Source organism: Streptomyces sp. NPDC029956 (genome assembly GCF_055574655.1).
On the sequence record NZ_JBVHZJ010000024.1, the window covers coordinates 31,326 to 85,761 of the forward strand.

The 54,436-nt window shown below is 72.6% G+C and carries 51 protein-coding genes and 7 tRNA genes (1 of these 58 running past the window's edge); 21 read left to right on the forward strand and 37 right to left on the reverse strand.

Annotated elements, in window-relative coordinates; genetic code table 11:
* Positions 1–156: 156 nt before the first annotated feature.
* The 7 genes from ACZ4XX_RS20320 to pgsA all read right to left on the reverse strand — a co-directional run bounded on the left by ACZ4XX_RS20320 (position 157) and on the right by pgsA (position 6,407).
* The gene (locus ACZ4XX_RS20320; protein ID WP_468509249.1) at positions 157–909 is read right to left on the reverse strand and encodes a YebC/PmpR family DNA-binding transcriptional regulator; all 753 of its coding nucleotides are present in this window, start codon (positions 907–909) and stop codon (positions 157–159) included.
* A gap of 62 nt (positions 910–971) precedes the next feature.
* Complete coding sequence (gene pdxT, locus ACZ4XX_RS20325; RefSeq protein WP_468509250.1) at positions 972–1,562, reverse strand: pyridoxal 5'-phosphate synthase glutaminase subunit PdxT; 591 nt, start codon at positions 1,560–1,562, stop codon at positions 972–974.
* A gap of 6 nt (positions 1,563–1,568) precedes the next feature.
* Positions 1,569–2,483: a pyridoxal 5'-phosphate synthase lyase subunit PdxS gene (pdxS, locus tag ACZ4XX_RS20330; protein ID WP_030204560.1), complete on the reverse strand. Its 915-nt coding sequence runs from the start codon at positions 2,481–2,483 to the stop codon at positions 1,569–1,571.
* Positions 2,484–2,598: 115 nt separating this feature from the next.
* Positions 2,599–3,141, reverse strand: coding sequence for a membrane protein (locus ACZ4XX_RS20335; protein ID WP_030316227.1), 543 nt, complete (start codon positions 3,139–3,141; stop codon positions 2,599–2,601).
* Between the two features lie 385 nt (positions 3,142–3,526).
* The gene (locus tag ACZ4XX_RS20340; protein WP_468509251.1) at positions 3,527–4,678 is read right to left on the reverse strand and encodes a glycosyltransferase family 4 protein; all 1,152 of its coding nucleotides are present in this window, start codon (positions 4,676–4,678) and stop codon (positions 3,527–3,529) included.
* Positions 4,675–5,748 (reverse strand): phosphatidylinositol mannoside acyltransferase, encoded by a 1,074-nt coding sequence (locus tag ACZ4XX_RS20345; RefSeq protein ID WP_468509252.1) that lies wholly within the window; start codon positions 5,746–5,748, stop codon positions 4,675–4,677. Before ACZ4XX_RS20345 ends, ACZ4XX_RS20340 begins: the two co-directional genes overlap by 4 nt.
* Positions 5,745–6,407 carry a phosphatidylinositol phosphate synthase gene (gene pgsA / locus ACZ4XX_RS20350; RefSeq protein WP_468509253.1) on the reverse strand — a complete coding sequence of 221 codons (663 nt, stop codon included), beginning with the start codon at positions 6,405–6,407 and terminating at the stop codon, positions 5,745–5,747. The genes ACZ4XX_RS20345 and pgsA overlap by 4 nt, the downstream gene beginning before the upstream one ends.
* A 275-nt stretch (positions 6,408–6,682) precedes the next feature.
* Between pgsA and ACZ4XX_RS20355 the strand changes: the two genes are divergently transcribed.
* Both ACZ4XX_RS20355 and ACZ4XX_RS20360 read left to right on the forward strand, forming a co-directional pair.
* Entirely contained in the window at positions 6,683–8,878 is a 2,196-nt protein-coding gene (locus tag ACZ4XX_RS20355) for an elongation factor G-like protein EF-G2 (protein WP_468509254.1), read from the forward strand.
* Positions 8,879–9,075: 197 nt separating this feature from the next.
* Positions 9,076–10,734: a hypothetical protein gene (locus ACZ4XX_RS20360; protein WP_468509255.1), complete on the forward strand. Its 1,659-nt coding sequence runs from the start codon at positions 9,076–9,078 to the stop codon at positions 10,732–10,734.
* 118 nt (positions 10,735–10,852) lie between these two features.
* Here the strand turns inward: ACZ4XX_RS20360 and ACZ4XX_RS20365 are convergent, their stop codons facing one another.
* The gene (locus ACZ4XX_RS20365; protein ID WP_468509256.1) at positions 10,853–11,416 is read right to left on the reverse strand and encodes an HIT family protein; all 564 of its coding nucleotides are present in this window, start codon (positions 11,414–11,416) and stop codon (positions 10,853–10,855) included.
* A gap of 66 nt (positions 11,417–11,482) precedes the next feature.
* Between ACZ4XX_RS20365 and ACZ4XX_RS20370 the strand changes: the two genes are divergently transcribed.
* The gene (locus tag ACZ4XX_RS20370; protein WP_468509257.1) at positions 11,483–12,160 is read left to right on the forward strand and encodes a potassium channel family protein; all 678 of its coding nucleotides are present in this window, start codon (positions 11,483–11,485) and stop codon (positions 12,158–12,160) included.
* An 18-nt stretch (positions 12,161–12,178) separates the two neighbouring features.
* Here ACZ4XX_RS20370 and thrS read toward each other — a convergent pair whose 3' ends face one another.
* From thrS to ACZ4XX_RS20385, 3 genes are all read right to left on the reverse strand, one after another.
* The gene (thrS, locus tag ACZ4XX_RS20375; protein WP_468509258.1) at positions 12,179–14,155 is read right to left on the reverse strand and encodes a threonine--tRNA ligase; all 1,977 of its coding nucleotides are present in this window, start codon (positions 14,153–14,155) and stop codon (positions 12,179–12,181) included.
* A gap of 147 nt (positions 14,156–14,302) precedes the next feature.
* A complete protein-coding gene (locus ACZ4XX_RS20380; protein WP_468509259.1) occupies positions 14,303–15,622 on the reverse strand; it encodes a hypothetical protein in 1,320 nt (439 codons plus the stop codon).
* Entirely contained in the window at positions 15,622–16,188 is a 567-nt protein-coding gene (locus tag ACZ4XX_RS20385; RefSeq protein WP_468509260.1) for a DUF4365 domain-containing protein, read from the reverse strand. The genes ACZ4XX_RS20380 and ACZ4XX_RS20385 overlap by 1 nt, the downstream gene beginning before the upstream one ends.
* A gap of 121 nt (positions 16,189–16,309) precedes the next feature.
* On the opposite strand from ACZ4XX_RS20385, the gene ACZ4XX_RS20390 reads away from it, so the two are divergent.
* Positions 16,310–17,038 (forward strand): exonuclease domain-containing protein, encoded by a 729-nt coding sequence (locus ACZ4XX_RS20390; protein ID WP_468509261.1) that lies wholly within the window; start codon positions 16,310–16,312, stop codon positions 17,036–17,038.
* Positions 17,039–17,105: 67 nt separating this feature from the next.
* On the opposite strand, the gene ACZ4XX_RS20395 is transcribed toward ACZ4XX_RS20390, so the two are convergent.
* Positions 17,106–17,177: transfer RNA gene (locus tag ACZ4XX_RS20395), tRNA-Val, on the reverse strand.
* A gap of 39 nt (positions 17,178–17,216) precedes the next feature.
* Entirely contained in the window at positions 17,217–17,663 is a 447-nt protein-coding gene (locus ACZ4XX_RS20400; protein WP_468509262.1) for an SRPBCC family protein, read from the reverse strand.
* A gap of 93 nt (positions 17,664–17,756) precedes the next feature.
* Here ACZ4XX_RS20400 and ACZ4XX_RS20405 point away from each other — a divergent pair, with 93 nt between their 5' ends.
* Positions 17,757–20,300 carry an SCO7613 C-terminal domain-containing membrane protein gene (locus ACZ4XX_RS20405; protein ID WP_468509263.1) on the forward strand — a complete coding sequence of 848 codons (2,544 nt, stop codon included), beginning with the start codon at positions 17,757–17,759 and terminating at the stop codon, positions 20,298–20,300.
* 58 nt (positions 20,301–20,358) lie between these two features.
* Here ACZ4XX_RS20405 and ACZ4XX_RS20410 read toward each other — a convergent pair.
* Together ACZ4XX_RS20410 and ACZ4XX_RS20415 are read right to left on the reverse strand one after the other, a co-directional pair.
* A tRNA-Val gene (locus ACZ4XX_RS20410) sits at positions 20,359–20,433 on the reverse strand.
* Positions 20,434–20,487: 54 nt separating this feature from the next.
* On the reverse strand, positions 20,488–20,910 hold the full coding sequence (locus ACZ4XX_RS20415) for a TIGR02611 family protein (RefSeq protein ID WP_073914771.1): 423 nt from the start codon (positions 20,908–20,910) through the stop codon (positions 20,488–20,490).
* 190 nt (positions 20,911–21,100) lie between these two features.
* On the opposite strand from ACZ4XX_RS20415, the gene ACZ4XX_RS20420 reads away from it, so the two are divergent.
* Both ACZ4XX_RS20420 and ACZ4XX_RS20425 read left to right on the forward strand, forming a co-directional pair.
* The gene (locus ACZ4XX_RS20420; RefSeq protein ID WP_015032345.1) at positions 21,101–21,514 is read left to right on the forward strand and encodes an SsgA family sporulation/cell division regulator; all 414 of its coding nucleotides are present in this window, start codon (positions 21,101–21,103) and stop codon (positions 21,512–21,514) included.
* Between the two features lie 191 nt (positions 21,515–21,705).
* Positions 21,706–22,263 (forward strand): CGNR zinc finger domain-containing protein, encoded by a 558-nt coding sequence (locus ACZ4XX_RS20425; RefSeq protein ID WP_468509264.1) that lies wholly within the window; start codon positions 21,706–21,708, stop codon positions 22,261–22,263.
* Between the two features lie 65 nt (positions 22,264–22,328).
* Here ACZ4XX_RS20425 and ACZ4XX_RS20430 read toward each other — a convergent pair whose 3' ends face one another.
* Together ACZ4XX_RS20430 and ACZ4XX_RS20435 are read right to left on the reverse strand one after the other, a co-directional pair.
* Positions 22,329–22,493, reverse strand: a complete 165-nt coding sequence (locus ACZ4XX_RS20430) for a hypothetical protein (RefSeq protein WP_167346850.1) — start codon at positions 22,491–22,493, stop codon at positions 22,329–22,331.
* A 122-nt stretch (positions 22,494–22,615) separates the two neighbouring features.
* Positions 22,616–23,065 (reverse strand): hypothetical protein, encoded by a 450-nt coding sequence (locus tag ACZ4XX_RS20435; RefSeq protein ID WP_468509265.1) that lies wholly within the window; start codon positions 23,063–23,065, stop codon positions 22,616–22,618.
* Positions 23,066–23,201: 136 nt separating this feature from the next.
* Here ACZ4XX_RS20435 and ACZ4XX_RS20440 point away from each other — a divergent pair, with 136 nt between their 5' ends.
* On the forward strand, positions 23,202–23,717 hold the full coding sequence (locus ACZ4XX_RS20440) for a DsbA family protein (RefSeq protein WP_468509266.1): 516 nt from the start codon (positions 23,202–23,204) through the stop codon (positions 23,715–23,717).
* Positions 23,718–23,752: 35 nt separating this feature from the next.
* Here ACZ4XX_RS20440 and ACZ4XX_RS20445 read toward each other — a convergent pair whose 3' ends face one another.
* Genes ACZ4XX_RS20445 through ACZ4XX_RS20455 form a run of 3 tightly spaced genes read right to left on the reverse strand, consistent with a single transcriptional unit; the run spans position 23,753 to position 26,542 of the window.
* Positions 23,753–24,592 carry a GNAT family N-acetyltransferase gene (locus tag ACZ4XX_RS20445; protein ID WP_468509267.1) on the reverse strand — a complete coding sequence of 280 codons (840 nt, stop codon included), beginning with the start codon at positions 24,590–24,592 and terminating at the stop codon, positions 23,753–23,755.
* 55 nt (positions 24,593–24,647) lie between these two features.
* Positions 24,648–25,478, reverse strand: a complete 831-nt coding sequence (locus ACZ4XX_RS20450; protein ID WP_468509268.1) for an aminotransferase class IV — start codon at positions 25,476–25,478, stop codon at positions 24,648–24,650.
* Entirely contained in the window at positions 25,475–26,542 is a 1,068-nt protein-coding gene (locus ACZ4XX_RS20455; protein ID WP_468509269.1) for a chorismate-binding protein, read from the reverse strand. Before ACZ4XX_RS20455 ends, ACZ4XX_RS20450 begins: the two co-directional genes overlap by 4 nt.
* A gap of 232 nt (positions 26,543–26,774) precedes the next feature.
* Between ACZ4XX_RS20455 and ACZ4XX_RS20460 the strand changes: the two genes are divergently transcribed.
* From ACZ4XX_RS20460 to ACZ4XX_RS20480, 5 genes are all read left to right on the forward strand, one after another.
* Positions 26,775–26,847: transfer RNA gene (locus ACZ4XX_RS20460), tRNA-Gly, on the forward strand.
* A gap of 39 nt (positions 26,848–26,886) precedes the next feature.
* Positions 26,887–26,960 (forward strand) — tRNA-Cys (locus ACZ4XX_RS20465).
* Between the two features lies 1 nt (position 26,961).
* Positions 26,962–27,033, forward strand: a tRNA-Val gene (locus tag ACZ4XX_RS20470).
* A gap of 39 nt (positions 27,034–27,072) precedes the next feature.
* Positions 27,073–27,144 (forward strand) — tRNA-Val (locus ACZ4XX_RS20475).
* 41 nt (positions 27,145–27,185) lie between these two features.
* Positions 27,186–27,260 (forward strand) — tRNA-Val (locus tag ACZ4XX_RS20480).
* A gap of 92 nt (positions 27,261–27,352) precedes the next feature.
* On the opposite strand, the gene ACZ4XX_RS20485 is transcribed toward ACZ4XX_RS20480, so the two are convergent.
* From ACZ4XX_RS20485 to ACZ4XX_RS20495, 3 genes are all read right to left on the reverse strand, one after another.
* Entirely contained in the window at positions 27,353–27,643 is a 291-nt protein-coding gene (locus ACZ4XX_RS20485; RefSeq protein WP_187622671.1) for a TFIIB-type zinc ribbon-containing protein, read from the reverse strand.
* A gap of 45 nt (positions 27,644–27,688) precedes the next feature.
* Positions 27,689–28,729: an aminoglycoside phosphotransferase family protein gene (locus ACZ4XX_RS20490; RefSeq protein ID WP_468509270.1), complete on the reverse strand. Its 1,041-nt coding sequence runs from the start codon at positions 28,727–28,729 to the stop codon at positions 27,689–27,691.
* 172 nt (positions 28,730–28,901) lie between these two features.
* Positions 28,902–29,069 carry a hypothetical protein gene (locus ACZ4XX_RS20495; RefSeq protein ID WP_468509271.1) on the reverse strand — a complete coding sequence of 56 codons (168 nt, stop codon included), beginning with the start codon at positions 29,067–29,069 and terminating at the stop codon, positions 28,902–28,904.
* 512 nt (positions 29,070–29,581) lie between these two features.
* Here ACZ4XX_RS20495 and ACZ4XX_RS20500 point away from each other — a divergent pair.
* A complete protein-coding gene (locus tag ACZ4XX_RS20500; protein ID WP_468509272.1) occupies positions 29,582–30,814 on the forward strand; it encodes a serine/threonine-protein kinase in 1,233 nt (410 codons plus the stop codon).
* A gap of 65 nt (positions 30,815–30,879) precedes the next feature.
* Here the strand turns inward: ACZ4XX_RS20500 and ACZ4XX_RS20505 are convergent, their stop codons facing one another.
* The 8 genes from ACZ4XX_RS20505 to ACZ4XX_RS20540 all read right to left on the reverse strand — a co-directional run bounded on the left by ACZ4XX_RS20505 (position 30,880) and on the right by ACZ4XX_RS20540 (position 42,131).
* A complete protein-coding gene (locus ACZ4XX_RS20505; protein ID WP_468509273.1) occupies positions 30,880–31,698 on the reverse strand; it encodes a TrmH family RNA methyltransferase in 819 nt (272 codons plus the stop codon).
* 73 nt (positions 31,699–31,771) lie between these two features.
* Positions 31,772–33,034, reverse strand: coding sequence for a uroporphyrinogen-III C-methyltransferase (gene cobA, locus ACZ4XX_RS20510; protein ID WP_468509274.1), 1,263 nt, complete (start codon positions 33,032–33,034; stop codon positions 31,772–31,774).
* Between the two features lie 352 nt (positions 33,035–33,386).
* Positions 33,387–36,923, reverse strand: coding sequence for a nicotinate-nucleotide--dimethylbenzimidazole phosphoribosyltransferase (cobT, locus tag ACZ4XX_RS20515; RefSeq protein WP_468509275.1), 3,537 nt, complete (start codon positions 36,921–36,923; stop codon positions 33,387–33,389).
* 392 nt (positions 36,924–37,315) lie between these two features.
* A complete protein-coding gene (gene cbiE / locus ACZ4XX_RS20520) occupies positions 37,316–38,548 on the reverse strand; it encodes a precorrin-6y C5,15-methyltransferase (decarboxylating) subunit CbiE (protein WP_468509276.1) in 1,233 nt (410 codons plus the stop codon).
* A 67-nt stretch (positions 38,549–38,615) separates the two neighbouring features.
* A complete protein-coding gene (locus ACZ4XX_RS20525; protein ID WP_468509277.1) occupies positions 38,616–39,251 on the reverse strand; it encodes a GNAT family N-acetyltransferase in 636 nt (211 codons plus the stop codon).
* Positions 39,252–39,447: 196 nt separating this feature from the next.
* The gene (locus ACZ4XX_RS20530; protein ID WP_468509278.1) at positions 39,448–40,305 is read right to left on the reverse strand and encodes a MetQ/NlpA family ABC transporter substrate-binding protein; all 858 of its coding nucleotides are present in this window, start codon (positions 40,303–40,305) and stop codon (positions 39,448–39,450) included.
* A gap of 93 nt (positions 40,306–40,398) precedes the next feature.
* Entirely contained in the window at positions 40,399–41,067 is a 669-nt protein-coding gene (locus ACZ4XX_RS20535; RefSeq protein WP_406056682.1) for a methionine ABC transporter permease, read from the reverse strand.
* On the reverse strand, positions 41,064–42,131 hold the full coding sequence (locus tag ACZ4XX_RS20540; protein ID WP_468509279.1) for a methionine ABC transporter ATP-binding protein: 1,068 nt from the start codon (positions 42,129–42,131) through the stop codon (positions 41,064–41,066). Before ACZ4XX_RS20540 ends, ACZ4XX_RS20535 begins: the two co-directional genes overlap by 4 nt.
* Before the next feature lie 573 nt (positions 42,132–42,704).
* On the opposite strand from ACZ4XX_RS20540, the gene ACZ4XX_RS20545 reads away from it, so the two are divergent.
* Both ACZ4XX_RS20545 and ACZ4XX_RS20550 read left to right on the forward strand, forming a co-directional pair.
* On the forward strand, positions 42,705–43,067 hold the full coding sequence (locus tag ACZ4XX_RS20545) for a hypothetical protein (protein ID WP_468509280.1): 363 nt from the start codon (positions 42,705–42,707) through the stop codon (positions 43,065–43,067).
* Positions 43,068–43,069: 2 nt separating this feature from the next.
* Positions 43,070–43,504 carry a hypothetical protein gene (locus ACZ4XX_RS20550; RefSeq protein ID WP_468509281.1) on the forward strand — a complete coding sequence of 145 codons (435 nt, stop codon included), beginning with the start codon at positions 43,070–43,072 and terminating at the stop codon, positions 43,502–43,504.
* 1 nt (position 43,505) lies between these two features.
* On the opposite strand, the gene ACZ4XX_RS20555 is transcribed toward ACZ4XX_RS20550, so the two are convergent.
* The 3 genes from ACZ4XX_RS20555 to ACZ4XX_RS20565 form a co-directional block, all read right to left on the reverse strand.
* Complete coding sequence (locus ACZ4XX_RS20555; protein ID WP_468509319.1) at positions 43,506–44,009, reverse strand: GNAT family N-acetyltransferase; 504 nt, start codon at positions 44,007–44,009, stop codon at positions 43,506–43,508.
* Positions 44,010–44,045: 36 nt separating this feature from the next.
* On the reverse strand, positions 44,046–44,603 hold the full coding sequence (locus tag ACZ4XX_RS20560) for a sigma-70 RNA polymerase sigma factor region 4 domain-containing protein (protein ID WP_468509320.1): 558 nt from the start codon (positions 44,601–44,603) through the stop codon (positions 44,046–44,048).
* Positions 44,604–44,754: 151 nt separating this feature from the next.
* Positions 44,755–45,951 (reverse strand): glycerophosphodiester phosphodiesterase, encoded by a 1,197-nt coding sequence (locus ACZ4XX_RS20565; RefSeq protein WP_468509282.1) that lies wholly within the window; start codon positions 45,949–45,951, stop codon positions 44,755–44,757.
* A gap of 220 nt (positions 45,952–46,171) precedes the next feature.
* Here ACZ4XX_RS20565 and ACZ4XX_RS20570 point away from each other — a divergent pair, with 220 nt between their 5' ends.
* Positions 46,172–46,843, forward strand: a complete 672-nt coding sequence (locus tag ACZ4XX_RS20570) for a lysophospholipid acyltransferase family protein (RefSeq protein WP_187622686.1) — start codon at positions 46,172–46,174, stop codon at positions 46,841–46,843.
* 91 nt (positions 46,844–46,934) lie between these two features.
* Here ACZ4XX_RS20570 and ACZ4XX_RS20575 read toward each other — a convergent pair whose 3' ends face one another.
* Both ACZ4XX_RS20575 and ACZ4XX_RS20580 read right to left on the reverse strand, forming a co-directional pair.
* Positions 46,935–48,479 (reverse strand): MFS transporter, encoded by a 1,545-nt coding sequence (locus ACZ4XX_RS20575; protein ID WP_468509283.1) that lies wholly within the window; start codon positions 48,477–48,479, stop codon positions 46,935–46,937.
* On the reverse strand, positions 48,476–49,027 hold the full coding sequence (locus ACZ4XX_RS20580) for a TetR/AcrR family transcriptional regulator (RefSeq protein WP_468509284.1): 552 nt from the start codon (positions 49,025–49,027) through the stop codon (positions 48,476–48,478). Before ACZ4XX_RS20580 ends, ACZ4XX_RS20575 begins: the two co-directional genes overlap by 4 nt.
* An 84-nt stretch (positions 49,028–49,111) precedes the next feature.
* Between ACZ4XX_RS20580 and ACZ4XX_RS20585 the strand changes: the two genes are divergently transcribed.
* On the forward strand, positions 49,112–49,621 hold the full coding sequence (locus ACZ4XX_RS20585) for an HAD domain-containing protein (protein WP_468509285.1): 510 nt from the start codon (positions 49,112–49,114) through the stop codon (positions 49,619–49,621).
* Positions 49,622–49,639: 18 nt separating this feature from the next.
* Here the strand turns inward: ACZ4XX_RS20585 and argH are convergent, their stop codons facing one another.
* The gene (gene argH / locus ACZ4XX_RS20590) at positions 49,640–51,070 is read right to left on the reverse strand and encodes an argininosuccinate lyase (protein WP_468509286.1); all 1,431 of its coding nucleotides are present in this window, start codon (positions 51,068–51,070) and stop codon (positions 49,640–49,642) included.
* A 143-nt stretch (positions 51,071–51,213) separates the two neighbouring features.
* On the opposite strand from argH, the gene ACZ4XX_RS20595 reads away from it, so the two are divergent.
* The 3 genes from ACZ4XX_RS20595 to ACZ4XX_RS20605 all read left to right on the forward strand — a co-directional run.
* Complete coding sequence (locus tag ACZ4XX_RS20595) at positions 51,214–53,160, forward strand: hypothetical protein (RefSeq protein ID WP_468509287.1); 1,947 nt, start codon at positions 51,214–51,216, stop codon at positions 53,158–53,160.
* Between the two features lie 97 nt (positions 53,161–53,257).
* Positions 53,258–53,857 carry a pyridoxamine 5'-phosphate oxidase family protein gene (locus tag ACZ4XX_RS20600; RefSeq protein ID WP_468509288.1) on the forward strand — a complete coding sequence of 200 codons (600 nt, stop codon included), beginning with the start codon at positions 53,258–53,260 and terminating at the stop codon, positions 53,855–53,857.
* A 65-nt stretch (positions 53,858–53,922) separates the two neighbouring features.
* A protein-coding gene (locus ACZ4XX_RS20605; RefSeq protein WP_468509289.1) for a L,D-transpeptidase family protein crosses the window boundary here: on the forward strand, positions 53,923–54,436 show its 5' portion. The gene runs 188 nt beyond the window's last position; only the first 514 of its 702 coding nucleotides appear in the window; it begins with the start codon at positions 53,923–53,925; its stop codon lies beyond the right edge, outside the window.

A 54,436-nucleotide genomic window follows, 5' to 3' on the forward strand; every position in this document is an offset into this window, starting at 1 on the left:
GAGCCCACAAAAACCCCTCCCCCCCCCCCCCTCCCCTTCCTTTTTGGTTGGTCACGCCCGTCCCCACCAAAAAAAAACCCGGGGGGGCCCGGGGGGGCGGGGGGGGGCCCCCCCCCCCCCCCCCCGCTGCGGAACCGTGTCGATCGACGGCCGGGATCAGGCGTCGACCTTCTCCATGACCTCGTCGCTGACGTCGAAGTTGGCGAAGACGTTCTGCACGTCGTCGCTGTCCTCCAGCGCGTCGATCAGCTTGAAGATCTTGCGCGCGCCCTCTTCGTCGAGCTCGACCTGCATGGTCGGGACGAAGCTGGACTCGGCGGAGTCGTAGTCGATACCGGCCTCCTGGAGGGCGGTGCGGACCGCGACCAGGTCGGTGGCCTCGCTGATGATCTCGAAGGACTCACCGAGGTCGTTGACCTCCTCGGCGCCGGCGTCGAGCACCGACTCCAGGACGTCGTCCTCGGACAGCTCGCCCTTGGGGAGCACGATGACGCCCTTGCGGTTGAACAGGTACGAGACCGAGCCCGGGTCGGCCATGGAGCCGCCGTTGCGGGTCATGGCCACGCGCACGTCGGAGGCGGCGCGGTTGCGGTTGTCGGTGAGGCACTCGATGAGCACCGCGACACCGTTCGGGCCGTAGCCCTCGTACATGATCGTCTCGTAGTCGGCGCCGCCGGCCTCGAGACCCGCACCGCGCTTGAGCGCGGAGTCGATGTTCTTGTTCGGGACCGACTGCTTCTTCGCCTTCTGGACGGCGTCGAACAGCGTCGGGTTACCGTCCAGGTCGGCGCCGCCCGTGCGGGCCGCGACCTCGATGTTCTTGATCAGCTTCGCGAAGAGCTTGCCGCGCTTGGCGTCGATCACGGCCTTCTTGTGCTTCGTCGTAGCCCATTTAGAGTGGCCGGACATCTGCCTGTCTCCTTCGCGTAACCCATTTCTGAACGAACCCCAGAGATCCTACCGGGATCGGATCAGCGTGCCGCGCGCACCATGTCGACGAACAGGGCGTGAATGCGGTGATCCCCGGTGAGCTCCGGGTGGAACGAGGTCGCCAGCACCCGGCCCTGCCGTACGGCGACGATGTGGCCCTCGTGCTCGGCGAGGATCTCGACCTCGGCGCCGACGGACTCCACCCAGGGGGCGCGGATGAAGACGCCCTCGACGGGGCCGTCCTCGACGCCCGCGACGGTGACGCCGGCCTCGAAGGACTCGTTCTGCCGCCCGAAGGCGTTACGGCGGACGATCATGTCGATGCCGCCGAAGGTCTCCTGGCCCGAACGCGGGTCGAGGATCTTCTCGGCGAGCATGATCAGCCCGGCGCAGGTGCCGTAGACCGGCAGGCCGGCGGCGATGCGCTTGCGCAGCGGCTCCGCCATGCCGAACAGCTCGGCCAGCTTGGAGATGGTGGTGGACTCCCCGCCGGGGATGACCAGACCGTCGATCTCGGCCAGCTCTTCGGGGCGCCGGACCGGCCTGGCCACGGCGTCAGCCGCGGCCAGGGCGATCAGGTGCTCCCGTACGTCGCCCTGGAGTGCCAGGACCCCGATCACGGGTGTGCTCATGAGTGACTACCAGCCGCGGTTGGCGTAGCGCTCGGACTCGGGGAGGGTGTCGCAGTTGATGCCGACCATGGCCTCGCCCAGGTTGCGGGAGGCGTCCGCGATGATCTTCGGGTCGTCGTAGAAGGTGGTGGCCTTCACGATGGCGGCGGCGCGCTTGGCCGGGTCGCCCGACTTGAAGATGCCGGAGCCGACGAAGACGCCCTCGGCGCCGAGCTGGCGCATGAGCGCGGCGTCGGCGGGGGTGGCGACGCCACCGGCGGAGAACAGCACGACCGGGAGCTTGCCGAGCTCGGCAACCTCCTTGACGAGCTCGTACGGGGCGCGGAGGTCCTTCGCCGCGGCGAACAGCTCGTTGTTGTCGAAGCCGCGCAGCCGGGCGATCTCGTTCTTGATCTGGCGCAGGTGGCGGACGGCCTCGACGACGTTGCCGGTGCCGGCCTCGCCCTTGGAGCGGATCATGGCCGCGCCCTCGGCGATGCGGCGCAGGGCCTCGCCCAGGTTGGTGGCGCCACAGACGAAGGGGGTCGTGAAGGCCCACTTGTCGGAGTGGTTGACCTCGTCGGCCGGGGTCAGGACCTCGGACTCGTCGATGTAGTCGACACCGAGGGACTGCAGGACCTGGGCCTCGACGAAGTGGCCGATGCGGGACTTGGCCATGACCGGGATGGAGACCGCGCCGATGATCTCTTCGATCATGTTCGGGTCGGACATACGGGCCACGCCGCCGTCCTTGCGGATGTCCGCGGGGACCCGCTCCAGGGCCATGACGGCCACGGCGCCGGCGTCTTCGGCGATCTTCGCCTGCTCGGCGTTGACCACGTCCATGATCACGCCGCCCTTGAGCTGCTCGGCCATGCCGCGCTTCACACGGGCGGTGCCGGTCTCGGGGGACTGGGGGGAAACGGAAGGCGTGGTGGACACGGGTACCTCACTCGTGACAACAGGGGTTGACGACTAGATCGAGGAAACAGTCCACCTGCAGTCCACAGCAAGGGCCAATGTGGACCCGGTGGATCGTTTTCGCAGGCTGAGAGCGTCAAGCCGGGCGGTCGGCAAGGGCCACCGGCGCCTCGTCGTCCATTTCGAAGGCCAGCGGGAACGGCGCGTGGCCCGCGAGCCGGAACCAGCGGACCGTACGGTGGCGCCGCAGCGCGCGGGCGGCGCGGACGGCGTCGTTGTGGAAACGGCGGGCCATCGGCACCCGGCGGACGGACGCCGCCAGCTCCTCCGCGGCCTCCTCGCCACCGGGAGCCTCCCGGACGAGCTCCACCTGCTCGGGCTCGCCGAACACCACCCGCAGGGCCTGGCTCAACTCGCTCTCGGCGACCTCCCGATGGTCCTCCTCGGCCTGCCGTGCGGCGTGCGCGGCCTCGTACAGCACGATCGAGGCGGCGGGGTCGAGGACACCTGAGGTGGCCAACTCCTGGGTGACCGAGGCCCGACGCAGCAACTGCGCGTCCAGGGCCGCGCGGGCGGCGTCGATACGGGAGTGCAGCCGGTCGAGCCGTCCGGCGGTCCAGCTGAGATAGACGCCGATGAGAATCAGCGCGACGACGGTCCAGATCAGGGTTTCGGTCACGGGCGGAAAGGCTACCGGGGCGACGGCGGCCCCCTTCCCGAAGGCCATGGACGCGGTCGCCGCGGTCGAGGCGGGGAAGAGCCCACCGCCGTGCGGGCATCGCCCCTCCCCCACGGCGGAGACGGGCGCGCACGGAACGGCGCCCTCTGGCGGCGCCTCCCATGGACCGCGCCCGCACTGACACCCCGCCCACCCCGTTGTGGGCCATCGTTCCGCAGGGCGGGCCGGCAGCCCGGCGGGCGCGACCGCAGGACACGCGACGCGGACCCGGCGGGCCCGGGCCCAGGGCCGACGGCCTCGGACCCTGGCCGCGGGCCCAGGGCCGGGGGCCTCGGGCCCGACCGGGGTGGTGGCGCGGCGCGGGTCGGGGCCCTCGTCGGGGTTTCTACAGGCCCAGTCTCGCCCGTAGGCCCACGCGTTCGTCCGTGTCCACCGCCGCCGCCCCGTCCGTCACCGTCTCGTAGACCGCCAGGATGTCCGCGCCGACCGTCGTCCAGTCGAAGCGGCGGACGTGGGCCGAGCCCCGGACGCTCAGTTCCGTACGGCGCTCCTCGTCGCCGAGGAGTCGGATCGCCGCGTCCGCGAGCGCGTCCGCGTCCTCGTTGGTGAAGAGTTCGCCCGCCGCCCCCTGGTCCAGGACCTGCGCGAACGCGTCCAGGTCGGAGGCGAGGACCGGCGCTCCCGCCGACAGCGCCTCGACGAGGATGATGCCGAAGCTCTCGCCGCCGGTGTTGGGCGCCACGTACACGTCGACGCTGCGCAGCAGCCGCGCCTTGTCCTCGTCGCTGACCATGCCGAGGAACTCCACCCGGGCGCGCATCTCCCGGGGCAGCGAGGCCACCGCCTCCTCCTCGTCTCCGCGCCCGGCGACGAGGAGCCGCGCCCCGGGCCGCTCGGTGAGGATCCTGGGGAGCGCCCGCATGAGGACGGGCAGGCCCTTCCTCGGCTCGTCGATGCGCCCGATGAAGCCGAGCGTCTCGCCCTGCCACTCCTTCTTCGGCTCGGCGCGCGCGAAGAAGTCCACGTCGACCCCGTTGGGGATGACGACGGCGTCGCCGCCGAGGTGCTCGACGAGCGTGCGCCGCGCGTACTCGCTCACCGCGATGCGCGCGCTGATCTTCTCCAGCGCCGGCTGGAGGATCGGGTACGCGGCGATCATGGCCCGCGAGCGCGGGTTCGACGTGTGGAAGGTGGCCACGATCGGCCCCTGCGCCGCCCAGCAGGTCAGCAGCCCGAGCGACGGCGAGGTCGGCTCGTGGATGTGGACGACGTCGAAGGTGCCGTCGTGCAGCCAGCGGCGCACCCGCGCGGCCGAGAGGAAGCCGAAGTTGAGCCGCGCCACGGAGCCGTTGTACGGCACGGGGACGGCCCGGCCGGCCGACACCGCGTACGGCGGCAGCGGGGTCTCGTCGTCGGCGGGCGCGAGGACGGAGACCTCGTGGCCGAGCCGGATGAGGTGCTCGGCGAGGTCACGGATGTGGAACTGGACGCCGCCCGGCACGTCCCACGAGTACGGGCAGACGATCCCGATCTTCACTCTCCGTGCTCCCCGCCCCGCTCGGTACCCGCGGTCCCGGCGGCCGTTCCGGTCTCCGGGCGTTCGTCCAGGTCCGCGAGCCACAGTCGTTGCAGCATGTGCCAGTCCTCCGGGTGGTCCGCGATGCCGGTGGCGAAGGCGTCGGCCAGCGCCTGTGTCATCACGGACGTCTTCTCGGCCCGCGTACCTGACTCGGGCACGTCGATCGGCGGGTGGATGCGCCCCCGCATGACCGCTGTGTCGTCGTACCAGAGCGTCACCGGCAGGAGCAGCGCGCCCGTCTGCTGGGCGAGGATCGCCGGTCCCGCCGGCATCCGCGCCGTGTCCCCGAAGAACGTGACCTCGGTGCCGGAGGCGGAGAGGTCACGGTCGGCGACCAGGCAGACCAGGCCGCCCGCCCGCAGGCGCCGTGCCAGCGTGCCGAAGGCGGAGCCCCCGGTGTGCGGGAGGACCTCCATGCCGAGGGACTCGCGGTAGGCCACGAAACGGTCGTAGAGCGTCTCCGGCTTGAGCCGCTCCGCGACCGTGGTGAAGGGCACGCCGAGACAGCGGGTCACCCACACGCCCGCGAGGTCCCAGTTCGCCAGGTGCGGCAGGGCCAGGACGACCCCGCGCCCGGCGGCCAGGCCTTCCTGGAGGTGGTGGACGTCCCTGATGTCCGTCCCGCGCTCGACCCGCTCCTTGCTCCAGGTCGGCAGCCGGAAGGACTCCATCCAGTAGCGCATGTACGAGCGCATGCCGGCCTTCGACAGCTCGGCGAGCCGCTCGGGCGTGGCGTCCGGCACCACGCGCGCGAGGTTGGACTCGAGACGCAGGACGCTCTTGCCCCGTCGCTTCCAGGTGAGGTCGGCGATCCGCCGGCCGAGGCCGGCGGCCACCGGCTCGGGCAGCTTCTTGACGGTCGCCCAGCCGGCGCCGTACAGCCCGTCGCTCAGTCGTTCCTTGAGCGTGCTGCCCGTGGACGTGCCGCTGCCCGGGGGCGTACCACCCTCCGGGGTCGCGCCACCGCCGGGGGCAGTGCCTCCCCCCGGCACGCCGTCCTCGGGCGGGCCGTCCTTCAGCGTGCTCATGTCGTCGCCCCGCTCCCGCCGGCCGCGGCGGCGTCCGCCTCGGCCGATTCCCGTCGTACGGTCACGACCCGCTGGCCCAGGGTGACGGCGCTGCCGACGGCCACGATCCACAGCGCGATCGGCAGCAGCACCTCGACCCCGGGGACACCGAACGTGTGCAGCCCGGCGAGGCCGGCCGCGACGAGCGAGATCACCAGGCGTTCGGCGCGTTCGATCAGTCCGTTGACGGCGACGGGCAGGCCAATCGATTCACCACGGGCCTTCGTGTACGACACGACCTGACCGCTCGCCAGGCAGAAGATCGCCACGGCGCACAGGACGTTGTCGTCGCCCGTGCCCGCGTACCAGAGCGCGAAGCCACCGAAGATGGCGCCGTCGGCGACCCGGTCGAGCGTCGAGTCGAGGAAGGCACCCCAGCGGCTGGAGATGCCCGCCTGCCGGGCCATGTTGCCGTCGACGAGGTCGGAGAAGACGAACAGGGTGATGACGATGGTGCCCCAGAAGAACTCCCCGCGCGGGAAGAAGACCAGTGCACCGGCCATCACTCCCGCCGTGCCGATGAGCGTGACCGCGTCGGGGCTGACGCCCCTGCGGAGCAGAAACGCGGCGAACGGTGTGAGGACACGCGTAAAAAATGCACGCGCGTACTTGTTCAGCATGGCCTTCCCGAGGTTCGGTGGGCCGCGCGGCCCCTACGACCACCGGCTCACCCATCGTAGCCACGCGCACCCCGGCGCACGGGCGGCACCCGCCCCATCGCCTCCACGTCCCCCACGAGGGCCCTCCCCGTGTACGACGTATGGACGCCTCCTTGCGTCGGTGCAAAGCTCGAAGGACCACCGCGGGCACCCGCCGGAGCCGTACCGCGACACACCACTCCCCCGTGGCACCCGTTGTACCGCCGCACCGTGCGAGCAGTCGGGAGGAACACATCATGGGTGACAAGGCGAACACGGCCGCCGGAGCCGCCGGCAGGGCTTTGACGGCCGACCGGCCCACGGCCGTACGGAACGTGGTGCTGGTCGGCCACAGCGGATCGGGCAAGACGACCCTGGTCGAGGCGCTCGCGCAGACCGCCGGCGCGCTCAACCGGGCGGGCAGGGTCGAGGACGGCGGCACCGTCTCCGACTACGACGAGATCGAGCACCGCCGGCATCGCTCCGTACAGCTCTCCCTCGTTCCCGTCGGCTGGGACGGGTACAAGATCAACCTCCTCGACACCCCCGGGTACGCCGACTTCGTCGGGGAGCTGAGGGCCGGTCTGCGCGCCGCGGACGCGGCCCTCTTCGTCGTCTCGGCCGCCCAGGAGGCCGACGCCGTCGCCGCCTCCACCCGGATGATCTGGGAGGAGTGCGCAGCCGTCGGCATGCCCCGGGCCATCGTCGTCACCCACCTCGACACCGCCCGCACCGACTTCGGCGAGCTCACCGAGGTCTGCGCCTCGCTCTTCGGCGGCGACGACCCGGACGCCGTCCTGCCCCTCTACCTCCCCGTGCACGGCGACGAGGGCGCCGACGGGCACGCGCCCGCGACCGGTCTGGTCGGCCTGCTCTCGGAGCGGATCCTCGACTACTCGACGGGGGTACGGCGGGAGAACCCGCCCGACGAGTCCCAGCGGGAGCTGATCGCGGAGGCCCGGGCCCGGCTGATCGAGGGGATCATCGCCGAGAGCGAGGACGAGAACCTGATGGACCGCTACCTCGGCGGCGAGTCGATCGATGTGAAGACGCTCGTCGACGACCTGGAGAAGGCCGTCGCCCGGGGCACCTTCCACCCGGTGCTCGCGGCCGCCCCCGCCGCCGACGGCGGTACGCAGGGCCTGGGCACCCTCGAACTCCTGGAGCTGATCACCCGCGGCTTCCCGTCCCCCCTGGAACACGAACCGCCCGCCGTGACCACCCCGGACGGCCAGCCCCGTCCGCCCCTCGCCTGCGACCCCGAAGGCCCCCTCGTGGCCGAGGTCGTGAAGACCGCCGCCGACCCCTACGTGGGCCGGGTCTCCCTGGTCCGGGTCTTCTCCGGCACCCTGCGCCCCGACGAGACCGTCCACATCTCCGGTCACGGCCTCGCCGACCGGGGGCACGAGGACCACGATGTCGACGAGCGGATCGGCGGCCTCACCTCTCCCTTCGGCAAGCAGCAGCGGCCCATGGCGCACTGCATCGCCGGGGACCTCGCCTGCGTGGCGCGACTGGGCCGCGCCGAGACCGGCGACACGATCTCCGCGAAGGACGATCCGCTGCTGATGGAGCCCTGGAGCATGCCGGAGCCGCTGCTCCCGCTGGCCGTCCAGGCCCATGGCAAGGCCGACGAGGACCGGCTCTCGCAGGGTCTCGCCCGGCTGGTCGCCGAGGACCCCACGCTGCGCCTCGAACAGAACCAGGACACCCGGCAGGTGGTCCTGTGGTGCCTGGGCGAGGCCCACCAGGACGTCGTCCTCGACCGCCTCCGCGGCCGGTACGGGGTCCAGGTCGACGCCGTGCCGTACAAGGTGTCGCTGCGCGAGACCTTCGGCGGCGCCTCGGCGGGCCGGGGCCGGCACGTCAAGCAGTCCGGCGGCCACGGCCAGTTCGCCATCTGCGAGATCGAGGTGGAGCCGCTCCCGGCGGGCAGCGGCATCGAGTTCGTCGACAAGGTGGTCGGCGGCGCGGTCCCCCGCCAGTTCATCCCCTCCGTCGAGAAGGGCGTCCGCGCCCAGGCCGCGCGCGGTGTCGCGGCCGGCTATCCGCTCGTCGACATCCGGGTCACGCTCAAGGACGGCAAGGCCCACTCGGTGGACTCCTCCGACGCCGCGTTCCAGACGGCCGGGGCGCTCGCGCTGCGCGAGGCGGCGGCCGACGTCGCCGTCCACCTCCTGGAGCCGGTCGCCGAGGTCCAGGTCCTGGTGCCCGACGAGTACGTCGGTCCGGTGATGAGCGATCTGTCGGGGCGGCGGGGCCGGGTCGTCGGCACCGACCAGGCCGGTCCCGGACGGACCCTGGTCCGGGCCGAGGTGCCGGAGATCGAGATCGGGCGGTACGCGATCGATCTGCGGTCCGTGTCGCACGGAACGGGCCGCTTCGACCGTACGTACGCCCGGCACGAGCCGATGCCCCCGCACCTCGCCGAGAAGGTCCGCGAACAGGCCTGAAATGGCTCCTGGTCGAGGCAGTGACACAGGAGTGACAGCGGTGAACGTTCGCCCGGCACATGTCGGGCGAACGTCATTCGGCCTCGATATCCACAGGCGGTGACGCACACGACGGTACCCGGTTACGCTGTGGTGCCCAGCTCAGAAGGTGTGCGGGGCGCGGCAGTTGGGAACAGCCCGCACAGGTAACCGCGGCGATGGGGGCGGCAGTGGCGATCGATGGCTTCGGACCCGGGGCGCAGGTCCCCCTCATGGGCACGGGCGGCGGTACGGGGGCGACGAACGCGCTCGCGTCCGCCGCGTACCGGGACAGCGAGCTGAAAACCATTCAGGAAGCGGACAACGACCTCTACAAGACGACGCTCAAGGCCGGGAAGTGGGAGAAACTCTTCCGCCCCGACCTCGGCGAGGCCTTCTCCCGAGCGGTCCAGGTCCGCATGCTCGGCGGCGGCCGCGGCGCCCTGATCCAGTCGTTCGGCGCCGAGCCGCAGCCGGTCGTCGAGCACTGCCTCGCGGCCACCCACATCCGCCGCCGGCGCGACGCCCGGCTGACCCTGGTCACCTTCGTCTGCGGCGTCCTCTTCCTTCCCGGCCTGCTGCTCTGGCTCGGCGTCATCCAGCTGCGCCGCCTGGCCGCCGGCTCCGACAACAAGCGGACGAGCCTCGTCGGCACGGTCCTGCTGTGGGGGGCGGGGATCTTCGCCGCGCTCGTGCTGCTCAAGCTGCCCTACGACGGGCTCCTGCCGAACTACCTGCGCGCGATGCTCGTGGCCCCGGTCATCGGCTGGTTCCTGGCCCGCCGGATCTGCGACCGGTCCGCCGTCGACCTGCGGGAGCGCTGGACGGGACTGCTCAGCGGTGGTGGCGCCGGTCCGCAGGTCCCCAAGTCCGTTCCGCAGGACCCGGGCGAGAAGGAGGCGGAGGAGCTCCGGCTGAACCTGGAGAAGCTCTCGGCCGAGCAGCAGTCCAACATCGCGTTCTACGCGGGCCCCAAGGGCATCCTCGGTCTGGGCACCCGCTGGGGCAGCTGGACGCTCGCCGAGGAGCTCGTCCCGCAGGCCGGCCGGGAGATCCACGACTTCCGCGCCTGGGACGTCATCCGCAAGATCCACGACCAGCTCGCCCTGCTGGAGCGCGGCTCTCTGAAGACCGGCTTCCCGAAGCCGACGGTCAAGCACTGGATCGTCTCGGCGGTCGGCGAGGGCGCCGACTCGGTCACCCGGCCCGAGGGCGACAACATCGTCCACTTCCAGGTCAAACCGCACGAGATACAGCGCATCTGCAACGACCAGCAGTTCGGCGCGGGCAACCGCCACTACCTCGGCGTCCAGTTCACCCTCTGGGACGGGAACCTCGTCCTGACCATGATGGTCACGGTGACCTCGCTGCACCACACGCTGAGGATCGAGGTCACGGGCCACGCGCTCGGCCCCGTGCACGGCCTGTTCGCCACGAAGCCGAAGGCCAAGACCAAGGAGGTCTCGAAGGCGGTCCGCTTCTGGGAGACCAAGGAGATCCAGCAGCCCCTGCTCACCACCGACGACGTCGTCCGGCTGGCGGTGCGCGCGCCGCTCACCTGGTACCCGCCGGTCCTGGAGTTCCTCGGCGGCAAGATGGTCCTGCCCGAGCCCTTCGGCCTGCGGCACGTCTGGGCCGGTCCGCTCTGGAAGAACCGCTTCATGGCCGACGACGCCATACGGATGGCGACGCCGGTGCTGCGCGCGGTCCACTCCGCGACCCTGAAGTTCCTCGACGAGCACAACGTGGACACGGAGCGCTTCACCAACCGCTCGCTGGTCCTCAGCGGCGGCGTCCAGGAGCCGGGCCCCAAGAAGGCCGACGTCTACGACGCGTGACGGGGCGGCCGTACGCGAGGGCCACGGCCGGCCGCCGTCACCGGACCGTACGCGAAGGGCCCGGGTCCACTGCTGTGGCCCGGGCCCTTCGCGTACGGATCAGGTCCTCGCGTACGGATCAGATGGTGGCCGGCCAGGCGTCGGCCAGCATCGTCCGGGTGTCCGCGAGGAGCTGCGGCAGCACCTTGGTGTGTCCGACGACCGGCATGAAGTTGGTGTCCCCACCCCAGCGCGGCACCACGTGCTGGTGCAGATGGGCGGCGATCCCGGCGCCCGCGACGGCGCCCTGGTTCATGCCGATGTTGAAGCCGTGCGCGCCGGAGGCCGCTCGCAGCGCGACCATGGCGCGCTTGGTGAATTCGGCGAGCTCCGCCGTCTCCGCCTCGTCCAGGTCCGTGTAGTCGGCGACGTGACGGTAGGGGACGACCATGAGGTGACCGCCGTTGTACGGGTACAGGTTGAGCACCGTGTAGACGCTCCGGCCCCGGGCGATCACCAGGCCGTCCTCGTCCGACTTCGACGGGATCGAGCAGAACGGACAGCCGTCCTCGGCGCCCGGCCCGGTCGGCTTGTTCTCGCCCTGGATGTACGCCATCCGATGAGGCGTCCACAGGCGCTGGAACGCGTCCTGCGTCCCCACTCCGATCTGCTGCTCCGGCTCAGTCGTCATGCTGTGCAGCATATTGCGTCGCCCGTTCGGAACGTGTCGCCGGGGCAAAGCTTCCCTGCTCCCGGAGATGCTGATCCGATGGACGCGAGGCCGGAGAAGCAGGAACGCTGGGACCGCCGCATGGAGGCACCGCTCGCGGTGGCATCCCTGCTCTTCCTCGCCGGGTACACGGTGCGGGTGCTCGCCAACGGCATGGGCCAGGTCTGGCTGGACCTCTGCCTGGCGATCACGCTCGGGGCGTGGTGCGTCTTCATCGTCGACTACGTGGTGCGGCTCCGGCTCAGCGGCCTCGGTCCACTGCGCTTCGTCCGCGCGCATCTCCTGGGCACGATCGTGCTGCTGCTGCCGCTGCTGCGGCCGCTGCAGATGGTGAGGATCTACGAGCGGATCCAGCGCCGCCGCGACAAGCCTCGCCTGACCCTCTACGCCCGCGTCATGGCCTACTCCAGCCTCACGGTCACCCTGCTCGGTTTCGCGGGCGCGCTCGGCGTGTACCAGCACGAGCGCGGCGCCCCGGGGGCCACGATCCGCACCTTCGGCGACGCCCTCTGGTGGGCCGTCGAGACACTAACGACGGTGGGCTACGGCGACGTCACCCCGGTGACCACGGTCGGCCGCTTCATCGCGGTGGGCATGATGGCGTGCGGAGTCGCCCTGATCGGGGCTGTCACGGGTTCGTTCTCGTCCTGGCTGATCCAGACGTTCACGCGGGAGGACGAGAAGAGGCCCCCGGGTGGTACCCCGGGGGCCTCTTGAAGCCGTGCGACCGGTGGGTCAGACCTGGACGCGGTCCTCGACGACCTTGGCGATCTTGGCGATGGCCTCGTCGACGGGGATGCCGTTCTCCTGCGAACCGTCGCGGTAGCGGAAGGAGACGGCGCCGGCGGCCATGTCCTCGTCACCCGCGATGATCATGAACGGGACCTTCTGCTTCTGCGCGTTGCGGATCTTCTTCTGCATCCGGTCCGAGGACGAGTCGACGTCCACCCGCAGGCCCTGCTTCTTCGCCTTGGCGGCGAACTCGTGCAGGTAGTCGACGTGCGCGTCGCCGATCGGGATGCCGGTCGCCTGGACGGGGGCCAGCCACGGCGGCATCGCGCCCGCGTAGTGCTCCAGGAGCACGGCGAAGAAGCGCTCGATCGAACCGAACAGCGCGCGGTGGATCATGACCGGGCGCTGCTTGGTGCCGTCCGGGGAGGTGTACTCCAGGTCGAAGCGCTCCGGCAGGTTGAAGTCGAGCTGCACGGTCGACATCTGCCAGGTACGGCCGATGGCGTCGCGCGCCTGCACCGAGATCTTCGGGCCGTAGAACGCGGCGCCGCCCGGGTCGGGGGTCAGCGGGAGACCCTGCTTCTCGGCGACCTGCTGGAGGACCGCGGTGGCCTCCTCCCAGATCTCGTCCGAGCCGACGAACTTCTCCGGGTCCTTGGTGGACAGCTCGAGGTAGAAGTCGGTCAGACCGTAGTCGCGCAGCAGGTTCAGGACGAAGGTGAGGGTCTTGTCGAGCTCCTCCGCCATCTGCTCCTTGGTGCAGTAGATGTGCGCGTCGTCCTGGGTGAAGCCGCGGGCGCGGGTCAGGCCGTGCACGACGCCCGACTTCTCGTACCGGTACACAGTGCCGAACTCGAAGAGGCGAAGCGGCAGTTCACGGTACGAGCGGCCGCGCGCGTCGAAGATCAGGTTGTGCATCGGGCAGTTCATGGGCTTCAGGTAGTAGTCCACGCCCTCGTCGAGCTGCATGGGGGGGTACATGCCCTCGGCGTACCAGTCGAGGTGGCCCGACTTCTCGAACAGCTTGCCCTTGGTGGCGTGCGGCGAGTAGACGAACTCGTAGCCCTCCTCCTCGTGGCGCTTGCGCGAGTAGTCCTCCATGACCCGGCGGATGATGCCGCCCTTGGGGTGGAAGACGGCGAGGCCGGAGCCGATCTCGTCGGGGATGGAGAAGAGGTCGAGCTCGTTGCCCAGCTTGCGGTGGTCGCGCTTCTCGGCCTCGGCGAGGAAGTCGAGGTGGGCCTTCAGCTCGTCCTTCGACGGCCAGGCGGTGCCGTAGATGCGCTGGAGCATCGGGTTCTTCTCGCTGCCGCGCCAGTAGGCGGCGGCGTTGCGCATCAGCTTGAACGCCGGGATGTTCCGGGTGGTGGGCAGGTGGGGACCGCGGCAGAGGTCCTTCCAGCACAGGTCGCCGGTCTTGGCGTCGATGTTGTCGTAGATGGTCAGCTCGCCGCCGCCCACCTCGACGCTGGCGCCGTCGTCGGTCGAGGCGGAGCCCTTGATGCCGATGAGCTCCAGCTTGTACGGCTCGTCCGCCAGCTCGGCGCGGGCGTCCTCGTCGGTCACCACGCGGCGGGCGAAACGCTGGCCGCGCTTCTGGATCTCCTGCATCTTCTTCTCGATGACCTTGAGGTCCTCGGGAGTGAAGGGCTTCTCGACGTCGAAGTCGTAGTAGAAGCCGTCCCGGACCGGCGGGCCGATGCCCAGCTTGGCCTCGGGGAAGAGCTCCTGCACGGCCTGGGCCATGACGTGCGCGGTCGAGTGGCGCAGGATGTCCAGACCGTCCGGGGAGGAGATCTCGACGCCCTCGACGACGTCGCCGTCGGCGAGCTCGTACGACAGGTCCTTCAGCTCGCCGGCCACGCGGGCGGCGATGATGGTGCGGTCGTCGGCGAACAGGGCGCCGGCGGTGGTGCCCGCGCTCACCGCCCTCTCCTCTGCTTCCGAGGGGGACTGGACGGTCACACGGACTTCAGACACAGGTACTCCGTACATAGGGGCGCAAGCAGACACGAGGTGCCGGCGCCGGCGGTGCGCGACAGGTACGAGGTGCCGCGCACGGCCGATCCTACCGAGGCGACCGGTCCGCCCGCGAAACGGTTTCCCGCCCGCCGCGCCCCCGCCGGCCTACCCCTCGTCCGGCCCGCACGCCTCCTCGAAGAAGTCGAGATTCTCCTGGAGCGCCTTCATCAGCCGGTCCCGTTCCGTCTCGTCGACCTGCACGGGGACGACCCCGGAGGCGTCCGTGAGGCGGCGGAAGCCGCCCCGGCTCTCCAGCCGTCCCACCACCCGGATCGGCAGCCCGACGAGGTGGGCGTGCCCGGCGGTGCGGTACGCCTCCTCGTCCAGGCGGACACGGACGTGCGGGACCTCCGCCCCGCCGAGCACCCGGAGCCGTACGGTGCCCTCTCCGCGCGGCCCGGAGCGGCGCATGCGGACCACCGCGCCGGTCAGCCGGACCGGTACGGAGGGCTCGTCGGTCAGGTAGCGGGCGCTCGCCTCGCGCAGCGCGGGCAGGTCGCCGGGCGAGAACTCGACCGGTTCGGGCCGGGCCGCGCAGCCTTCGGGCGCCCCGGCGGAGGGGGCCCATTCCAGGGCGATCCTGGCTCCCTCGGTGCCCCGCACCAGCGCCACGAGCGCCTCGGTGAGCTCGCGGCTGACGCCCGCCTCGACGGCCGTGTCGAAGGCCTCCATTCCGCCGGTGGCCCGCTGGTAGTCGGTGGCCTCGCGGGCCGCGTGGAGGGCGTGGTAGAGCCGGACGGCGATGGGGCGGCCCGGTGCGACGGGCAGGAACGCGGTGAGTCCGCGCCCGCCGGGCGCCGCGCCGACGACGACGGTCTCCAGGGAGGCCTGGGCGGGGCGCCGGTGCCGGGCCCCGTAGTAGCCGGCGCGGCCGCGCACGGCGAGGGCGCCGGCGAGCAGGAGTTGGCGGGCGGCGGACCTGAGCTGTTCCTGCACGGTCCAGGGGACGGTGCCGGCCGGGCCCGGGGGCACGTCGCGCCACCAGCGGATCTCGTCGCTGGGCACGGCGAGGCCGGTGAGGACCTCGCGGGCGGAGGGCGTGGCGCTGCGGGCGAGGGCGGTGAGCGCCTCGCCGAGCAGGTCCTCGCAGTCCGGGAAGGCGCGACTCTCCGGCACGAGCAGGCTGGTGCCGGTACCGCTGCCGGGCGGGGTCCAGCGGCTGTAGCGCCCGGCCGCCCCGCCCCGCCGCCGCCATCCGTGGCGGGCGAGCAGGGCGCCGAGGACACGGGGGTCGACCCTGCCGGGGTCGGGTGTGCCCTGACTGTCGGCCCAGGGGCCGGTGGGCGGGCCGGGGACCCCGGTCCAGGGCCCGGGGGTGTCCCCGGGCGCCGGATGGGGACGGTAGGGCGGAGGAACGGAGACGGGGCCGTGTCCGGCCCCGTTCCCCTCGTCCCCGAACCTCGGTTCGTCGATCGGTCGGTGCATCAAGGTCTCCCTCCCACGCCGACCCGGGTCATGATCTCGCAGAGCGCCCGGTCGTCGAAGATCCGTGCCGTCGGTACGCGCACGGTGGTCCGGCGCCGTCCCGTGACCGGGTGTCCGGCCAGGTTGATCCAGTAGCAGCAGTGCCGCAGGTCGAGCCGGTCGTGGCTCGCTCTCAGCCAGTCCTCCTGTGACCTCGGGACGAGCATCACGACGAGGATCTTGTGCACGGACACCGGGGTCCTGGCGAGCTTCACCAGGTGGTCGTTGTCGAGGGTGAACGAGAAGGTCTTCCCGGGCGGGCGTGCCGGTATCTGGTAGGTGCACTTGAGCTGCACCTTGATGGTCACCTCGTCGTCGACCGTGTGGCCGGGCGAGCCGTGGCTCACGTGCCAGTCGATGCCGTTGTCCGGAAAGGGCTGGGACAGCGAGCAGCCGGCCGCGGCGGCGACGGCGTGCAGGTATCCCACCTGGAGGGTCTCCATGCAGGCGGTGGTGGCGAGTGAGCCGCGCGTCGGTGCCAGCCGCTGGGGCGGCAGCCCTCCCGACTCGGGCTGGGCGAGCGCCATGTCTGTTTCCTTCCCCGTCCCTTCTGTTGTGACCGGTCCGCGTACGGCGCAAACAGTCCGGGTATCACCGTTTCGGGGCAGGGGGTTGGCCATCTGCCGCACGTGTGCAGGGAGTTCAGGGATGACGATGCACTGGTACGAAGGGCCCCTGGCCGCTTTCGACACGGAGACCACAGGAGTCGACGTCGAGGGCGACCGGATCGTGTCCGCCGCCCTCGTCGTACAGGACACGGTGGGAGCGCGGCCGCGGGTGACGCGGTGGCTGGTCAATCCGGGCATACCGGTGCCCGAAGGGGCCACCGCCGTGCACGGACTGACGGACGATCACCTCCAGCGGAACGGCCGGTGGCCGTCTCCGGTCATGGAGGAGCTGGCGCGCGCGCTGGCGGAGCAGAGTGCGGCGGGGCGTCCGCTGGTGGTGATGAACGCGCCGTTCGATCTGACGATCCTCGACCGCGAGCTGCGCAGGCACCGGGCGTCCACGCTCGGCGACTATCTGGGGGGCAACCCGCTGTGCGTCCTCGACCCGCGGGTCCTGGACAAGCACCTGGACCGCTACCGGAAGGGCCGACGGACGCTCACGGACCTGTGCGCGCACTACGAGGTCGAGCTGGCGGGGGCGCACGACGCGGCGGCGGACGCGACGGCGGCGCTCGATGTCGTACGGGCGGTGGCGCGGCGCTTCTCGTCGCGGCTGGAGCGCCTGACGCCGGCGGAGCTGCACACGCTGCAGGCGGTGTGGCACGCGGCGCAGGCGCGGGGTCTCCAGGCGTGGTTCACGCGGCAGGGGACGCCGGAGACGGTGGACCCGTCGTGGCCGCTGCGACCGGAACTCGGGACGGCGGCCTGAACCGGGCCCGGCGGCCCGGCACATGACAGAGGCCGGTCCGTCTTTCGACGGACCGGCCTCTACCCGGTGGGCGATACTGGGATCGAACCAGTGACCCCTTCGGTGTGAACGAAGTGCTCTCCCGCTGAGCTAATCGCCCGGGAACGGGTTGAACCATACAGGCCTTCAAGCCCTTCGTTCAAACCGCTCGCAGGTGGGCCGAGATCCCCCGCCTCCCGCCCCGCATCATCAGGGCGTGGTTGGCGCGGAAGACGGGCCGGCCCGGGACGGCGAGGACGCGCAGCAGACGGGCCCGGACCTCGACCTCCTGCTCGTACAGGGCGTGGGTGCCGGTGCCTTCCGGGGTGAGGGTCCAGCGCGCCCAGCCCTCCAGGTCGCCGTCGAGTCCGACCTCCAGGACCCGGGCCACGGGGTCGCGGTGCAGGGCGCGGGTGGTGACGACGATGTCGTACGGGAGCAGGGAGCGGAACCGGGCGTTGCCGGTGGTGTCGTCGACGGCGACGACCTCGCGGACCTGGGGCCACCAGCGCGGGTACTCCTCGGCGCGCTCCAGGACGGCGTAGACGGCGTCGGGTGGGGCGGCCAGCCGCCAGACGCTGCGGAAGCGGTACCGGCACCAGTCCATGCCCCCAGTGTGGACGTACTCAGACCCGCGGGAGCCGGAAGATGAGTATCCGGACGCATTCCCGCCCGGTGTGGCGGGGGCCACACTCCGGGCATGGACAACTCCTTGCCACCCGCGGACGAGCTCGTGCTCGTCGACCGCGAGCTGGCGCGACTCGACGCACACCGGTCCCAGTTGCTGGCCCGCCGGGCCTGGCTGCTCCGGGTGCTGTACGCACCCACGGCGCCGACGGCGCCCGGCCCGTACCCGTCGGCCCCCGGCGCGCGTGCGTCGGCGCCCGGCCCGCGCCCGCCGGTGGCGGACTCGACGCCGCGGAGCGCGCAGAACGTGCTGCTGACGCTCGGCGGCACGCTGCTGACGATCGCGGCGATCGCGTTCACGCTGGTGAGCTGGGGGTCGATGGGGATCGGCGGCCGTTCGGTCGTCCTGTTCGTCGTCACCTCGGCCGCGCTGGCGGCGCCGGTGGCCCTGCTGCGCCGGAGCCTGGTGTCGACGGCCGAGTCGGTGGCGGCGCTGGGCCTGGTCCTGATGGTGCTCGACGCGTACGCGCTGCACCGGGTGGCACTGCCGGGGGCGGACGGCCTCGGGTACACGGCGGTGGCCGCCGCGGTCCTCGCGGGCGGATGGACGGCGTACGGCTCGGCCCTGTCCCGGCTGCGGATCCCGCTGCCGGTGGCGGTGGTCGCGGGGCAGTTGCCGCTGCCGCTCGGCGTGCTGGCCGCCGGCGGCGGCCCGACGGCCTTCGCGTGGGCGGCGCTCGTCACGGCCGCGGCCGACGGCGCGGTGATCGTGTGGACCCGCCCGGCGGCGGTCCGGATCACAGCGGCCGTGGGTGCGACGACCCTGGGCGGCTGGGCTCTTCTGACGGGTGGCTGGCTCTCCCTCACCTCGCCGTGGAGCGGCGCGCCGCTGCTCCTGGCGGCCGCCGCCCTGACCCTGTACGCGGCCCGGCGCCTGCCCTCCCTCGCGGTGGCGGCCTCGGCCGTCGCCGGGCTTGCGGCGGTCGCGGCGGCGGGCGGCCTGCTCCGCCCGGCCGTCCCGACGGACTGGACCGTGCCGGTGTACGTCCTGTGCGGGCTGGCCCTGGCCTCCGTCCGGCGCCTGAGCCCGGCCGAGGCCGGGGACGGAACGACCGAGGAGGCCGGGTGGCGGCTGCTGCCGGGCGGTGTCCGGGCCGGGCTCGCCGGCGCGGGTGCCGGAGTCGCGGCGCTCGGGGTCGTCTGGGCGCTGCCGCCGGTGGCGGTCGGGATCCTCGGGCCCATGGCCCGGACGACGGAGGTGTGGTCCGGCGAGCACGCCGGACGGGCGCTGACCTCGTACCCGGGGACGGCCGTCCTCGTCCTGGCGGTGGCCGCCGCCGTCCTCGCGGCCGTCCCCCGGCCGTGGGCCCGCTGCGGCGCCCTCACCCTGGTCTGGGCGCTGCTCACGGCACTGCCCGTCTCCCTCGGCCTGCCGTACGCGGCGACGCTCGCCCTCCAGCTCCTGACGACCGCGGCGGCGCTCGCGTGCGCCGTCCGTCCGGGCCCGCTGACGCGTGGCCTGCGCCGCCCGGAACCGGCCGTGGGCCCCGGCGTGCCGGGGTCGGAGCCGCCCGCAGCCGCCCCGGCCGCTGCGGGTGCTCCCTGGGGCGCCTGGGCGCCTTCCCGGCCCCGCCCGCAGGCTCCCGCGACGGAGCCCGGCATCGTCCTGGGGTGGATCGCGTACGCCGGTGGGCTGGTGTCCGCAGTGAGCGCGCTCGCACTCGCCCTGGACGTGCGGGCCGCGACGTTCGCGGCGCTCGGGACGCTGCTCGCGCTCCTCGCGGGCGTGGCGGCGCTCGGGACGGGCGCGCGCCGGGTGGTCGCCGCCTGCGCCGCGGTGCTCACCGCGACCGGGCTCGTGGTCGCGGTGGCCGCCGCCGGCGGGTTCGAGGACCACTGGACGGCGCTCGCCCTGCTGCTCGTCCCGGCGGCGACGGCCGCCGTCGGCGCCAAGGCCCGCCCGGTGGCACTGCCGGTCGAGATCACCGGGGCGGTCGTGGCTCTCCCGGCGTTCGCGCTCGCCGCGTCCAGGCCCGCGTTCCTCGCGCTCGCCCTGGCCCTCGGCGGGGTGATCGCGGCGGCGACGGCCGTGCGCCCCGAGCGGCGACGGTTCGCCTCGTGGACGGCGGCGGCGCTCTTCCTGGCGGCCGCCTGGGTGCGGCTCGCGGCCTGGGAGGTGACGGTCCCGGAGGCGTACACCTTGCCGGTGACCGTGCCCGCACTCGTCGTCGGCCTCCTGCGGCGGCGCCGGGACCGCGAGACCTCGTCGTGGACGGCGTACGGCCCGGGTCTCGCGGCGACGCTGCTGCCGAGCCTCGTCGCGGCCTGGACGGACCCGGAGTGGCCGCGGCCGCTGGCCCTGGGGGTCGCCGCCCTGGTCGTGACCCTGCTCGGCGCCCGGTTCCGGCTGCAGGCGCTGCTCGTCCTCGGCGGCTCGGTCCTCGCCCTGGACGGGCTGCACGAGCTGGCGCCGTACGTGGTGCAGGTGGTGGGCGCGCTGCCGCGCTGGCTGCCGCCGGCCCTCGCCGGGCTCCTGCTGCTCGCGGTGGGCGCCACGTACGAGCAGCGGCTGCGGGACGCCCGGCGGCTCAGGGACCGGGTCGCGCGGATGCGGTGAGCGGAGGAGGTACACCGAAGGCCCGAGACGATCTTCCGTCTCGGGCCTTCGGACCGGGTGGTGGGCGATACTGGGTTCGAACCAGTGACCCCTTCGGTGTGAACGAAGTGCTCTCCCACTGAGCTAATCGCCCCGGTGCACCGCAAACATTACCGCATGTCAGCGGGGCTCCCGCACCATCCCGAGGTCACTCGTCGATCTTCCACGGCATGACGAAGCCGAACTTCCACAGGTAGACGCCGAGCAGGGCGGCGATGATCACCAGGCCGACGGTGGTGAGGATGATGTTCCTGCGGCGGACCTTGGGGTCGAGTGCGCGCTGTGCGGCCTCCGTCACCTTGCGCTTGGTCCAGCGGAGCACCAGCTGCGCCCAGACGAACTCGGTCGCCCAGATCGCCATGCCGCCGAAGATGACCAGCCAGCCGGGGCCCGGGAGCGGCAGCATGACCACTCCGGCGCCGACCACGGCGAGTCCCACGATGAAGACGCCGACCTGCCAGCTCAGATGGAGGCCTCGTCGGGACTTGATGAACTCCGGTGCGCGGGATCCCAGTTCGGCTTCCTGGCCGTCTGCGGACTCCCCGGTGCGCTCGTCACTCTCCGCATTCATGGTCTCCAACTTACCGGACGCGGAGCCCTCACCGGAATGGAGGTATTACCGCAGGTCACACACCCCCGAACGAGCTACCTGAACGATCACAAAACCGACAGAGGGGTTTACAACGGCACCGCAGGTGGCATGTCGATTTCGCCGACGTGCGAATCCCCGAGCGCACACTGAGCGAAAGGCCCTGGCGCTTATGAACACCACGGTCAGCTGCGAGCTGCACCTGCGCCTCGTTGTGTCGAGCGAGTCCTCACTGCCTGTACCCGCGGGCCTGCGGTATGACACGGCCGATCCCTATGCCGTGCACGCCACCTTCCACACCGGAGCCGAGGAGACGGTCGAGTGGGTCTTCGCCCGCGACCTTCTCGCCGAGGGGCTGCACCGGCCCACCGGCACGGGCGACGTCCGCGTCTGGCCGTCCCGGAGTCACGGTCAGGGAGTCGTCTGCATCGCGTTGAGCTCCCCCGAGGGAGAAGCCCTGCTCGAGGCCCCTGCGAGGGCCCTGGAGTCGTTCCTGAAGAGGACCGACGCCGCCGTGCCACCGGGCACCGAGCACCGGCACTTCGATCTCGATACGGAGCTCTCCCACATCCTGGCCGACAGCTGAGCCAGGCCGAGAGCCGCACGGCGCCGTCCGACTCGGGGCGACGGCGTCGCGCGAGCAGCCACATAGGCACGACACCGGCGCTCCCCACCGCGCAGCCGGCGCGGTGGAGGGCGCCGTTGTCCTTTTCCCGGTCGCGCTAAAGTCAGCGCCATTCCGCGGGCGCCCGCCCGCGGCCGGCCAGGGAGCGAATCGTGCTGATCCCCCACGACACCCGGATCGCCCTCGACACAGTCGTCGATCTGATGAACACCGCGCCGCAGGGCGACCGGGCCGACGAGCTCGCGGACATCCAGGGGCTGCGGACCTTCGTGCGCGCCCACAAGATCAGCGACGTGCGCGACCTCGGTCCGGCCGATCTGCGGGCCGTCCGGCAGGTGCGCGAGAACTTCGCGGCCGTCTTCTCGGCCCCCGAGGCGCGGATCGCGGCCCCCCTGATCAACCAGCTGGTGGCGGGTGCGGGGACCACGCCCCAGCTCACCGACCACGACGGCTACGACTGGCACGTGCACTACTTCGCGCCCGGCGCCTCGGTGGCCGACCACCTCGCGGCCGACTGCGGCATGGCGCTGGCGTTCATCGTGGTGGCGGGCGAGCAGGAGCGGCTGCGGCGCTGCGAGGCGCCGGACTGCGGCCGGGCCTTCGTCGACCTCTCACGCAACCGCTCGCGCCGCTACTGCGACAGCCGCACCTGCGGCAACCGACTGCACGTGGCCGCGTACCGGGCGCGCCGCAAGGAGGCCGCGGGCTGAGGCCCCGGCCGGCCCCTCGGCCGGGGCCCGGGTCGGAATCGGGGTCGGAATCGGGGTCGGGGTCGTCACAGGACGAAGAGATCGTGCACGGCGGCCATGAGCAGCAGACAGCCGATCACCCCGAGAAAGATCATCAGCGGGGGCTGGGAGAGCGCGAACAGACAGCCGCGCGGCTCTTCGGCAGGGGCATCGGGGGCGGCGGGGACGGTCTCCCGCGAGGTATCCAGCATCTCGGGGGGATGATCGCGCACGCGGGGCCCCGGAAATCCCGCAACACGCCCCACCGCAAAGGCTGTTCACCCCTTCCCGTGGATCACCGGACGATCACGGGAACGGGAACGGCCAGAAGCGGTCAGATTCCGTGCTTCTTCAGAATCGCCTCGATGTCGCTGAAGTCCTCTCCGGCCGGCGTGCCGGTCCGGGGCTTCGCCGTCACGGCCCGCGAGGGCGACGACGCGGCCGGGGCCACGGCGCTCGGCTCCGCCCCGCCGGTGGTCTCCTTGCGGCCGCCCCGGCGCCGCTCCACGGCCCGGGTGGACATGAAGAGCAGCCAGGCGGCACCCAGGACACCGAAGCCGGCCCAGGCGACCGGGCTGAACGCCGTGTCCACGAGCCATTCGACGGCGCCCGTCATCACCAGACCGAGCGGCACCAGGGAGTAGGCCGCGATCCGGGCCGCGGACAGGAATCGCTTCCGGTACGCCGTGATCGCGGCGATGCCCAGGCCCGCCGCGGACACCGCGGAGCAAATGGTCTCGGCGAGCATGCGGTCCTCCAGGTCCGGGTGATACGTCCCTTCCATCCTGCACCGGCGAGGCCCTCCGCGGCCATGTCCCGGGCCCGGTCTCAGGGAGATCTCCGGGTCACCCCACCCTGATCTCCTCCCCAGGTCCCGGTCGGGAGACACCCGCTCCTCCCTGGTGAGGGAGACTGCTGTCATGAGTGACTCCACCACCGCACCCGCCTCCCCCGTCGTCCTCGAGGCGTGGTTCGACCTCCAGTGCCCCGACTGCTTCCAGGCCCTCGACGACGTCCGCGCGCTCCGCGAGAAGTACGGCGACCGGATCGACGTACAGCTGCGGCACTTCCCGCTCGCGAAGCACAAGCACGCGTACGCCGCCGCGCAGGCCGCCGAGGAGGCCTTCGAGCAGGGCAAGGGCTGGCCGTACGCGGAGGCCCTGCTCGCCAGGACCGCGGAGCTGGGCGAGCGGGGCGAGCCGGTGCTCATGGAGGTCGCCACCGAACTCGGCCTGGACGCCGAGGAGTTCGACACGGCGCTGATCGACGGCCGGCACCTCCTGACCGTCGACGCGGACGAGGCCGAGGGCAAGGCGATCAAGGTCACCGGCACACCGACCTATGTCGTCGACGGCGAGCGGCTGGACGGCGGTCAGAGCCAGGACGGCCTGCGCGAGCGGATCGAGGAGATCACCGACCGCCTCCTGAAGGGCTGAGGGCCCGAGCAAGGACCGCGCCCTCCCGCCCTCGCCTACAGCAGCTCCTTCGCGCTGTTGACGTAGGTCGTGCGGTAGCCCAGCGACTCGTACAGCCGGATCGCCGGGGTGTTGCCCGCGAAGACGTGCAGTCCGAGCAGGGTCTCCCCGGCCTCCCTCGCGACCCGCTCGGCGAGCAGCATCAACGCCCGGCCGTAGCCGTGCCCGCGGTACGCCTCCTCGACCTCGATGTCGTACACGAAGGCCGCCCGGCGACCCGGCTCCAGCTCGATGCGGCCGGTCCACAGGAAGCCGGCGGGCCGGCCGTCCCGGACGACCACGTGGATCGCGACATCGGGGGTGGCGAGGCCCTCCGGGAGGTACTTCGCGTGGCTGTTCTCGGCCTTGGCGCGGGCCTGCTCCTCGGGCACACCGCGGTCGATCCAGCTCTGCGCGAAGCCCTCCTTGGCCCGTGCCTCCCACGTCACGAACTCGGCCTCCGTCATCGGCCGCACCTCGACGCCCTCCGGCAGGGCCGGCGGCTCGGCGGACAGTTCCTTGACCATGTTCCTGCTGCGCTCGGTGTAGCCGAGCGAGCGGGCCATCCGCAGCGCGGGTCCGGCGTCGGCGGGCACGGAGATCTGGACCTCGACACAGCCCCAGCCCCGCAGCACCTCCTCCGAGGCCAGCGCCGCGACCGTGCCGCGGCCCCGCCCCCGATCCGGCTCGCGGACCCCGAGGCTGCTGATCACGCCGGAGGCGGCACCGAAGCCCGGGTCGGTGGAGAGGTGGACGGAACCGACGCGGCGGCTGTTCACACACACGTCGTAGGTGCGGGAACGGCCGCCGTCGGGCGTCTGCTGAAGCGGCTCGGCCGGCCGCAGGGTGGTGGTCATCAGTCGTGTTCTACCCACCCGGGGACCGTCCGTCATCAGGTTTTACGCGAGGCGGCTACGCGAGGCGCGGATCCCGGTCCCGCGCGGCGTGCTCGTCGAAGATCCGCATGGCCTTGGCGGTGACCGGGCCGGGCGCCGGCGACAGCTCGCGTCCGTCCACCCGGTGCACGGCCTGGACGTCGCGGAGCGTGGAGGTCAGGAAGATCTCGTCGGCGCCGTCCAGGACGTCGAGCGGCAGATCGGTCTCCTGCGCACCGGTCCACTCGACGGTGAGGGCGCGGGTGATGCCCGCGAGGCAGCCGGAGGAGACGGGCGGGGTCAGGATCCGGCCGTCGACGACGACGAAGACGTTGGAGCCGGTGCCCTCGCAGAGCTGCCCGACCGTGTTGGCGAAGAGCGCCTCGGAGGCGCCCTGCTCGCGCGCCCGGGCGAGGGCGACCACGTTCTCGGCGTACGAGGTGGTCTTGAGCCCGGTGAGGGCGCCGCGCTCGTTGCGCGTCCAGGGCACGGTGATCACCGCGGTGGAGTCGGCGCGACGAGCGGTCTCCCCCAGGCCGACGACCAGGCCGGCGCCCGCGTCACCGCGCTCCGAGCCGAGCGGCGACAGACCGGCCGTGTACGTGATGCGGAGCCGGCCGAGCTCCATCGGGTTCGCCTCGAGGACGGCGGCGCAGGCGCGGCGGACCTCGTCGAGGTCCGGGTCGGGCAGGCCGAGGCCGCGGGCGGAGCGGGTGAGGCGCTCCAGGTGGAGGGTGAGGGCGAAGGTCTCGCCGCGCACCGCCTTGACCGTCTCGAAGATGCCGTCGCCGACGGTCAGTCCGTGGTCCAGGACGGAGACCAGGGCGGTCTCCGGGTCGTGCAGCCCGCCGTTGACCCAGATTTTCATCGAGAAGTGGCCTTTCCGCTCGCCTCAAGGGCGCCTGACTCGTAGGCGCCCGACGCTATCGCGACCAGCCGGGACGCCTTCAGCTCGGTCTCCTCCCACTCGCGCTCCGGGTCGGAGCCCCAGGTGATCCCGGCGCCGGTGCCGAAGCGGAGCACGCCCTCGGGGCGGTCGATCCAGAAAGTCCTTATCCCGACGGCCAGCTCCGCGGTGCCCGCGTCGGCGTCGACCCAGCCGATGCCTCCGCAGTACGGGCCGCGGGGGGCGGTCTCCAGGGCCTCGATGATCCGCAGCGCGCTGGACTTGGGCGCGCCGGTCACGGAGCCGGGCGGGAAGGTGGCGTCGAGCAGCGCGGGCCAGCCGGCGTCCTCGCGCAGCAGACCGGTGACGGTGGAGACGAGGTGGACGAGGCCGGGGTGTTCCTCGACCGCGCAGAGGGCGGGGACGGCGACGGAGCCGGTCTCGCTGACACGTCCCAGGTCGTTGCGGACCAGGTCGACGATCATCACGTTCTCCGCGTGGTCCTTGGGGAGGAGGTCGGCGGCGGTGCGGCCGGTCCCCTTGATGGGACCCGAGGTGATCAGGGCCCCTTCCTGGCGGAGGTAGAGCTCGGGGGAGGCGGTGGCGATCTCCACGCCGTGCGCGGGCAGCCGGATCGTTCCGGCGTAGGGGGCGGGGTTGCCCCGGGCGAGGAGCGCGGTGAGGGCGTCGACGTCGGCGGCGGCCGGGTACGGCAGGGGCGCGGTCATCACCCGGCAGAGGTTCGCCTGGTAGACCTCGCCGCGCGCGATGTGCTCGCGCACGCGGCGGACGCCCGCGATGTACGCGGCGCGGTCGAGGGAGGACGTCCAGTCACCGGCCGCGGGGCCGCGCCAGCCGCCGGGGACGGGCGCGGGGACGGGGTCGGGCCGTACGTCACCGAAGCGGGCACAGGTCAGACGCCCTTCGAAGTCCGCGCAGACGGCCCAGAAGCCGGCGGAGTCCAGGGCTTCGGGGTCGTGGGTGACGTCCCGGAGGTCGGTCGCGAGGAGGCCGCCGAAGCGGGCCAGCGGAGCAAGGTCGTACACGCATCGAGTCTAGGTCCGCCGGAGGAGGGACACCGGGGCACCGGTGACGGGGGCTCCCCGCCACCTCGGGAACACGGCGAGTGAACGCAGCACGAACCCTCCGGGACGCCCTGCCGGGCAACCGGATCGGCGCGCAGGTCAGCACGCTGCGGAAACGCGTTTTTGTGCTGGCCCAGGAATCCGCTAGAGTTCAACACGTCGCCGGGACGCGCAAGCGAAACGGAAACGACAAGCGGACGTGGCTCAGTTGGTAGAGCATCACCTTGCCAAGGTGAGGGTCGCGAGTTCGAATCTCGTCGTCCGCTCGATGTGGGGGATCTTCCCGAACCCCTGTATTCACTCCTGGTGGAGTGGCCGAGAGGCGAGGCAACGGCCTGCAAAGCCGTCTACACGGGTTCAAATCCCGTCTCCACCTCCAAGCGCGATTAGCTCAGCGGGAGAGCGCTTCCCTGACACGGAAGAGGTCACTGGTTCAATCCCAGTATCGCGCACGCAGAACAACCGAAGATCCGGTCCGTACGGACCGTCCCGCGCGATTAGCTCAGCGGGAGAGCGCTTCCCTGACACGGAAGAGGTCACTGGTTCAATCCCAGTATCGCGCACGCAGTACGCAGTACCTCCGGGTACACCGTGTGCACCACCCGCGCGATTAGCTCAGCGGGAGAGCGCTTCCCTGACACGGAAGAGGTCACTGGTTCAATCCCAGTATCGCGCACCAGGAAAGAAGCCCCCGGCCGCATCTCGCGGCCGGGGGCTTCTTCGTGCCTGGGGAGGCTCGTCGTGCACCGGGAGTCCCGGTGCACACCCCGGTCAGGAGGAGAAGAGCATCCGGCCGAAGCCGCGCTGACGGTAGTGACCGCCGCCGTGGTGGCCGCCGTGGTGCGGGGCGCCCCAGGCGGGAGCGGCAGGCTGCGCGGCCGGGTAGGCCTGCGGGGCCGGCGGGGCGGGCGGAGCCTGCTGCACCCACTGGGACTCCAGGCGGGTCAGGGACTCCAGCTCGCCGTAGTCCAGGAATATCCCGCGGCAGCCGCTGCACTGCTCGATCTGGACGCCGTTGCGGTTGTACGTGTGCATGGCCGCATGACACTTGGGACACTGCATGCTCGGCTCAACTCCCTGACTTCGCCGTTCGAATGGTCCTTCACCTTACGTGGACGCCGAAGGGGCGGAGTCGGTTCGGGAGCCGGCGATACGGGCGCAGGTGTCGATCATCACGCCCTCGACCTCGTCGAGCGGCCGGCCCTCGGCCGTCGACTTGGCGACGGCCAGCGCCGCCGTCTGGACCGTCAGGGCCCTGGCGGGCACGTCGAGTCGGGCCCATGGATCCGCGCCCACGGCCGGGCCGCCCGCCGCCTGGTACGCGCCGAGGAATCGGGACCAGATCTCCGGGGGCAGGATGCCGGCCGCGAACCAGGCGGCGGGGCGGGCCAGATCCCACGCGGGGTCGCCGAGACCGGCGTCGTCCATGTCGATGAGCCGCCAGGGGGCGTGGGACGGGGCCGCCGTGCCGGGGCCCTCCACGGGCCCCGGGACGCGGACCAGTTGGCCCAGGTGGAAGTCCCCGTGGCAGAGGAGGCGGGGGCCGTCCGGTGCGACGTGGTCCGGAATCGTCCGCCAGGCGGCCCGGACGGTCGCGGCGGCCGGGTGGTCCGGTGCCGTCCGGCGCATCCGGTCCACGGCGAGGGCCGCCTTGGCAGGAGCCCTCATCCCGGGAAGCCGGGCGGCCGCCTCCGCGGGAGGCGGGGTGCGGTGGAGCCGGGCGAGGAGCGTCGCGGCCTCCTCCCAGGGGGCGGCGTCGGGATCCGCCGGGTCGACGGGCGAGCCGTACGGCCACACGCTGACCGGTCGGCCGTCGAGTTCGCCGGGCGCGGACGTCGGGAGCGGCGATGCCGGGGGGAGGGACGGTGTCGGCGGGAGCGGCGGCGTCGGCGGTATCGGCGGGAGGAAGACCTCGCGGAAGTCCGGGTGGGCGGCGAGCGCGATGCGTGCCCGGTGCGCCTCGGGGTCGGTGCCGGGGGCGTGCGCCTTCGCGACCAGTCGCCCGTGCCGTACGACCGTCCCGTCGTCCCGGTCCGCCAGCACCCCGACGAGATCGCCCGCACAGCGACAGGGCGTGCCGGGGCGGTGGGCGGCGGCGTGCGCGTACGCGGCGAGGCCGTCGAGGAGGGGCCGGTCGGGGAAGTCCACGGGGCGAGCGTACGGGGCGGGAACGCGCGAGGCGTACGGGGCGGGAACGCGCGAAGGCCGGTCAGCTCCCCAGCTGACCGGCCTCACGCTGCCGTCCGCCGCACCCCCGTCCCCACGGGGTTGATGGCCGGATGTCCCGACCCGGGCCGCTCTCCCGGGTCCGGGGCGCTGATCAGCGCCCCAGCATCACGCCCACGGACGACGCCTGTGTGACCACTGCCTCCCAGCCGCCGAAGACGACCACGAGCAGGGCCGCGAGAGGGAGGACCATGGCGGTGGCGACCAGCGGGTGACGCCGGCTCGAAGGCTGGGTGCCCGTCCGCGATGCCGTGAAAGCCATGGTTCCTCTCCTGTCGTGTCTGGCGCGGCGGGTGCTTGACCTCGGGGGACGAGTGCTGCACCCGCCGCTTGACCTCAACATTAGGGAGCCGGGAGCGCCCGCACGTCATGCCCGCGTACCGACTTGCCGGCCTCCCGGAGGATGACGCCCGGTCGTACGGCGTACTCCCCTGGGTGGAGACGGGGACGCGGAACCCGGGGTCTTCCCTGAGGGGTTCCGTGCGGGCCGGCGGCGGGGCGATCGGGGCGTGACTTCGCTCACTTCCCGGGGCCTCGCGCGAACGCCCTGGTCGGAGGGTGCCGGAAGACCCTCTCGGAGCACCCGGGGGCCGTCTTGGACGGATCGTCAACTGGGTTGATGAGGCGGGTGGTTGGGATGGCCATCGGATGCGCGCCTGCTCCCCGCTTACCCCTCAGCACTGACAATCGATCCAGGTGCGAGGGCGCGGCCTATGAGCGCGTGCGGGCGCCACTACGTAAGCTGTGCCACGTCGAACGGACGAGGGGACGGACATGGCGATGATGCGGCTCCGGCGCGAGGATCCGCGGATCGTCGGGTCGTTCCGGCTCCACCGCAGGCTGGGGGCCGGCGGGATGGGCGTCGTGTACCTGGGTTCCGACCGGCGCGGCCAGCGGGTGGCGCTCAAGGTCATCCGGCCCGACCTCGCCGAGGACCAGGAGTTCCGGTCACGGTTCGCCCGGGAGGTGTCGGCCGCCCGGCGCATCCGCGGCGGCTGCACGGCCCGGCTCGTCGCCGCCGATCTGGAGGCCGAGCGTCCCTGGTTCGCCACCCAGTACGTGCCCGGTCCCTCGCTGCACGACCGGGTCGCCGAGGAGGGCTCGCTGCGCGCCGCCGACGTGGCCTCGATCGGGGCCGCGCTCTCGGAGGGGCTCGTCGCCGTCCACGAGGCCGGGGTCGTGCACCGGGACCTCAAGCCCTCGAACATCCTGCTCTCCCCCAAGGGCCCCCGGATCATCGACTTCGGCATCGCCTGGGCCACCGGGGCCAGCACCCTCACCCATGTCGGTACGGCCGTCGGCTCCCCCGGCTTCCTCGCCCCCGAGCAGGTCCGCGGCGCGGCCGTCACCCCCGCCACCGACGTGTTCTCGCTCGGTGCCACGCTGGCGTACGCGGCGATGTCCGACTCGCCCTTCGGGCACGGCAGTTCCGAGGTCATGCTCTACCGGGTCGTGCACGAGGAGCCGCAGCTGCACGGTGTGCCGGACGCGCTCGCGCCGCTCATCCGGGCCTGCCTCGCCAAGGACCCCGAGGACCGTCCCAGCACCCTTCAGCTGTCGATGCGGCTCAAGGAGATCGCGGCGCGCGAGGCGCAGGGGCTGCCGGCCTCACGGCCGCCCGTGCAGCGGGAACGCGCCGAGGAGCGCAACACCGTACGGCCGACCGAGCGCTACACCGAGCGCGACGTGCCCGGTCGTGGGCCGGAGCGCGGTGCCGAGCGGGGCGGGGAGCGGGGCGGCGACCGGGGTACGGAGCGCGGCGTGGACCGTGGCACCGAGCGTGGTGCGGAGCGGGAACGCGGCGGGCGTGGGCCCGGTCCGTCGTCCCGGCCCTCCGCCGGGCCCCGGACCGGCGGCCGACCGGCGACCCGGCCGGGTGCGCGGTCAACGTCCACGGGCCGACGGCCCGCCAACCCGCGGCTGCTGAGGCAGCGGCTCTTCGTCTTCGTGGTGGTGACGCTGGTGGTGGCCCTGGGCATCGCCGCCGCCCAGGCCCTTCAGGGGTAGATCCCCCCAGGGGGACCCGCGGGTCTGACGGCGGCTGAGGTCCGGGGCCGGGTTTCGGGGCGCTCTCAGGACTCCGGGCGGCCCGTCGCCACCGCGTAGAAGGCCACCGCCGCCGCCGCGCCCACGTTCAGCGAGTCGACGCCGTGGGCCATCGGGATGCGGACCCACTCGTCCGCGGCCCGCAGCGCCTGCGTGGACAGGCCGTCGCCCTCCGCGCCCAGCATCAGCGCCACCCGCTCCATGCGGTGCGGGGCGGCCTCGTCGATCGACATCGCCTTCTCGGCCGGCGTCAGGGCCAGGAGCTTGAAGCCCGCCTCCCGTACCGCCTCCAGGCCCCGCGGCCATGTGTCCAGCCGGGCGTACGGCACCGAGAACACCGCACCCATCGACACCTTCACCGAGCGCCGGTACAGCGGATCCGCGCAGTCCGGCGACAGCAGCACCGCGTCCATGCCGAGCGCCGCGGCGCTGCGGAAGATCGCGCCGATGTTGGTGTGGTCGTTCACCGACTCCATCACGACCACCCGGCGGGCGCCTCCGAGCAGCTCGGCGGCGTCCGGGAGCGGCTTGCGCTGCATCGAGGCGAGGGCGCCCCGGTGCACGTGGTAGCCGGTGACGCGCTCCGCGAGGTCCGGCTGGATCGCGTACACCGGCGCGGGGACCTCGTCGATGACGTCCCGCATCGCATCGACCCACTTGGCGGAGAGCAGCATCGACCGCATCTCGTACCCCGCCTGCCGCGCCCGGCGGATGACCTTCTCGCCCTCCGCGATGAACAGGCCCTCGGCCGGTTCCCTTCTGCGGCGGAGTTCGACATCGGTGAGACCGGTGTAGTCGCGCAGGCGCGGGTCGTCGGGGTCGTCGATCGTGATGAGTTCGGCCACGAGGTGATACTGCCTTGTCCGGGGTGTGGTGCCAATGTGTGTGCGGCTGTGCTTCGCCCGCTCCTGAGCGGTCCTACTCGACCAGGCGGTCCGGGCCCTCCGTCACGACCTCGCCGATCACGATGACCGCCGGCGGGCGGACCTCCTGCGTCCGTACCGTCTCCGCCACCGTCGCCAGCGTCGCGTCCACCCGGCGCTGAGCGGCCGTCGTGCCCTCCTGGACCAGGGCGAGCGGCGTCTCCGGGGCCTTGCCGTGGGCGATGAGCGCCTCGGCGATCTTCCCGATCTTGTCCACGCCCATCAGGATCACCAGCGTGCCCGTGAGCTTCGCGAGCGACGCCCAGTCGACCAGCGAACGCGGGTCCTCCGGGGCCACGTGCCCGCTCACCACCGTGAACTCGTGCGCCACACCCCGGTGCGTCACCGGGATGCCCGCCGCGCCCGGGACCGAGATCGAGCTGGAGATGCCCGGCACCACCGTGCAGGCGATGCCCTCGACGGCGAGCGCCTGCGCCTCCTCCATGCCCCGGCCGAAGACGAACGGGTCGCCGCCCTTCAGCCGTACGACGGACCTGCCCGCCTTCGCGTGCTCGATCAGCGCGTTGTTGATGGCCTCCTGGGCCATGAACCGGCCGTACGGGATCTTCGCCGCGTCGATCACCTCGACGTGCGGGGGCAGTTCGTCCAGCAGGTCGCGCGGGCCCAGACGGTCGGCGATGACCACGTCCGCCTCGGCGAGCAGCCGGCGGCCGCGCACCGTGATCAGGTCCGGGTCGCCGGGGCCGCCGCCGACCAGCGCCACGAAGGGGGTCCGCGCGCGGTGCTGCGGGGCCGCGATCGAACCGTCCCGCAGGCCCTCGACGATCGCGTCGCGCACGGCGGCGGAGCGGCGGGGGTCGTGGCCGGTGAGCACCGCGACGGTGACGCCCTCGCTGCGCCCCGTCGCCGGGGTCCAGGCCGTGGCCGCCTCGGCGTCGTCGGAGCGCACGCACCAGGTCCTGGTGCGCTCGGCCTCCGCGGAGGCGGCGGCGTTCGAGGCCGGGTCGGTCGTGGCGACCAGGGCGTACCAGGCGTCGGCGAGGTCGCCGTCCTCGTACCGCCGCCTGGTCCAGGTGATCTCGCCGGCCTCGGCCATCGCCTCGACCGAGGGGGTCGCGGAGGGGGAGATCAGCGTGATGTCGGCGCCCGCGGCGATCAGGGCGGGCAGTCGGCGCTGGGCGACCTGGCCGCCGCCGAGGACGACTACGCGGCGGCCGGCCAGGCGCAGGCCCACGGGGTAGGCGGGGTGCGTCGTCGGCGGGGCGGTGTGCTCGACGTGCTCGGCGTGCTCGGCCATGGGTGAGCGGCTCCTCGGAGGGCGGGTGCTGGCCGCTGCTGCGGTGAAGCGGCTGGTGGGGCGGCGGGGCGCCTGGTGAACACGATATCGGTGGCGGGGCCACGTCACGCTGTGACGGATCTCCCGGGGCCGGGCCGGGTCTGCCTCGTGAGCCTTGAGGGCTGCCGGCCTTCCCTTGCAGCCCCCTGCGTGGGGACGTTTCAGGGCTTCGTTCGGGACCGCGTGATGCACGGCGCGTACCGACCGTCGCGTCGTGCGGCCTTCTTCCTACGCGCCGCAATCACGCTTCACGTCCCGAACACGGCCTCTGCGCGTCCCCCCTCCCGTCGTGGGTGGGGGACGCGCAGGGATGCTACTTCTCGGTGACGCCCGCCGAGTCGAACGTGGCCACCTCGTGCATCGCGCGGGCCGCGCTCTGCACCAGCGGGAGGGCGAGCAGGGCGCCCGTGCCCTCGCCGAGACGGAGGTCCAGGTCGACCAGGGGACGCAGGCCCAGCTTGTTCAGTGCGGCCACGTGGCCCGGCTCGGCACTGCGGTGTCCGGCGATGCACGCCGCGAGCGACTCCGGCGCGATCGCGCGGGCCACCAGGGCCGCCGCGCCGGTGGACACGCCGTCGAGGATCACCGGGGTACGCAGGGAGGCCGCGCCCAGGATCAGGCCGACGAGGGCCGCGTGCTCCAGGCCGCCGACCGCCGACAGGACGCCGATCGGGTCCGCCGGGTCCGGCTTGTGCAGGTCCAGGGCACGACGGACGACGTCCACCTTGCGGGCGTGCGTCTCGTCGTTGATGCCCGTGCCGCGGCCCGTGACCTCCGTCGGGTCGACGCCCGTGTAGACCGAGATCAGGGCGGCGGACGCGGTGGTGTTCGCGATGCCCATCTCGCCCGTGAGCAGGGCCTTGTTGCCGGCGGCGACCAGGTCCCTCGCCGTTTCGATGCCCACCTCGATCGCCGCCAGTACCTCGTCGCGGGTCATCGCGAGACCCGTGGTGAAGTCGGCGGTGCCGGGGCGGACCTTGCGGGGCAGGAGACCGGGGGTGGCCGGGAGTTCGGAGGCCACACCCACGTCGATGACGCAGACCTCCGCGCCCACCTGGTTGGCGAAGGCGTTGCAGACCGCTCCCCCGCCGAGGAAGTTGGCCACCATCTGGCCGGTGACCTCCTGCGGCCAGGGCGTCACGCCCTGGGCGTGGACGCCGTGGTCGCCCGCGAAGATCGCGACGGCCGCGGGCTCCGGGATCGGCGGCGGGCACACCCGGGAGAGTCCCGAGAGCTGCGCGGCGATGATCTCCAGCATGCCGAGCGCGCCGGCCGGCTTGGTCATCCGCTTCTGGCGCTCCCAGGCCTCGCCGAGCGCCTTCGCGTCCAGCGGGCGGATGTTCGCGATGGTCTCCTGCAGGAGGTCGTGCGGCTCCTCGCCGGGCAGGGCACGGCGGCCGTACGTCTCCTCGTGGACGACCCAGGCCAGCGGGCGGCGCTTGGACCAGCCCGCCTGCATCAGCTCGGGCTCCTCGGGGAACTCGTCGACGTAACCCACGCAGAGGTACGCGACCACTTCGAGGTGCTCGGGGAGGCCCAGGGCGCGGACCATCTCGCGCTCGTCGAAGAAGCTGACCCAGCCGACGCCGAGGCCCTCGGCGCGGGCGGCGAGCCAGAGGTTCTCGACGGCGAGCGCCGAGGAGTACGGGGCCATCTGCGGCTGCGTGTAGCGGCCCAGGGTGTGGCGGCCGCCGCGCGTCGGGTCGGCCGTCACGACGATGTTGACCGGGGTGTCGAGGATGGCCTCGATCTTCAGTTCCTTGAACTGCTTGGCCCGGGCCTTCGGCAGCGACTTGGCGTAGGCCTCGCGCTGCCGCTGGGCCAGCTCGTGCATCGTCTGCCGGGTCTCGGCGGAGCGGATGACGACGAAGTCCCAGGGCTGCGAGTGGCCGACGCTGGGCGCCGTGTGAGCGGCCTCCAGGACGCGCAGCAGCACCTCGTGCGGGATGGGGTCGGAGCGGAAGCCCTTGCGGATGTCGCGGCGCTCGCGCATCACACGGAGGACGGCCTCGCGCTCGGCGTCGTCGTAGCCGGGGGCAGGGGGCGACTCGGCCTCCTCCACGTCCTCCGCGACGGGGGCCGTGTCCTCCGCGACAGGGGTCGTCTCCTCCGTGACGGGGGCCGTCTCCGGCTGTGCCTCGGGGGCGGGCTCTTCGGCCTCCGCGGGCGCCTCGGGGGCGACCGCCTCCTCGGGGGCGACCGGCTCCTCGGCCTGCTCCTCGCCCTGCTCCTCGGCCTGCGGGGCGTCGGCGGTGGGCGCCTCGTCGGCCTCGGGCTCGGTCTCGGCCTCGGGCTGGGGGGCCGGCTCGGGCAGGGCCTCGGGGGCCTCTTCCGGGACGAAGGGGATCTCCTCGGCGACCGCCTCGACGGGGGCCTCCTCGGGGACCTGCTCCTCCGCGGGCTGCTCCTGCGCCACGGCGACCGGCTCGGCCGGGACCCCGGCGGGGGGTTCCGCGACGAGCTCCGCGACGGGCTCGGGCTGCTCCTCGGGCTGCGGCTCGGCCTCGGGGGCCTGCGCGGCCTCCGGTGCCTGCTCGGCCTCGGGTACGGCCACGGGCTCCTCGGTCGGCGCGGGTCCGGCGGCCTCGGCCGTCGGCTCGCCCTCGCGCGGGGCGGGGACGGTGACCTGGACCTCGGGCGTCTCCGCCGGGGCCTCCGGTGCGGCCTCCTCGACGGCGACCGGGGCCACGGGCTCGGACGGCTCTTCCGGCACGGGGGTCGGCTCCGGCGCCGGAACCGGGGCCAGGTGGGGGGTCGTCGGGACGTTGCCCTCGACCTGGACGAACTGGCCGCTCTGCGGGACGACCGTTTCTGCGGGGAGGTCCGCGGTCTGCGGGGCCTCGGGCTCCTGCGGCTGCGCGGCCCACGGCTCGGCGCCCTGCGGCGCGAGCTGCTGGTCCTGCGCGATCTCGAAGTACTCGGGGCCGCCGGTCGGCGGACCCGGGTTCCGTACGGGCATCGGCACGGGGCCGGTCGCCACGAGCGGCTCGGGTGCGGGGACCGGCGCGGGCTGCGGGGCCGGCGCGGCGGCGGGGCCGCGGTCGGCCAGCGAGAGCACGACGCCGCCGGCCTCGGGCATGGGCGGGCCCATGTGCAGCGGGCGGCGGGGCGCCTGCGGGGCCGGAGCCGGCGGGGGCACCCGGACTCCGCTCAGGTCGACGGAGCCGGAGTCGCGGCCGGCGGCCTCGTGCGCGCCGGTGTCGAGGATGCCGGGCTCGTAGCCGTGGTGGGTGGGTGCCTGCTCCTGCGGGGCCACCGGGACGCCGTGCGCGGGGGTGCCGGTGAGCTGGTCCACCGGGACGCCGTGGGCGGGCGTGCCCGTCGGCTGGTCCACCGGGACGCCGTGCGCGGGGGTGCCGGTGAGCTGGTCCACGGGGACACCGTGGGCCGGGGTGCCGACGAGCGGGACACCGTGTGCCGGGGTGCCCATCGGCACGCCCGGCGGCGGGGTCTGGTGCTGCGGGGCCGTGAGGACGTCGGCAAGGGCGACGGAGTCCAGCGGGGCCGTGAGCGGGTCCGGCAGCGGGTCGGTGAGCGGGTCACCGACCGCGGCGGGCGCCTCGGGGGCCGCCGGGTGCACGGCCGGCACGCCCTGGTGGGGGGCCGACTGGTGCGGGACCGCGGGGGCCACCGGCGGCGGCACGGCGACCGGGGGCGCGGGCGCGACGCCCGGCGGGTGCTCGCTCCAGGCGCCCTGGGCGCCCGGCATCAGCAGAAGGTCGTCGTCCTCGGTGGTGTGCTCGGAGGGGTCCAGGAAGGTGTACGCGCCCGGTGCGGGGATGCCCGGCTGCTCGACCATGCCTGCGTTCTCCGGCAGCCCCTCGCCCGGGACCTGGCCGGTGTCCGTCATGCGTACCCCTCGCCCATCGCTTGTGCTCCTTCAGACCTGCGCCCGTCGACAAGAACGAGCGCGCGCGCCGCGCGGCACGAAGGACACGCGGACACCCACACATTGTCGCGGCCCCGGGCCCTCGTGGCAGGGAGATTTGCCACGGTGCGCTGTGGACTGCGCCACGTCGCGCGGTCCCCCCTTGTCGCGTACCACGTCAGCGGCGCAATGCGGCCACCCATTCAGGACATTGACGAACGAAGCGCCGAACATCCGGATGCGGTACAACAATCGGCCAGCCTACCTGCCCCGACGGGCGGCACGGTCACGGGTGGGGGGTGCCGGGACCAGGCGTGAGGGGTGCCGGGACCAGGCATGAGAGATGCCGGGACCAGGCCCGGGAGGGGCCGGGACTAGGCGTGGGCGGTGTCGGTCCTGCGGCCGGAGAGCAGGAAGACGACCGAACGCTCGCGTTCCGACCAGTCGTGCGGATCGAGTCCGACCGTCTGGAGGAGCAGGCTCTCGACGGTGTAGCCGCCGTCGGCGAGTGCGGCGCCGATCGCCTCGGCCTCGTCCCGGGTGGAGGCGTGCGCGACGATGCGTTCCGGCCGACGGTCGGTGCAGGCGGTGACGACGGCGACCCCGCCGGCCGCGATACGGACGACATCGGGCTCGGGCAGGTTCTCCAGGACGTGCGGGGCCCGGCCGCGCACGGTCTGGAGGGGTACGCCGTGGCGGCGGGCGGCCTGCTCGGTGCGGCCGCAGGCGGTCGGGTCGAGGTCCACGGCGATGACGGCGGCGCCGAAGCGGGCGGCCTCGACGGAGAAGGCGCCGCCCGCGCAGCCGACGTCCCAGACGAGGTCGCCGGTGCGGGGCCCGAGGCGGGCGAGCTGGGCGGCGCGCAGGGACGGGTCCTCGCCCGCGCGGGTCCGGGTGTCGCGCGGGGCGGGGTCGTACTCCTCCGTGGGCAGGCCCCAGCCCCGGACCGGGGGCGCCGCCGGGTCCTGGCCCATCAGCCAGGGGGCGGCGGGGGTTCCGCCCGCGGTGCCGCCGATGACGAGGACGACGTTCGGGTCGCGCCAGTTGTGGTCGGCGGCCTTGTCCGAGGTGAGGACGGATACCTGTTCGCGGTCGGTGCCGAGCTCCTCGCAGACGACGAAGGTGCGGTGGACGCCGTCGAGGAGCAGGGCGAGTTCGGCGGGTCCGGCGCCGGGCGAGGTGAGGACGGCGACCTTGGGGTGGGCGCGGCAGACGTTGACGGCGCGGCGCAGGGTGCGCTGGTGGGCGACGACGATCCGGGCGTCCTCCCAGGGCATGCCCGCGCGGGCGAACGCGGCGGCGACCGAGGACACGGCGGGGACGACCTCGACCTCGAGCCCGTGTTCGGGGGCGCGCAGGGTGCGGACGACGCCGAAGAAGCCGGGGTCGCCGTCGGCGAGGACGACGGCGGTCCCGCGGTGGCCGGCGATGCGGCGGGCGGCGAGGTCGACGCTGCCGAGGCGGATGCGTTCGGCGGCGGGCGGGACCTCGGGCAGCGCCAGATGGTGGGCGGCGCCCGCCACCAGGGTGGCGGCGGAGAGCGCGGACCGGGCCGCCGCGGTGAGGGGCGAGCCGTCCCAGCCGATCACCGTGACCCGGTCGGCCATTCGTCGTCTCCTGGTGTCGTCGCAGGTCGGGGGCGTGCCGAGCGTACCCCGGGTGGGGCCTCGGGGCTCAGCTCCAGTCGGTGTACGAGGAGTATCCGGCCTCGGCCATCTGGTCGGCGACGCCGTCGAGGTCCTCGGGGAGGAGGCCCCAGACGATGAAGTCGGTGCGCAGCTCGGTCCAGCTGCCGTCCTCGGTGCGGGTGCGGGCTATGCAGGCGTTGCGGAGCACGCCTTCGCTGATGCAGCCGATCTTCTGGGCGACCTGCTGGGAGGCGGTGTTGTCGGCGGCGGTGCGCAGTTCGAGGCGCTCGAACTTCTGGTCGCCGAAGAGCCACTGGGCGGTGGCGAGCGAGGCTTCGGAGGCGTAACCCTCACCGCGGGCCCAGGGGGCGACGATGTAGGAGAGTTCGGTGGAGCGGACCCGCCAGTCGGTCTTGCCCAGCTGGATGATGCCGACCAGGCGCTGGGTGAGGAACTCGGTGACGGCGAGGTCGATGCCGCGGCCCGCGGCGCGTTCGGCGGGCGCGTACTCGCTGATCCAGCGGCGGGCGGCCGCCTCGGTGAAGGGCTGGGGCACCGCGGTCCAGGCGCCGACGAGTTCGTCGTTCATCATCTCGGCGAGGGCGGGGGCGTCCGCCTCCTCGAGCGCGCGCAGCACCAACCGGTCCGTGTTGATGGAGATGTCCGGAAAGGTGGTAGTCATGCGCAGCTCCATGCCGTGAACCGTCCGAATCGACCGTGAACGCACAGCATGCAGCATGGGGGCGCCGGTGCGCATGGTCGGGTCGGTGTCGGGTGGGGGTGTGGCGAAGGCCCCGCGCACCGGACGGGGTGCGGGGGCCTTCCTGCTCAAGGACTGTACGGGGGAACCGGTCTGACGGTCCCTCGGACGCCGGAGTCTACTGGGCGGCGCCGAAGGCGGGGATGACCGAGCCCTTGTAGGTGTCCTCGATGTACTTCTTCACCTCGGGCGAGTTGAGGAGCTTCGCGAGCTTCTGCACGCGGGCGTCCTTCTCGTTGCCCTCCTTGACGGCCAGGAAGTTGGCGTACGGGTTGCCGTCCGCCTTCTCCAGGGCGATGGCGTCCGTGGCCGGGGAGAGCTTGGCCTCGATGGCGTAGTTGCCGTTGATGACGGCGGCGTCCACGTCGTTCAGGGCGCGGGGCACGGTGGCGGCCTCCAGCTCCTTGAACTCCAGGCCCTTCTTGTCGGTGATGTCGGAGAGCTTGGCGTTGGTGCCGACACCCGGCTTGATGGTGATCAGGCCGTTCTCGGCGAGCAGCTGGAGCGCGCGGCCCCCGTTGGTGGTGTCGTTGGGGACGGCGATGGTCTGGCCCGCCTTGATGTCCTTCACCGACTTGATGTTCTTGGAGTAGAGGCCCAGCGGCTCCAGGTGGACGTCGACCACCGGGACGATGTGGGTGTTGTTCTTCTTGTTGAAGTCGTCGAGGTACGGCTTGTGCTGGAAGAAGTTGGCGTCGACCTGGCCGGACTCGGTGGCGGTGTTCGGCAGGACGTAGTCCGTGAACTCCTTCACCTCCAGCTTCAGGCCGGCCTTCTCGGCCAGGTTGTCCTTGACGAAGTTGAGGATGTCGGCGTGCGGCGTCGGGGACGCGGCGACGACGAGCGCCTTGGAGGTGTCGCCGGAGCCGGCCGAGTCCTTGGACCCGGGGTCCGAGGAGGTGCCGCAGGCGCTGAGGCCGAGGGCGAGGGCTGCGGTGGCGGCGATACCGGCGGTGAGCTTGATGTTCTTACGCACGAAGAGTGCCTCTTTCCGGTGGTGCGGTGGTCGCCTGGACAACAAGTCCGGGCTGTTCTTCGAAAGGACGAAGTCTGGGTGGCCGGGGGGCCGTTACGCGGTGCGGCCCCGGCGGGCGAGGAGTCGTACGACTCCGTCGCCGATGAGCTGGACGACGGTCACGATCAGGACCAGGACCACGACGGTGACGAGCATGAACGTGGTGTCGAAGCGCTGGTATCCGTAGGTGACGGCCTTGGAGCCGAGGCCCTCGCCGCCGACCGCGCCGGCCATCGCCGAGTAGCCGATGAGGACGATGACCGTGGTGGTGACGCCCGAGATCAGCGAGGGCAGGGCCTGTGGGAGCAGCACCTTGCGGACGATGGTGGGGATGCCGCCGCCCATGGCCTGGACGGCCTCGACGAGCCCGTGGTCGACCTCGCGGATGGAGGTCTCGACGAGGCGGGCGAAGAAGGGGATGGCGCCGATGGCGAGCGGCACGATCATCGCGGTGGGGCCGATGAAGGTGCCGACGACGAGGGTGGTGAAGGGGATCAGGGCGATCAGCAGGATGATGAACGGCAGCGAACGCCCGATGTTCACGATCGCACCGACGACCTTGTTGACCGGCAGGTTCTGCAGCAGTCCGCCCTTGTCCGTGAGGACGAGGAGGACGCCGAGCGGAAGGCCGCCGAGCACGGTGACGACAGTGGCCCACAGGACCATGTAGAGGGTGTCGACGGTGCCCTGCTCCAGCAGCGGCTGCATCTCGGACCAGGTCACTTGGCACCTTCCTTCACGAGCAGGGTCGCCGCTTCCTGGACAACCGTTTCTTCGGTGAGCGTCTCCTCGACGACCTCGACCTGGAGGCCCTGCTCGCGCAGGAAGCCGACCGGGACGACGTTGTCCTCGTACCGTCCGGGAAGTTCGATCCGCATCCGGCCGATCTGGCGGCCGCCGACGGTGTCCATCGCCGCCCCGAGGATCGAGATGTCGATGTTGTACGTGCGGGAGAGCTGCGAGATCACCGGCTGGGTCGCGGCGTCGCCGTGGAAGGTGACGTCGACGACCGTGCGGTCGGGGCCGGTGTGGGCGCCGCTGACCGGGAAGAGTTCGGCCGCCAGCTGGGAGCCGGGGGTGGCGAGCAGTTCGCTCACGGTGCCGGACTCGACGATCCGGCCCTTCTGCATCAGCGCGGCCGAGTCGCAGATCGTCTTGACGACGTCCATCTCGTGCGTGATGAGCAGGACGGTGAGGCCGAGCTGCTGGTTGAGGTCGCGCAGCAGCTGGAGGATGGAGCGGGTGGTCTCCGGGTCGAGGGCGCTGGTGGCCTCGTCGGAGAGCAGGACCTTGGGCTCGCCGGCCAGGGCGCGGGCGATGCCGACGCGCTGCTTCTGGCCGCCGGAGAGCTGGCCGGGGTAGGACCTGGCCTTGTCGGCGAGGCCGACCAGGTCGAGGAGTTCGAGGGCGCGGCGGGAGCGCTCGGCTCCGGAGACGCCGAGGATCTCCAGGGGAAGCTCGATGTTGTCCTTCACCGTGCGGGAGGACAGCAGGTTGAAGTGCTGGAAGACCATGCCGATGCTGCTGCGTGCCCGGCGCAGCTCCTTGCCCGCGCGGCGGCCCTTGCCGGCGAGGGCGGTGAGGTCCACGCCGTCGACGGTCACGGTGCCGGAGGTGGGGCGCTCCAGGAGGTTGACGCAGCGGATGAGCGAGGACTTGCCGGCGCCGCTCTGGCCGATGACGCCGAACACCTCGCCCTCGCGGACGTGGAGGTCGACACCGTCCAGAGCGGTGACCTGTCGGCCGCGCGACTCGTAGACCTTGGTCAGGCCCGAAGTGGTGATCACAGGGGGTTTCCGTCACTGTCGAGTGCGCGACGCGGGGTCCGTCGTGCACGGGGCATTCGTCTTCGGACAGGCAGGCGCACGGAGGCCGGTCCGGCGGGTGGCCGGAGTCTCGGCGGTGCGCTGGGGCGGGCACGGTCCGTCGCCGGAAGGCGGGAGGAACGGCACGGCCGTCGGTCTCGCTTCGGGGCGCGAAACTCAGGCGGGGACCCTCAGAAGGCGCACATTCGACACATACAACGAGCACCGGGCGTGTGGATCGCCTCGGTCGCAAGGGTGCGGCTGCTCGTCGTGGTCATGTCTGCAAGTAAAGCATGCGCAGGTGCGAACGAAAGGGGGCTGTCCGAATAGCGGACGTCATTGAGACGCCATGCGGACACTCCGGAGGCCCTCGTTCCGCCCGCTCTGCCCGTGTGGCCTGCGGGGACGGGCACCTCACGCCGGGGCCCGCGAGGGGCGCGCCGGGGCGGTCACGGGCGTCGGCTGTGGCACAGGCCACGGTCCGCGCGGCTGCCCGCGGCGACGGCGCGGGGGGCGAGCGCATCGGGCCATTCGCACCGTAATACCCTCGGGCGCATGCTTGACGCCCTGACGGTCGCGGTCTCCGTGGCCGCGCTCGCCCTCGCCGCCTGGTGCGGCTTCGCCGCCTTCCGCGACCAGTCGACCAAGGACTGGCACTTCATCGGCATGGCCGTGGTGACCTTCCTCGTCCTGGTCCAGCTGATCGTCGGGATCGTGCAGCTGACGCGCGGCGAGAAGGCCGAGGAGGGCGCGACGATCTTCGTCGCCTATCTGCTGGGGGCGCTGTGCGCGGTGCCCATCGCCGGCTTCATGTCGCTCGCGGAGCGCAGCCGGTGGGGTTCGGCCACGGTGGCCGCCGGCGCGGTCGTCCTGGCCGTGCTCGAAGTGCGTCTCCACGACATCTGGACGGTGGGCTGACCATGACCGGGACGCAGGAGAAGGCGGCACAGGGCACGAAGGCCCGTCTCGTCACGGGCCCGGGCATCCTGCTGGTCTGGCTCTACGGCGTGATGTCGGTCGGCGCGGTCTCGCGCTCGATCTACCAGATCGCCACCGAGTTCGACCGGGCGCCGCTCGCGTACACCCTGTCGGCGGTGGCCGCCGTCGTCTACGCCTTCATCACCTACACGCTGGTGCGGGGCGGGGAGAGGGCCCGCAGGGCGGCGCTGGTGTGCTGCGCCGCCGAGCTCACGGGCGTACTGATCGTGGGGACCTGGACGCTGCTCGAGCCGTCCGCCTTCCCGGACGCGACGGTCTGGTCGGACTACGGCTACGGCTATCTCTTCATTCCGGTCCTGCTGCCGCTGAGCGGCATCTGGTGGCTGCGCCGGTCGCGTACCGCGACGGCCGCCTGAGTCAGGCCGCGGCCTTCTCCAAGGTCACCAGGGTGAGCTTGGGGCCGAGCTCGCGGGTGGCTACCTGCGCGTACCCCTTGCTGCGGTAGAGGCGCAGGTTGCCCTCGCTGCGGTGGCCGGTGAAGAGCTGGAAGCGCTTGGGCGACGGAGCCGGCTGCACGGCCGCGTCGGCCGTCTCGGCGAAGTGGCGCTCGATGCCGTCGAGAAGGCGGCCGCCGAGGCCGTGCCGCTGCATCCGCGGGTGCACGATCAGCTTGGCGATCCGTACCGTGCCGTCGTCGTCGAGCCGGGCCCGTACGGAGGCGACGACCTCGTCACCGAGCCGGGCCACCAGCCCGTACCCCTCGGCCAGTTCCGCGCGCAGGGCGTCGAGCGACTGGGTGAGCGGTTCGATGGACCAGTCCCCGTAGAGCTCCGCCTCGCTCTGGTAGCAGAGGTACTGCAGCTTCAGGATGTGCTCCGCGTCCGCCGCGTCCGCCGCTGAGATGGTCACACTCAGGCCCATGTGTGCACGCCTCCCGCTCATCTGTCGATCATCGGTTTACCGCACCCTTCCCCGTCGGCCGGGGGCGGGAACCTCTGCAGCCAGCATTCTGCGCAGGCATCCCAGGCAACGGGAACGCATCGGCCCCAGACTGCCCTGTGAGATACCCAACTCTCCTGCGATTTCCCGGTACGTGGGGTCCTCGGGATCGAGCATCGCGGTCAGCACCCGGGGGCAGCGGCCGGGGGTCCTGGTGACGGCGGCGCGCAGGGTGCGGCGGCCCTCGGCGGCCATCAGCGAGTGCTCGGGGGAGCCCTGGGGCCCGGAGGTGCCCGGGTCGTGGCCGGGCTCGTCGCGGTAGGGGCGTTCGCGGTCGCTCGTCCTGCGGGCCCGGCGGGCCTCCGCGCGCACCGCGCGGCGCAGCCACTCGGCGGGGCGCTCGGGGGCGGTGCCCGTGTCGCGGAGCTGCTCCAGGAGGCGGAGCCAGACGGCCTGTTCCAGGTCGCTCGGCTCGACACCGGCGGCCGGCGCCTCGGCGTCCGACTCGGCGGCGAGCAGGGGGGCGAGGGCGGCGAGGAGCCCGGGGGCGGCGTCCTCGACGGACTCGGGGTACATGGGGGTGGTCACGGGTGCGGTCACGGGGGTCGTCATGCACCGCAACATGCCGGGGCACGCGGGCATGGTTGCGGTTCGGGCGCCAAACCACCCGGGAGGAGGTCGTGCGGGCCCGATCGGCGGACCCGCACGGTCCTCGTGGACGCGGCGGTCAGTCGCGGGCGGTGAGGTCCGCGGCTCCCAGCAGGGCGGTGTCCGGGTTGTCGGAGAAGATGCCGTCGATCCCCGTCTCCAGGTAGCGCTGCAGGGCCCCGAAGGAGTCCCCGTACGCCGTCGGGTCCGTGCCCCTGCGGAAGTCCGCGGGCAGGAAGGAGTTCTCGTTGCGGTGGGTGTACGGGTGGAGGATCAGGCCCTGCGCGTGCGCGTCGCGGACCAGGGTGGTCGGGTCGCCGAGGCGGCCGCTCGCGTCCTTGGGGATCACCAGGTCGAGCGTGGGGCCGATGCCCTTGGCGTACGAGGCGATCCAGCGCAGGCCCTGGGGCGTGACCAGGTCGGCGACGGTCCGCGGGTCCCCGGCCCGGACGAAGTCCCAGGGGCGGCTGGTCGCGCCGGAGAGCAGGACCACGCCGGGCGAGTCGACCAGCTTCGCGAGCCGCTGGATGCTGGTCGGCTCGAAGGACTGCAGGAACACCGGGGAGTCGGCGCGGTGGCGGCCGTACCGGCGGAGCAGCTTGGCGAGGCGCTCCTCGAGGCCCAGGCCGAGGGAGCGGAAGTAGGTGGGGTGCTTGGTCTCGACGTGGAGCCAGATCTCGCGGCCCCGGCGTCGGCCCTCCTCCTCGGCCCAGCGCAGCACCTCCTCGAAGGTGGGGACCGCCCAGCGGCCGTCGTAGAGGGTGTTCTCCTGGCGAACGGCCGGAATGCGCTCCTTGGCGCGGAGGGTCTTGAGCTCGGCGAGCGTGAAGTCCTCGGTGAACCAGCCGGTGAGGGAGACGCCGTCGACGCTCTTGGTGGTCTTCCGGGACGCGAACTCCGGGTGGTCGGCGACGTCGGTGGTGCCGGTGATGTCGTTCTCGTGACGGCAGACCAGGTGCCCGTCCTTGGTGGGGACGAGGTCCTGCTCGATGACGTGGGCGCCGAGGTCCAGGGCGTGCCGGTAGGAGCCGAGGGTGTGCTCGGGGCGGTAGCCGCTGGCGCCCCGGTGGGCGATGACGGTGGGGACGGGCAGGGAGCGGTAGCCGCGGCCGTGGCCCCGGCCCGCCGCGGCGGACGGGGCCTCGACGGTCCCCGACGCCGCCGCCTGTGCCTCGCCGCCGCCGGCGGCGAGGGTCGTGGAGGCGCCGAGGACGGTGGCGCCCGCCGCTCCGAGAACCGTGCGCCGGGCCGGGATCCGGCGTTCGCCCTGGGTCATGTGGTGTCCTCCTGTGTCATGTCCCGCACCTGTCGACGGGTGCCCCCGACGCTAGGCATCGGGGCCCTACGGGCGGCAGACCTACGCCGAACATGGCGGAAACACACGTCAACACTGCGTATCCACTCGGTGAACCCGATGTGCGCACGGACGTGACCCGCGAGTATCGTCGCCAGCTGCACCGTCAGCTCGACTGACCCGCGTCCCACCGGAGGAACCGTTGTCCCGTCTCGCGATCATCAAGGCAGTGCTCGGGCCGGTCATGCGCCTGATGTTCCGCCCCCGCGTGGAGGGCGCCGAGAACATCCCGGGGACCGGTCCCGTCATCCTCGCCGGCAACCACCTGACCTTCATCGACTCGATGATCATGCCGATCTGCCTGGACCGTCCGGTCTACTTCATCGGCAAGGACGAGTACGTGACGGGCAAGGGCGTCAAGGGCCGGGCGATGGCCTGGTTCTTCACCAGCGTCGGCATGATCCCGGTGGACCGGGACGGCGGCCGCGGTGGTGTGGCGGCCCTGATGACCGGCCGCCGGGTCCTCGAGGAGGGCAAGATCTTCTCGATCTACCCGGAGGGCACCCGCTCCCCCGACGGCCGTCTGTACCGGGGCCGTACGGGCATCGCGCGGCTCACCCTGATGACGGGCGCGCCGGTGATCCCGTTCGCGATGATCGGCACCGACAAGATCCAGCCGGGTGGCGCGGGCTTCCCGCGTCCGGGCCGGGTGACGGTCCGCTTCGGCGAGGCGATGGAGTTCTCGCGGTACGACGGGATGGACCGCGACCGCTATGTGCTGCGGGCGGTGACGGACTCGGTGATGGCCGAGGTCATGCGGCTCTCGGGCCAGGAGTACGTGGACATGTACGCCACCAAGGCGAAGGCCGCGTAGTCCCCGCGGACGACCGCTCGGTCCTGAGGGACAGGTGACGGTGCCCCGTACGGCCTTCCGGCCGTACGGGGCACCGTCGTATACGTCGGCGTCAGTGCTCGACGCCGTCCTCCAGCTTCTGGCCCTTGAGCAGGAACCAGGCCGCGACCGCCGTCGCGAGGAGGACCGCCGCGCCGACGCCGGCCGCGATCCGCAGACCGTCGACGAAGGCCTCCTGGGCGGCCGACACCAGGGCCGTCGCCGTGTCGGGGGCGAGGGCGCCGGAGGCCTCGACCGCGCCGCCGAGCGATTCGTGGGCGGCGGACGCCACGTCCGAGGGGACGTCGGCCGGCGTGGCGAAGCCCCGGTAGACGCCCGTCACGATCGAGCCGAGGACGGCGATGCCGAGCGCGGCGCCCAGTTCGTACGCGGTCTCGGAGACCGCTGAGGCGGAGCCGGCCTGGTCCTTCGGGACGCTGGACAGGATCACGTCCGCGGTGACGGTGAAGGCGAACCCGGCGCCCACGCCGACCACGAGCAGAGCCGCACCGAGGAGTGGGTAGCCGGTGTGCTGGTCGAGCGTCGTCAGGACCGCGAGCGAGAGGCCGACCGCCGCGAGACCGCCGGCCACCACGGACCGTACGGAGAAGCGGCGGGCCACCAGACCCGCGATCAGACCGGCCGTGACCGCGCCGACCGCCGCCGGGAGTTCGGCGAGGCCGGCCTCGAGGGGCTGCCGGCCCTGGACCAGCTGGAAGAACTGGGACAGGAAGAACACGAGGCCGGAGAGGCCGAGGATGGTCAGCAGGTCGGCGAGTACGGCGCCCGAGAACCCGCGGTGGCGGAACAGCCGCATGTCCAGGAGCGGCGCGGGCAGGGTCAGCTGCCGGCGGACGAACCAGGTCAGGGCACCGGCACCGGCCAGGGCGGCGACGCCCGCGTCCGCGGTCAGGCCGTGCGAGGCCAGTTCCTTGATCGCGTAGACGATGCCGATCAGGCCGACGAGGGAGAGCGCGACGCTCGGCAGGTCCCAGGGACCCGGGCTGGGGTTCTTGGACTCCGGAATCAGCTTGATGCCGACGAAGACGAGGACCGCCATGACGGGCAGGTTGATGAGGAAGACCGAGCCCCACCAGAAGTGCTCCAGGAGGAAGCCTCCGACGACCGGTCCGACGGCGGCGCCGGCCGAGGCCATGGCGCCCCAGATGCCGATGGCGAGGCTGCGCTCGCGCGGGTCGTGGAAGAGGTTCCGGATGAGCGCCAGGGTGGACGGCATCAGGGTCGCGCCAGCGACGCCGAGCAGGGCGCGCGCCACGATCATCATCTCGGGGCTGGTCGCGTAGGCGTTCAGCACCGAGACGGCGCCGAAGGCGGTGGCTCCGATCAGGAGCAGCTTCTTGCGGCCGATGCGGTCGCCGAGGCTGCCCATGGAGACCAGGAGTCCGGCGATGACGAAGGAGTAGACGTCACCGATCCAGAGGAGCTGGGTGCCGGACGGCTTCAGGTCCTCGGAGAGGAAGGGGGTGGCGAGTCCCAGCACCGTGGCGTCGACCGCCACGAGGAGGACGGCCAGGACGAGAACGGAGAGGGCGAGCCACCGGCCGGGGCGGCGCACGCCCTCGGTATGGTCCGTGGTCCTGAGGGTGCTGACGGTCACTTCTCCACGCTCCTGCGCGCTCCGCCGAGCAGCAGCTCGGCGATCATGTACTGAAAGTCCTTGGCGGCGACCCTGCCGTCCTGCACGGCCCAGGCGCCGGAACCGACGAGCCCGTAGAAGGCCTCGGTGAGCCAGGCGGGGGTCAGATCGATCCGGAAGGCGCCGCTCTCCTGTCCGCTCCGGAAGAGCGCGGAGACGCGGGCGTCGATGCGGGCCCAGCCGACGTGCTGCTGGTCGCCCTCGAAGAGCTGGTTCTCGGTGACGAGGAACGACAGCAGGGGTGCGACGTGCTCCACCTCGGCGACGAGCCGGCGCAGGGCCTCGTCTTCGGGCCCGTCGTCGAGCCCGGCCCGGTCGAGGGCGCCTTCCATCTCCTGCAGCCCGTGCTCTTCGAGCGCCCTCACCAGGGCGTCCCGTCCGGCGAAGTGCCGGTGCAGCGTGGCGCGGCCGATTCCGGCGGACCGGGCGACCTCGTCCATCGTGGCGGTCGCCTTGCGGGAGAGCAGGGCGGCGGCTGCGTGGAGCACCTGGGTGCGATCGACTGACATGAGACGACCATACACCGAATGAGACGTTCATGTCTCATTCAATAATTCGACGCCTCACCCGGGCGGGAACGGAATGCTGTGAACATGACGAAGCCACTGCTGCTGATCGACGTCGACGGGCCGCTGAATCCCTACGCGGCGCAGCGCGAGCGGCGCCCCGAGGGGTATGCGACCCACCGGATGCGGCCGGGCGGCTGGTTCGGGACGAAGCCGCTGCGGGTGTGGCTGAATCCGGCGCACGGGGGTGAGCTGCGCGCGCTGGCGGAGGCGTACGAGCTGGTCTGGGCGACGACCTGGAAGGGCGAGGCGAACGACTGGATCGGGCCGCATCTGGGTCTGCCCGAGCTGCCGTTCGTCGACTGGCCCGTGATGCACGGAAAGGCCCCTCGCGGGACCTTCTGGAAGACGCAGTACATCCTGGAGTACGCGGCGGGGCGGCCGTTCGCCTGGGTGGACGACGACATCACCCCGTACGACCGGGAGTTCGTGGAGCAGAACCACCTCGCCGCCGCCCTGCTGCTGCACGTCGATCCCCGGCTGGGACTGCTCCGGCCGGACTTCGACGCGCTCGCGGACTGGGCGGCGGCGCTGTGACGCGCCGAGGGGAGCGGGTTACTTCTTCTTGGCGGCGGCCCAGGCGTGCTGGATCACCAGGTCGGCCTTGACCTCGACGAGCTGGACGGCGACCGCCGAGGGGGCGGTGCCGCCCCGGCCGTTGCGGGAGGCGAGGGCGCCGGGGACGTCGAGGACCGTGCGGACCTCGGGGGTGAGGTGCTCGGAGATCTTGGCGAACTGCTCGTCCGTCAGCTCGTCCAGCTCCTTGCCCTCGGACTCGGCGACCTTCACGCACTCACCGGCCACCTCGTGCGCCACCCGGAACGGCACACCCTGCTTGACCAGCCACTCCGCGATGTCGGTCGCGAGCGAGAAGCCGGCCGGGGCCAGCTCCTCCATGCGCTCCCGGTTCACGGTGAGCGTGGCCATCATGCCGGTGAAGGCGGGCAGCAGGACCTCGAGCTGGTCACAGGAGTCGAAGACCGGCTCCTTGTCCTCCTGGAGGTCCCGGTTGTAGGCCAGCGGGAGCGCCTTGAGCGTGGCGAGGAGTCCGGTGAGGTTGCCGACGAGGCGGCCGGACTTGCCCCGGGCGAGCTCGGCGATGTCCGGGTTCTTCTTCTGCGGCATGATCGACGAGCCGGTGGAGAAGGCGTCGTGGAGGGTCACGAAGGAGAACTCCTTCGTGTTCCAGATGATGATCTCCTCCGCGATCCGCGACACGTTGATGCCGATCATCGCGGTGATGAAGGCGAACTCGGCGACGAAGTCGCGGGAGGCCGTGCCGTCGATCGAGTTGCCGACCGAGCCGCGCTCGAAGCCGAGGTCCTTGGCGACCGCCTCCGGGTCGAGCCCGAGGGAGGAGCCGGCGAGGGCGCCGGAGCCGTACGGGGAGACGGCCGTCCGGGTGTCCCACTGCCGCAGCCGCTCGGCGTCCCGGGAGAGGGACTGGGCGTGGGCCAGGACGTGGTGGGCGAAGAGCACCGGCTGGGCGTGCTGGAGGTGCGTGCGGCCGGGCATGGCGACGTCCGCGTGCGCCTCGGCGAGGCCGACGAGGGCGTCCTGGAGGTCGGCGACGAGGCCGCCGATGATCCGCGCGTGGTCGCGCAGGTACATCCGGAAGAGGGTGGCGACCTGGTCGTTGCGGGACCGGCCGGCGCGCAGCTTGCCGCCGAGGTCGGGGCCGACGCGCTCCAGGAGACCCCGCTCCAGGGCGGTGTGGACGTCCTCGTCCGCGATGGTGCCGACGAGGGTGCCGTCGGCGACGTCCGCCTCAAGCCGGTCGAGGCCGGCGAGCATGCCGGTCAGCTCGTCGTCGGTGAGCAGCCCGGCCTTGTGCAGCACGCGCGCGTGGGCGCGGGAGCCGGCGATGTCGTACGGCGCGAGGCGCCAGTCGAAGTGGACCGACGCGGAGAGCTTCGCCAGGGCCTCGGCAGGACCGTCGGCGAACCGTCCGCCCCAGAGCCGGACATCACCGTTGTTGCTGCTCACTGCTGCTCCTCAGTCTTCGCGACCATCGACATGCATGAGTATGCAGAACTCTGCATGATTCGTCAATCCATGCGGGGGGCCGCTCCGCCCAGAGGCGGAATATTCGCAGGTGGAGGGCGCGGGGCAGCACTACAGTCCGGCGCATGACACCGCCCGAACCGCTGCCTCCCCTGCTTCCCACCCGACGCCGCTCCCCCGGAGAACGACTGCTGCACGGAAAGGGCATCGCCAAGGCCGTGGAAGCGGGCCGCGCCGAGGACTGGGCGAGCCTCGACCAAGGTGTCGCGGTGCATACGTGGCGGCCGGGCCCGCGCTGGTCGAGGGGCCGCGTCCGGGTCGGCTTCCACTGGTTCGACGACCGTGAACTGGCGGACTGGACGAAGGCCCCGCACTGGCACGAGACCGGACCGGGCGGCGGACCGGGCGGGGTCGCCGCCTGGTCCGTACCGCCCACCGAGTCCGAGATCGCGCTGGCCCTCTGCCACGCCGACCCCCGGCTCCGCGCCGCCGCGCTCCGGCTCGCCGAGGACGGCGCGCTGCCCGCCGCCGCACTGCCGCTCGTCCTCGTCCGGTGCGCCGACACGGACGGTACGGTCCGCGAGCTCGCCCGCACGGTCCTGAGCGGGGCACTCGGCGGGACCGACGCCGCGGCGGACGCAGCCGCACGGGCCCTGGTGCCGCTCGCACTGCTCCTGGACCTGCGCCGGCACGGGGGCTGGGCGCGGGAGACGGTCCTCGCCCGGACCGGCCGGGACGGCGAGACGGTGGCGGCGGCCGTGGCCCAGCTGCTGACGAGCCGCCGCTACGCATGCCGCAGGGCCGGGGTGCGGGCCGCCGTCTCAGCGGGACTGCTGGACGCCGCCGGGGCGTACGCGACGGCCGAGCGGGACACCGACGTGGGCGTCGCGGGAGAGGCGGTGCGCGCGGCGGTACGGCTCGACCGACGGGCCCTGGAGGAAGTGGCGGACGGTACGACCCGCGAGCACGTCCTCGCCCGCTTCCACGCCTTCATGGGGCTCCGCCGGGACCCCGCCCTCGGACGCGCGGCCCTCGCCACGGCCCGCGAGGAGGGCCTCCTCGGGCCCGAGGACCTGGCGCGGCTCGCCGTCTCCCACCACGACCGGGTCGCCCGGCGCGCCGCCCTCGCCGCCCTGCTGGACGAGCACGACCCGAGCCCGTTCCTCGACGAGCTGGCCACCGCTCGCGACGCCTCCGTACGGGTCGCGGCCGTGGAACGGCTGCGGTCAGCCGGGCGGGGCGACGACCTCGTACGGCATCTGACGGACTCGCACGCCCCGGTGCGCGCCCTCGCGCGCCGGGAGCTGCGGGCGGCGGGGCTCGATCCGTATCCGGTGTACCGCGCCCTGTGCGCCGACCCGGCGACCGTCACCCCGGCGGCGGTCAGCGGGCTCGCCGAGCGTCGGGACCCCGAGGACGTCCCGCTCTTCCACGAGCTGTCCCGGCACGCCCTGGGGCCGGTACGCGCCCGGGCGCTCTGCGTGCTGCGCATGCTGGGCGCCCTGCCCGGCGACGGGCCGGTGGCCTTCGCCGACGACCCGGACCGGACCGTGCGGAAGACCGTCCTCAGGGCCGTACGCCGTCACCCCGAGGCCTTGCGCGTCCTCCTCACCGCGGCGCACGGGGACGTACGGGCCGCGGCGCTGGACCTGCTCCGGTCCCGGCACGGCCTCGACTGGCGGGAGACCGTGCCCTTCCTGGAGGACCCCGCGGCGAGCGTGACACGGGTGGCGAGAGCCGCGGTGGGGTGGAACAAGTGCGAACTCCCGCTCTCCTTCCTGCTCGATCTGGCGGCACCCGGCCGGCCGCATGCCCAGCGCGCCGCCGGTCTCGCCCTGATGCACGACGACGAAGCGAGGCTCCTCGCCGCACTGCGGCTGGCCGACGACCCCGACGTCACCCTGCGCTGGACGGCACGCCGGGACGTCGTTGGGGAGCTGCGCCGGCTGGACGAAGAGGTCCGCGGCCCGTACGGGGACGAGATCCGGCGGCTCGTCGAGCACCACGCCGCCGAACTTCCCGGCTGGCAGGAGGAGATACGGCGGCGGTACCGGACGGCGAGGGGGCGCTGAGACACGGCGGCGGGACCGGGCGGCGGGTCGCTGAGACACGGAGACCGCTGGGCGAGACGCTCTCCCCCGGGAACCACCTGTCCGAGAGAATCAGGCCATGGGAAAAACGTACGAACGTATCGACGGGCGGCTCCGGGCCTTCATAGAGGCCCAGCCGGTGTACTTCACCGCCACCGCGCCCCTCTCCGGGGACGGTCATGTGAACCTCTCCCCCAAGGGCCGCCGGGGCACGCTCGTGGTGCTCGACGAACTGACCCTCGCCTACGTCGACTTCGGAGGCAGCAGCGCCGAGACCATCGCTCATCTGCGGGAGCCGGGGAACGGGCGGATCACCCTCATGTGGACCGCGTTCTCCGGCCCGCCGACCGTCGTGCGTGTGCACGGCACCGGCGAGGCCGTGTTCCGGGACGACCCGCGCTGGCCCGAACTGTTCGCCCGGTTCCCCGCCGAGGCCGTCGAGGGCCAGGGCAGCGCGCGGGCGATCGTCGTCGTCCACGCCCGACGGGTCAGCGACGCCTGCGGGTTCGCCGTCCCGCTGATGGAGTACCAGGAGGAACGAACCCTGCACGCCGAGTACTTCAACCGGAAGACGGACGAGGAGTTCAACACGTACTGCGAGGGCAAGGACCACATCGCCGACAGCCTCGACGGGCTGCCCGCCCTGCCGCTGCCCCTGCCGCCGCTGCCCGCCACGTAACCACGGCCCGCCGCCCGGCCCCGCCATCCACGCGTGGCACGCCCCCACGCCCTAGCCTCACCGCCATGCGCAACCTTCTGCTGCTCGGCGCCGCCCTGCTCTCCCTGGGCGCCGTGCCCGCACCCGCGGCCCCCGCGCCCGCACCGCTGCCCGCGCGGATGGCCGACACGGGCGGCGGCTCCCAGCTGATCACCGCGGAGGCCACGGACACCCGGGCCACCAGCGGCACCCTGAGCTGGTGGGACCGGCGCGACGGCCGGTGGGTGAGGGCCGGGTCGGCGCCCGCCCGGTTCGGGGCGAAGGGGCTCGCCGAGGGCGAGCGGCGGCGGCAGGGCACGAACACCACGCCCACCGGGCTCTACCGGCTGCCGTACGCCTTCGGGATCGAGCCCGCGCCCGCGGGGACCTCGTACCGCTACGCGCGCGTGACCCAGCGGTCCTGGTGGTGCCAGGACAACGACTCCCGCGCGTACAACCGCTGGGTCGAGGGCCTCCCCCGGGACTGCCGGGCCGCCGAGGCCGAGCACATGGTCACGTACCGCCGTCAGTACGCGCACGGGCTCGTCATCGGCTTCAACT

Excerpts from the sequence above, each read along its gene's own strand:
- pdxT (WP_468509250.1), bottom strand. The coding sequence starts at position 1,562 with ATGAGCACACCCGTGATCGGGGTCCTGGCACTCCAGGGCGACGTACGG.
- ACZ4XX_RS20430 (WP_167346850.1), bottom strand. The coding sequence starts at position 22,493 with ATGCTGGATACCTCGCGGGAGACCGTCCCCGCCGCCCCCGATGCCCCT.
- ACZ4XX_RS20565 (WP_468509282.1), bottom strand. The coding sequence starts at position 45,951 with ATGACCCAGGGCGAACGCCGGATCCCGGCCCGGCGCACGGTTCTCGGA.
- ACZ4XX_RS20525 (WP_468509277.1), bottom strand. The coding sequence starts at position 39,251 with ATGACTACCACCTTTCCGGACATCTCCATCAACACGGACCGGTTGGTG.
- cobA (WP_468509274.1), bottom strand. The coding sequence starts at position 33,034 with ATGGCCGAGCACGCCGAGCACGTCGAGCACACCGCCCCGCCGACGACG.
- ACZ4XX_RS20405 (WP_468509263.1), top strand. The coding sequence starts at position 17,757 with ATGGACAACTCCTTGCCACCCGCGGACGAGCTCGTGCTCGTCGACCGC.
- ACZ4XX_RS20445 (WP_468509267.1), bottom strand. The coding sequence starts at position 24,592 with ATGACCACCACCCTGCGGCCGGCCGAGCCGCTTCAGCAGACGCCCGAC.
- cobT (WP_468509275.1), bottom strand. The coding sequence starts at position 36,923 with ATGACGGACACCGGCCAGGTCCCGGGCGAGGGGCTGCCGGAGAACGCA.
- ACZ4XX_RS20435 (WP_468509265.1), bottom strand. The coding sequence starts at position 23,065 with ATGGAAGGGACGTATCACCCGGACCTGGAGGACCGCATGCTCGCCGAG.
- ACZ4XX_RS20500 (WP_468509272.1), top strand. The coding sequence starts at position 29,582 with ATGGCGATGATGCGGCTCCGGCGCGAGGATCCGCGGATCGTCGGGTCG.
- ACZ4XX_RS20380 (WP_468509259.1), bottom strand. The coding sequence starts at position 15,622 with ATGCACCGACCGATCGACGAACCGAGGTTCGGGGACGAGGGGAACGGG.
- ACZ4XX_RS20385 (WP_468509260.1), bottom strand. The coding sequence starts at position 16,188 with ATGGCGCTCGCCCAGCCCGAGTCGGGAGGGCTGCCGCCCCAGCGGCTG.
- ACZ4XX_RS20440 (WP_468509266.1), top strand. The coding sequence starts at position 23,202 with ATGAGTGACTCCACCACCGCACCCGCCTCCCCCGTCGTCCTCGAGGCG.
- ACZ4XX_RS20585 (WP_468509285.1), top strand. The coding sequence starts at position 49,112 with ATGACGAAGCCACTGCTGCTGATCGACGTCGACGGGCCGCTGAATCCC.
- ACZ4XX_RS20580 (WP_468509284.1), bottom strand. The coding sequence starts at position 49,027 with ATGTCAGTCGATCGCACCCAGGTGCTCCACGCAGCCGCCGCCCTGCTC.
- ACZ4XX_RS20320 (WP_468509249.1), bottom strand. The coding sequence starts at position 909 with ATGTCCGGCCACTCTAAATGGGCTACGACGAAGCACAAGAAGGCCGTG.
- ACZ4XX_RS20400 (WP_468509262.1), bottom strand. The coding sequence starts at position 17,663 with ATGGACTGGTGCCGGTACCGCTTCCGCAGCGTCTGGCGGCTGGCCGCC.
- ACZ4XX_RS20360 (WP_468509255.1), top strand. The coding sequence starts at position 9,076 with ATGGGGGCGGCAGTGGCGATCGATGGCTTCGGACCCGGGGCGCAGGTC.
- ACZ4XX_RS20365 (WP_468509256.1), bottom strand. The coding sequence starts at position 11,416 with ATGCTGCACAGCATGACGACTGAGCCGGAGCAGCAGATCGGAGTGGGG.
- ACZ4XX_RS20390 (WP_468509261.1), top strand. The coding sequence starts at position 16,310 with ATGACGATGCACTGGTACGAAGGGCCCCTGGCCGCTTTCGACACGGAG.
- ACZ4XX_RS20495 (WP_468509271.1), bottom strand. The coding sequence starts at position 29,069 with ATGGCTTTCACGGCATCGCGGACGGGCACCCAGCCTTCGAGCCGGCGT.
- ACZ4XX_RS20370 (WP_468509257.1), top strand. The coding sequence starts at position 11,483 with ATGGACGCGAGGCCGGAGAAGCAGGAACGCTGGGACCGCCGCATGGAG.
- ACZ4XX_RS20560 (WP_468509320.1), bottom strand. The coding sequence starts at position 44,603 with ATGTACCCCGAGTCCGTCGAGGACGCCGCCCCCGGGCTCCTCGCCGCC.
- ACZ4XX_RS20595 (WP_468509287.1), top strand. The coding sequence starts at position 51,214 with ATGACACCGCCCGAACCGCTGCCTCCCCTGCTTCCCACCCGACGCCGC.
- ACZ4XX_RS20485 (WP_187622671.1), bottom strand. The coding sequence starts at position 27,643 with ATGCAGTGTCCCAAGTGTCATGCGGCCATGCACACGTACAACCGCAAC.
- cbiE (WP_468509276.1), bottom strand. The coding sequence starts at position 38,548 with ATGGCCGACCGGGTCACGGTGATCGGCTGGGACGGCTCGCCCCTCACC.
- ACZ4XX_RS20355 (WP_468509254.1), top strand. The coding sequence starts at position 6,683 with ATGGGTGACAAGGCGAACACGGCCGCCGGAGCCGCCGGCAGGGCTTTG.
- ACZ4XX_RS20550 (WP_468509281.1), top strand. The coding sequence starts at position 43,070 with ATGACCGGGACGCAGGAGAAGGCGGCACAGGGCACGAAGGCCCGTCTC.
- pgsA (WP_468509253.1), bottom strand. The coding sequence starts at position 6,407 with ATGCTGAACAAGTACGCGCGTGCATTTTTTACGCGTGTCCTCACACCG.
- ACZ4XX_RS20345 (WP_468509252.1), bottom strand. The coding sequence starts at position 5,748 with ATGAGCACGCTGAAGGACGGCCCGCCCGAGGACGGCGTGCCGGGGGGA.
- ACZ4XX_RS20555 (WP_468509319.1), bottom strand. The coding sequence starts at position 44,009 with ATGGGCCTGAGTGTGACCATCTCAGCGGCGGACGCGGCGGACGCGGAG.
- ACZ4XX_RS20415 (WP_073914771.1), bottom strand. The coding sequence starts at position 20,910 with ATGAATGCGGAGAGTGACGAGCGCACCGGGGAGTCCGCAGACGGCCAG.
- ACZ4XX_RS20600 (WP_468509288.1), top strand. The coding sequence starts at position 53,258 with ATGGGAAAAACGTACGAACGTATCGACGGGCGGCTCCGGGCCTTCATA.
- ACZ4XX_RS20545 (WP_468509280.1), top strand. The coding sequence starts at position 42,705 with ATGCTTGACGCCCTGACGGTCGCGGTCTCCGTGGCCGCGCTCGCCCTC.
- ACZ4XX_RS20420 (WP_015032345.1), top strand. The coding sequence starts at position 21,101 with ATGAACACCACGGTCAGCTGCGAGCTGCACCTGCGCCTCGTTGTGTCG.
- ACZ4XX_RS20450 (WP_468509268.1), bottom strand. The coding sequence starts at position 25,478 with ATGAAAATCTGGGTCAACGGCGGGCTGCACGACCCGGAGACCGCCCTG.